This window comes from Halorubrum trapanicum (assembly GCF_017873555.1).
GTDB lineage: Archaea > Halobacteriota > Halobacteria > Halobacteriales > Haloferacaceae > Halorubrum > Halorubrum trapanicum.
This window is the reverse complement of record NZ_JAGGKE010000007.1, coordinates 111,183-161,362: the sequence shown is the minus strand read 5'-3', so window position 1 is coordinate 161,362 and position 50,180 is coordinate 111,183. Positions and strand designations below refer to the sequence as shown.

General features: G+C 69.9%; 51 protein-coding genes, 3 tRNA genes and 1 pseudogene (1 of these 55 only partly in view). 26 read left to right on the top strand and 29 right to left on the bottom strand.

Translation table 11 applies throughout. From position 1 onward, the window contains the following. Nucleotides 1-219: 219 nt before the first annotated feature. A complete protein-coding gene (gene pdxS, locus J2744_RS09750; protein ID WP_210113164.1) occupies nt 220-1,128 on the bottom strand; it encodes a pyridoxal 5'-phosphate synthase lyase subunit PdxS in 909 nt (302 codons plus the stop codon). Between the two features lie 149 nt (nt 1,129-1,277). Here pdxS and mobA point away from each other — a divergent pair, with 149 nt between their 5' ends. Then, nucleotides 1,278-1,982, top strand: coding sequence for a molybdenum cofactor guanylyltransferase (mobA, locus tag J2744_RS09745; RefSeq protein ID WP_210113163.1), 705 nt, complete (start codon nt 1,278-1,280; stop codon nt 1,980-1,982). A 37-nt stretch (nt 1,983-2,019) separates the two neighbouring features. On the opposite strand, the gene J2744_RS09740 is transcribed toward mobA, so the two are convergent. Next, nucleotides 2,020-2,586, bottom strand: a complete 567-nt coding sequence (locus J2744_RS09740; protein ID WP_210113162.1) for a J domain-containing protein — start codon at nt 2,584-2,586, stop codon at nt 2,020-2,022. 115 nt (nt 2,587-2,701) lie between these two features. Between J2744_RS09740 and mutS the strand changes: the two genes are divergently transcribed. From mutS to J2744_RS09725, 3 genes are all read left to right on the top strand, one after another. After that, nucleotides 2,702-5,632: a DNA mismatch repair protein MutS gene (mutS, locus tag J2744_RS09735; protein WP_210113161.1), complete on the top strand. Its 2,931-nt coding sequence runs from the start codon at nt 2,702-2,704 to the stop codon at nt 5,630-5,632. Further along, nucleotides 5,622-7,436 (top strand): DNA mismatch repair endonuclease MutL, encoded by a 1,815-nt coding sequence (gene mutL / locus J2744_RS09730; RefSeq protein ID WP_210113160.1) that lies wholly within the window; start codon nt 5,622-5,624, stop codon nt 7,434-7,436. Before mutS ends, mutL begins: the two co-directional genes overlap by 11 nt. A gap of 80 nt (nt 7,437-7,516) precedes the next feature. Next, entirely contained in the window at nt 7,517-8,035 is a 519-nt protein-coding gene (locus tag J2744_RS09725; RefSeq protein ID WP_210113159.1) for a hypothetical protein, read from the top strand. Nucleotides 8,036-8,058: 23 nt separating this feature from the next. Here the strand turns inward: J2744_RS09725 and J2744_RS09720 are convergent, their stop codons facing one another. After that, entirely contained in the window at nt 8,059-9,294 is a 1,236-nt protein-coding gene (locus tag J2744_RS09720; protein WP_210113158.1) for a mechanosensitive ion channel family protein, read from the bottom strand. Nucleotides 9,295-9,397: 103 nt separating this feature from the next. Then, nucleotides 9,398-10,783: a DUF7115 domain-containing protein gene (locus J2744_RS09715; protein ID WP_210113157.1), complete on the bottom strand. Its 1,386-nt coding sequence runs from the start codon at nt 10,781-10,783 to the stop codon at nt 9,398-9,400. A gap of 202 nt (nt 10,784-10,985) precedes the next feature. Here J2744_RS09715 and J2744_RS09710 point away from each other — a divergent pair. Further along, nucleotides 10,986-11,139 (top strand) — tRNA-Met (locus tag J2744_RS09710). 710 nt (nt 11,140-11,849) lie between these two features. Here the strand turns inward: J2744_RS09710 and J2744_RS09705 are convergent. Beyond that, entirely contained in the window at nt 11,850-12,344 is a 495-nt protein-coding gene (locus J2744_RS09705; RefSeq protein ID WP_210113156.1) for a metal-dependent hydrolase, read from the bottom strand. Nucleotides 12,345-12,479: 135 nt separating this feature from the next. Between J2744_RS09705 and J2744_RS09700 the strand changes: the two genes are divergently transcribed. Both J2744_RS09700 and J2744_RS09695 read left to right on the top strand, forming a co-directional pair. Next, nucleotides 12,480-12,980 carry a CBS domain-containing protein gene (locus tag J2744_RS09700; RefSeq protein ID WP_210113155.1) on the top strand — a complete coding sequence of 167 codons (501 nt, stop codon included), beginning with the start codon at nt 12,480-12,482 and terminating at the stop codon, nt 12,978-12,980. 530 nt (nt 12,981-13,510) lie between these two features. Further along, a complete protein-coding gene (locus J2744_RS09695; protein WP_210113154.1) occupies nt 13,511-14,839 on the top strand; it encodes a 5'-deoxyadenosine deaminase in 1,329 nt (442 codons plus the stop codon). Between the two features lie 52 nt (nt 14,840-14,891). Here J2744_RS09695 and J2744_RS09690 read toward each other — a convergent pair whose 3' ends face one another. From J2744_RS09690 to hemC, 4 genes and pseudogenes are all read right to left on the bottom strand, one after another. Further along, nucleotides 14,892-15,296, bottom strand: coding sequence for a hypothetical protein (locus J2744_RS09690; RefSeq protein WP_210113153.1), 405 nt, complete (start codon nt 15,294-15,296; stop codon nt 14,892-14,894). A 251-nt stretch (nt 15,297-15,547) separates the two neighbouring features. Next, a complete protein-coding gene (locus J2744_RS09685) occupies nt 15,548-16,324 on the bottom strand; it encodes a uroporphyrinogen-III synthase (protein WP_210113152.1) in 777 nt (258 codons plus the stop codon). Nucleotides 16,325-16,581: 257 nt separating this feature from the next. Next, nucleotides 16,582-17,328: pseudogene (cobA, locus tag J2744_RS09680) on the bottom strand (uroporphyrinogen-III C-methyltransferase); the annotation flags it as partial. After that, nucleotides 17,321-18,481, bottom strand: a complete 1,161-nt coding sequence (gene hemC / locus J2744_RS09675) for a hydroxymethylbilane synthase (protein WP_209547303.1) — start codon at nt 18,479-18,481, stop codon at nt 17,321-17,323. The pseudogene cobA and the gene hemC, both read right to left, overlap by 8 nt. Before the next feature lie 168 nt (nt 18,482-18,649). On the opposite strand from hemC, the gene J2744_RS09670 reads away from it, so the two are divergent. The 6 genes from J2744_RS09670 to J2744_RS09645 all read left to right on the top strand — a co-directional run bounded on the left by J2744_RS09670 (nt 18,650) and on the right by J2744_RS09645 (nt 24,183). Continuing rightward, entirely contained in the window at nt 18,650-19,735 is a 1,086-nt protein-coding gene (locus tag J2744_RS09670; RefSeq protein WP_209547300.1) for a beta-ribofuranosylaminobenzene 5'-phosphate synthase family protein, read from the top strand. A gap of 3 nt (nt 19,736-19,738) precedes the next feature. After that, the gene (locus J2744_RS09665) at nt 19,739-20,575 is read left to right on the top strand and encodes an RAD55 family ATPase (protein ID WP_209547297.1); all 837 of its coding nucleotides are present in this window, start codon (nt 19,739-19,741) and stop codon (nt 20,573-20,575) included. Between the two features lie 94 nt (nt 20,576-20,669). Further along, nucleotides 20,670-21,617, top strand: coding sequence for a hypothetical protein (locus J2744_RS09660; protein ID WP_209547294.1), 948 nt, complete (start codon nt 20,670-20,672; stop codon nt 21,615-21,617). Further along, nucleotides 21,614-22,270 (top strand): hypothetical protein, encoded by a 657-nt coding sequence (locus J2744_RS09655; RefSeq protein WP_209547291.1) that lies wholly within the window; start codon nt 21,614-21,616, stop codon nt 22,268-22,270. Before J2744_RS09660 ends, J2744_RS09655 begins: the two co-directional genes overlap by 4 nt. Nucleotides 22,271-22,358: 88 nt before the next feature. Continuing rightward, nucleotides 22,359-23,450, top strand: a complete 1,092-nt coding sequence (locus tag J2744_RS09650) for a putative sulfate/molybdate transporter (RefSeq protein WP_321169797.1) — start codon at nt 22,359-22,361, stop codon at nt 23,448-23,450. A gap of 403 nt (nt 23,451-23,853) precedes the next feature. Then, the gene (locus J2744_RS09645) at nt 23,854-24,183 is read left to right on the top strand and encodes a transcription factor S (protein ID WP_209547288.1); all 330 of its coding nucleotides are present in this window, start codon (nt 23,854-23,856) and stop codon (nt 24,181-24,183) included. A gap of 4 nt (nt 24,184-24,187) precedes the next feature. Here J2744_RS09645 and J2744_RS09640 read toward each other — a convergent pair whose 3' ends face one another. From J2744_RS09640 to J2744_RS09615, 6 genes are all read right to left on the bottom strand, one after another. Continuing rightward, on the bottom strand, nt 24,188-24,835 hold the full coding sequence (locus J2744_RS09640) for an alpha/beta hydrolase (protein WP_209547285.1): 648 nt from the start codon (nt 24,833-24,835) through the stop codon (nt 24,188-24,190). A gap of 34 nt (nt 24,836-24,869) precedes the next feature. After that, entirely contained in the window at nt 24,870-25,268 is a 399-nt protein-coding gene (locus tag J2744_RS09635) for a DUF5778 family protein (protein ID WP_209547282.1), read from the bottom strand. A 63-nt stretch (nt 25,269-25,331) separates the two neighbouring features. Beyond that, nucleotides 25,332-25,772, bottom strand: a complete 441-nt coding sequence (locus J2744_RS09630; RefSeq protein WP_209547279.1) for a hypothetical protein — start codon at nt 25,770-25,772, stop codon at nt 25,332-25,334. Then, nucleotides 25,769-26,344 (bottom strand): DUF7342 family protein, encoded by a 576-nt coding sequence (locus tag J2744_RS09625; protein WP_209547269.1) that lies wholly within the window; start codon nt 26,342-26,344, stop codon nt 25,769-25,771. The genes J2744_RS09630 and J2744_RS09625 overlap by 4 nt, the downstream gene beginning before the upstream one ends. Nucleotides 26,345-26,406: 62 nt before the next feature. Beyond that, the gene (locus tag J2744_RS09620) at nt 26,407-27,327 is read right to left on the bottom strand and encodes an A/G-specific adenine glycosylase (protein WP_209547266.1); all 921 of its coding nucleotides are present in this window, start codon (nt 27,325-27,327) and stop codon (nt 26,407-26,409) included. Between the two features lie 24 nt (nt 27,328-27,351). Next, nucleotides 27,352-28,023 (bottom strand): DUF7384 family protein, encoded by a 672-nt coding sequence (locus tag J2744_RS09615; protein WP_209547263.1) that lies wholly within the window; start codon nt 28,021-28,023, stop codon nt 27,352-27,354. 206 nt (nt 28,024-28,229) lie between these two features. Here J2744_RS09615 and dpsA point away from each other — a divergent pair, with 206 nt between their 5' ends. After that, nucleotides 28,230-28,778 (top strand): DNA starvation/stationary phase protection protein DpsA, encoded by a 549-nt coding sequence (gene dpsA, locus J2744_RS09610; RefSeq protein ID WP_209547260.1) that lies wholly within the window; start codon nt 28,230-28,232, stop codon nt 28,776-28,778. 93 nt (nt 28,779-28,871) lie between these two features. Here the strand turns inward: dpsA and J2744_RS09605 are convergent, their stop codons facing one another. The 4 genes from J2744_RS09605 to J2744_RS09590 form a co-directional block, all read right to left on the bottom strand. Then, nucleotides 28,872-29,417 (bottom strand): DUF1684 domain-containing protein, encoded by a 546-nt coding sequence (locus J2744_RS09605; RefSeq protein WP_209547257.1) that lies wholly within the window; start codon nt 29,415-29,417, stop codon nt 28,872-28,874. 91 nt (nt 29,418-29,508) lie between these two features. Then, nucleotides 29,509-30,210, bottom strand: a complete 702-nt coding sequence (locus J2744_RS09600; RefSeq protein WP_209547254.1) for a helix-turn-helix domain-containing protein — start codon at nt 30,208-30,210, stop codon at nt 29,509-29,511. Between the two features lie 65 nt (nt 30,211-30,275). Further along, nucleotides 30,276-30,554: a DUF7521 family protein gene (locus J2744_RS09595; protein WP_209547251.1), complete on the bottom strand. Its 279-nt coding sequence runs from the start codon at nt 30,552-30,554 to the stop codon at nt 30,276-30,278. Continuing rightward, nucleotides 30,551-30,949 (bottom strand): ArsR/SmtB family transcription factor, encoded by a 399-nt coding sequence (locus J2744_RS09590; RefSeq protein WP_209547248.1) that lies wholly within the window; start codon nt 30,947-30,949, stop codon nt 30,551-30,553. The genes J2744_RS09595 and J2744_RS09590 overlap by 4 nt, the downstream gene beginning before the upstream one ends. Before the next feature lie 157 nt (nt 30,950-31,106). Between J2744_RS09590 and J2744_RS09585 the strand changes: the two genes are divergently transcribed. The 3 genes from J2744_RS09585 (at nt 31,107) to rnhB (ending at nt 34,012) form a co-directional block, all read left to right on the top strand. Further along, a complete protein-coding gene (locus tag J2744_RS09585) occupies nt 31,107-32,744 on the top strand; it encodes a potassium channel family protein (RefSeq protein ID WP_209547245.1) in 1,638 nt (545 codons plus the stop codon). A gap of 104 nt (nt 32,745-32,848) precedes the next feature. Continuing rightward, nucleotides 32,849-33,220, top strand: a complete 372-nt coding sequence (locus tag J2744_RS09580) for a 30S ribosomal protein S8e (protein WP_209547242.1) — start codon at nt 32,849-32,851, stop codon at nt 33,218-33,220. An 81-nt stretch (nt 33,221-33,301) separates the two neighbouring features. After that, nucleotides 33,302-34,012 carry a ribonuclease HII gene (rnhB, locus tag J2744_RS09575; RefSeq protein WP_209547239.1) on the top strand — a complete coding sequence of 237 codons (711 nt, stop codon included), beginning with the start codon at nt 33,302-33,304 and terminating at the stop codon, nt 34,010-34,012. A 37-nt stretch (nt 34,013-34,049) separates the two neighbouring features. Here the strand turns inward: rnhB and J2744_RS09570 are convergent, their stop codons facing one another. From J2744_RS09570 to J2744_RS09545, 6 genes are all read right to left on the bottom strand, one after another. After that, nucleotides 34,050-34,751, bottom strand: a complete 702-nt coding sequence (locus J2744_RS09570; protein ID WP_209547236.1) for a TMEM165/GDT1 family protein — start codon at nt 34,749-34,751, stop codon at nt 34,050-34,052. Beyond that, nucleotides 34,748-35,452 (bottom strand): metal-dependent transcriptional regulator, encoded by a 705-nt coding sequence (locus J2744_RS09565; protein WP_209547233.1) that lies wholly within the window; start codon nt 35,450-35,452, stop codon nt 34,748-34,750. The genes J2744_RS09570 and J2744_RS09565 overlap by 4 nt, the downstream gene beginning before the upstream one ends. Nucleotides 35,453-35,632: 180 nt before the next feature. Then, a complete protein-coding gene (locus tag J2744_RS09560; RefSeq protein ID WP_209547230.1) occupies nt 35,633-37,243 on the bottom strand; it encodes a preprotein translocase subunit SecD in 1,611 nt (536 codons plus the stop codon). Next, nucleotides 37,243-38,124 carry a protein translocase subunit SecF gene (gene secF / locus J2744_RS09555; protein WP_209547227.1) on the bottom strand — a complete coding sequence of 294 codons (882 nt, stop codon included), beginning with the start codon at nt 38,122-38,124 and terminating at the stop codon, nt 37,243-37,245. Before secF ends, J2744_RS09560 begins: the two co-directional genes overlap by 1 nt. Nucleotides 38,125-38,205: 81 nt before the next feature. Continuing rightward, a complete protein-coding gene (locus tag J2744_RS09550; RefSeq protein ID WP_209547224.1) occupies nt 38,206-38,676 on the bottom strand; it encodes a DUF5812 family protein in 471 nt (156 codons plus the stop codon). Between the two features lie 61 nt (nt 38,677-38,737). Next, a complete protein-coding gene (locus J2744_RS09545; RefSeq protein WP_209547221.1) occupies nt 38,738-39,319 on the bottom strand; it encodes a hypothetical protein in 582 nt (193 codons plus the stop codon). A 79-nt stretch (nt 39,320-39,398) separates the two neighbouring features. Here J2744_RS09545 and J2744_RS09540 point away from each other — a divergent pair, with 79 nt between their 5' ends. Further along, a complete protein-coding gene (locus J2744_RS09540; protein WP_209547218.1) occupies nt 39,399-40,022 on the top strand; it encodes an undecaprenyl diphosphate synthase family protein in 624 nt (207 codons plus the stop codon). Nucleotides 40,023-40,052: 30 nt separating this feature from the next. On the opposite strand, the gene J2744_RS09535 is transcribed toward J2744_RS09540, so the two are convergent. The 3 genes from J2744_RS09535 to J2744_RS09525 all read right to left on the bottom strand — a co-directional run bounded on the left by J2744_RS09535 (nt 40,053) and on the right by J2744_RS09525 (nt 42,657). Beyond that, a complete protein-coding gene (locus J2744_RS09535; RefSeq protein WP_209547215.1) occupies nt 40,053-41,219 on the bottom strand; it encodes an inorganic phosphate transporter in 1,167 nt (388 codons plus the stop codon). 570 nt (nt 41,220-41,789) lie between these two features. Further along, nucleotides 41,790-41,860: transfer RNA gene (locus tag J2744_RS09530), tRNA-Gly, on the bottom strand. An 89-nt stretch (nt 41,861-41,949) separates the two neighbouring features. Then, complete coding sequence (locus tag J2744_RS09525) at nt 41,950-42,657, bottom strand: enoyl-CoA hydratase/isomerase family protein (RefSeq protein WP_209547212.1); 708 nt, start codon at nt 42,655-42,657, stop codon at nt 41,950-41,952. Nucleotides 42,658-42,716: 59 nt separating this feature from the next. Between J2744_RS09525 and J2744_RS09520 the strand changes: the two genes are divergently transcribed. The 3 genes from J2744_RS09520 to J2744_RS09510 all read left to right on the top strand — a co-directional run bounded on the left by J2744_RS09520 (nt 42,717) and on the right by J2744_RS09510 (nt 44,565). Then, nucleotides 42,717-43,379 (top strand): DUF7114 family protein, encoded by a 663-nt coding sequence (locus tag J2744_RS09520; protein ID WP_209547209.1) that lies wholly within the window; start codon nt 42,717-42,719, stop codon nt 43,377-43,379. 97 nt (nt 43,380-43,476) lie between these two features. Continuing rightward, nucleotides 43,477-43,548 (top strand) — tRNA-Thr (locus tag J2744_RS09515). 798 nt (nt 43,549-44,346) lie between these two features. Next, nucleotides 44,347-44,565 (top strand): hypothetical protein, encoded by a 219-nt coding sequence (locus tag J2744_RS09510; protein ID WP_209547206.1) that lies wholly within the window; start codon nt 44,347-44,349, stop codon nt 44,563-44,565. Between the two features lie 398 nt (nt 44,566-44,963). Here the strand turns inward: J2744_RS09510 and J2744_RS09505 are convergent, their stop codons facing one another. Further along, entirely contained in the window at nt 44,964-45,380 is a 417-nt protein-coding gene (locus J2744_RS09505) for a dual specificity protein phosphatase family protein (protein WP_209547203.1), read from the bottom strand. A 135-nt stretch (nt 45,381-45,515) separates the two neighbouring features. On the opposite strand from J2744_RS09505, the gene J2744_RS09500 reads away from it, so the two are divergent. The 5 genes from J2744_RS09500 to J2744_RS09480 all read left to right on the top strand — a co-directional run. Then, complete coding sequence (locus J2744_RS09500; RefSeq protein WP_209547200.1) at nt 45,516-46,517, top strand: hypothetical protein; 1,002 nt, start codon at nt 45,516-45,518, stop codon at nt 46,515-46,517. 58 nt (nt 46,518-46,575) lie between these two features. Continuing rightward, nucleotides 46,576-47,559, top strand: coding sequence for a lipoyl synthase (lipA, locus tag J2744_RS09495; RefSeq protein WP_209547197.1), 984 nt, complete (start codon nt 46,576-46,578; stop codon nt 47,557-47,559). A gap of 115 nt (nt 47,560-47,674) precedes the next feature. Further along, nucleotides 47,675-48,796, top strand: coding sequence for a branched-chain amino acid ABC transporter permease (locus J2744_RS09490; RefSeq protein ID WP_210113169.1), 1,122 nt, complete (start codon nt 47,675-47,677; stop codon nt 48,794-48,796). After that, nucleotides 48,793-50,148, top strand: coding sequence for a branched-chain amino acid ABC transporter permease (locus tag J2744_RS09485; protein WP_209547194.1), 1,356 nt, complete (start codon nt 48,793-48,795; stop codon nt 50,146-50,148). The genes J2744_RS09490 and J2744_RS09485 overlap by 4 nt, the downstream gene beginning before the upstream one ends. Beyond that, a protein-coding gene (locus J2744_RS09480; protein ID WP_209547192.1) for an ABC transporter ATP-binding protein crosses the window boundary here: on the top strand, nt 50,141-50,180 show its 5' portion. 893 nt of this gene lie beyond the right edge of the window; 40 of the gene's 933 nt are visible here — the first part of the coding sequence; it begins with the start codon at nt 50,141-50,143; its stop codon lies beyond the right edge, outside the window. Before J2744_RS09485 ends, J2744_RS09480 begins: the two co-directional genes overlap by 8 nt.

The window sequence follows — 50,180 nt, the reverse complement described above, 5'->3', positions numbered from 1 at the left end:
CTGCCGCGCTGGGGGGGTGGCGGCCCGGGGCCCCCCCCCCCCCCCCCCCCCCGGCCCCCCCCCCCCCCCCCCCCCCCCCCCCCCCCCCCCCGGGGGGGGGGGGCGGCGGGCCCCCGCGACTCCCTCGCGCGTGCTCCTCGCGCCCTTCGGGCGCTCAGAGGCACGCGCCACCGCAGTTCACTTATAAAAAAAAACCGTCGCGCTGCCGAAAACGCCTATTTAAACGCCGCGGCCTTGGAGCTTCTCTTCTTCTTTCATGTCCTCGTTCGACTGGCCCTTCATCCCCTTGCCGGTGCCGCTCGCGATCCGGGCGAGCTCGTCGGGGTCGTCCCAGTTGTTGACGGCCTCGACGATGGCGGTGCCCATCGCCTCGGGGTCCTCCGCGCCGAAGATGCCGGAGCCGACGAAGATGCCGTCGCAGCCGTGGTACATCATCAGGGCGGCGTCGGCGGGCGTCGCGATGCCGCCGGCCGCGAAGTTGACGACCGGGAGCCGGCCGGCCTCGGCGGTCTCGTGGACCAGGTCGCGGGGCGCGCCGTGCTCGCGGGCCCACTTCTCGCGCTCCTCGTAGTTGAGCCCGGTGAGCGTTCGGACCTGGTTTTTGATGGTGCGCTGGTGTTTGACGGCCTGGTTCACGTCACCGGTGCCGGCCTCGCCCTTCGTCCGGATCATCGCCGCGCCCTCGCGGATCCGGCGGAGCGCCTCGGGGAGGTTGCGGGCGCCGCAGACGAACGGGGAGGTGAAGTCGCGCTTGTCGGTGTGGTACTCGTCGTCGGCGGGCGTGAGCACCTCCGACTCGTCGATCATGTCGACGCCGAGCGCCTCCAGGATCTCCGCCTCCTTGCGGTGGCCGATCCGCGATTTCCCCATCACCGGGATCGACACCTCGTCGATGATCTCGGGGACGCGCTCGGGGTCGGGCATCCGCGCGACGCCGCCGCGCTTGCGGATGTCCGCCGGGACGTGTTCGAGCACCATCACGGCGACCGCGCCGGCGTCCTCCGCGATGCGGGCCTGCTCGCGGTTGACGACGTCCATGATCACGCCGCCCTTCTGCATCTGTGCGAAGCCGCGCTTGACCAGCTCGGTCCCCCGCTTCAGCTCCTCCAGATCCGTGGCCTCTGGCATGGCAGATACGTGGGTCGCCGGCCACTTAACGGGTCGCTTTCGGGCGGATGGGCGGGCGAGAGCGCCGTTCGCGGATCGAGCCGGGACGGGGTTCCCTCCGGGTCGTCGCCACCGCAACCGCGAAGTCCCCCGCCGCCCAAGCCGCGGCCGTGACCACCGGAGCCATCCTCGCCGGCGGGCGCTCGACGCGCTTCGGCGACGCCGACAAGGCGGTCGCGCCGATCGCCGGCGTCCCGATGATCCGTCGGGTCGCGGACCGGTTCGCGGGGACCGACGACCCGGTTCCGCCGGGCGCCGACCGCGCCGGGGGCGGCGACCCCGTCGTCGACGAACTCGTCGTCAACTGTCGCCCGGACCAGCGCGAGGCGATCGCGGAGGCGCTGTCGGGGATCCCGCTCCCCGTCCGCTGGGCGCTCGACGAGGAGCCGGACCTGGGCCCGCTGGCGGGGATCCGGAACGCCTGCCGGGCCGCGACCGACCCCTACGCCGTCGTCGTCGCCTGCGACATGCCGTTCGTCGACCCCGCGTTCGTCGCGGCGCTGCGCGAGACGGCCGCAGGGACGGCGAGCGGCACTGAGACCGAGACCGAGGCGGTCGTCCCGCGACTCGACGATCGCTGGTATCAGACGACACAGGCGGTGTACGCGACGGACCCCGCCACGGACGCCTGCGACCGCGCGCTCGACCGCGGAGACAGGAAGGTGCTCGCGCTGGTGGACCGGCTGGACGCCGTCGTCGTCGACGACGAGGCGATCCGGTCGCTGACGACCGAGCGCACATTCACGAACGTCAACACGCTGGCCGAACTCGACGAGGCCGAGCGGGCGGTCGCCGCCGCGGTCGACACGGAGTGAGTCGTCGGCGACGACGGGCTGTTTTCCGACCGCTCCGTCAGTCCGTCAGCACCTCGTACGCCTCGTTGAGCCGCTTGAACTCCTCCTCGTCGCCGTCCGCGCCGTCCGGGTGGAGCCGCTTCGCGCGCTCGCGGTACGTCCGGCGCACCGTCTCGCCGTCGGCCGTCCGGTCGAGTCCGAGCGTCTCGTACGCCTGGCGCTCGGTCATCCCGCCGGTCGAGGGCGCGCGGTCGCGGGGGTCGCGGGTCTCGGATCCGTCGGGACCGGCCCGACTCCCGGTTCCACGGGCGTCGCGCTGACCCGGTCCCGGGCCGCGGCCGCCGTCGGCGGCGCCGGCGGCGCGGTACGCGCGCTCCCGGTTGGCCTCCGCGCGGGCGCGCTGTCTGGCGCGCTGGCGCTCCGTCGGTCCCGCCTGCTCGGCGGACCGCCGGGCCTGGTCGTGGAGGCGACCCGTGGCGTGGTACCAGAGGAAGTACGAGACGGCGCCGAACGGGACCGCGAGCGCCAAGGCGATCGGGTGGAGGACGATCCCGCCGATCACGAGCAGCGCCGTCATGCCGACGAACGTCCCGGCGAGCCCCACGACGATCGTTCGGTTCGTCACGGCCGTATTCGGGGTCGCAGGACCGTAAGGCTCTCGCCGACCCCTCTCCGGGAGCGCCGGCGCCTCGCGTCTCGCCTCCGCACCGTTTATGCCCGCGGCCGCCCGGATACGGGGTATGGAACCGGCGGACCGAGAGACGGTGACCGGACTGCCGCCCGGGATCGCGGCCGCCCGCGAGGCGCTCACGCCGATGCTCTCGCAGTACGCCGACCTCTGTGCCGACCACGAGGACGCGCTCGTCTTATTCCAGGTCGGCGACTTCTACGAGGCGTTCTGCGAGGCGGCCGAGACCGTGGCGCGCGTCTGCGAGGTGACGCTGACGGAGCGCTCCGACTCCACCGGCGACTACCCGATGGCCGGGATCCCCATCGACAACGCCGCCCCCTACCTCGAAGCGCTGCTGGACGCGGGCTACCGCGTCGCGCTCGGCGACCAGGTCGAGGACGCCGAGCAGGCGTCCGGGCTGGTCGACCGCGCCGTCACCGAGGTGATCACCCCTGGGACCGTCGTCGAGGACGACCTCCTCGAATCGGGGACGACGAACTACGTGGCCGCGGTCGCCGAGTCAGCGGAAACCGTCGGTCTCGCCGCCGTCGACGTCTCGACGGGCGAGTGTCTCGTCACGTCGGGCGACGCGGACGCGGTCGCGGGCGAACTCGACCGGATCGCGCCGGCGGAACTCATCGCCGGACCCGACGCCCCCGAATTCGAGCCGAGCGACGCGGCGCGCGGCTGGACGACCCACGACTACGACGCGAGCGCCTTCGACCGCCGGACCGCGAGCGAGCGGCTGGAGCCGTACCTCCCCGCGCCCGACCGCCGATTCGACGCCGACGCGGAGCTGCGCGCGGCGGGCGCGGTGCTCGCGTACGCCGAGTACACGCAGGGCGACGACGGGCCGCTCTCGTACGTGACCCGGATCCGGCGGTACGACCCCCGCGACCGCCTCCGGCTCGACGCGGCGGCCCAGCGCAGCCTGGAGCTGTTCGAGAACCGCGGGCTGGGCGCGAGCGACACGCTGTTCGACGCGCTCGACGAGACGAACTGCGCGCTCGGGCGGCGCTGTCTGGAGCGCTGGCTCCGCCGGCCGCTCGTCGACGCCGACGCGATCCGGAGCCGCCACGACGCGGTCGGCGAGCTCGCGGACCGGAGCCTCGCCCGCGAGGGGATCGCCGACGCGCTCGCGACCGCATACGACCTCGAACGACTGGTGAGCCGCGTCTCGCGCGGCCGGGCCGACGCCCGGGACCTGCGCTCGCTTCACCGGACGCTCGCGGTCGTCCCGGAGCTGAAGGCGACGCTCGCGGGCGCGGTGGGCGAGGGCGCGACAGATGCCGACGGCGCGGACGCGGACGACCCCGCCCGCCCCCGCACCGACCACCTCCGCGACCTCCGCGAGCGGCTCGACGAGCTGACCGCGGTCCGCGAGCTGATCGACGGCGCGATAGCGACCGACCCACCCCAGGAGATCACGGAGGGCGGCGTGATCCGCGAGGGGTTCGACGACGACCTCGACGACCTGCGCGCCACCGAGCGCGAGGGGCGCGAGTGGGTCGCCGACCTGGAGGCGAGCGAGCGCGAGCGCACCGGGATCGACTCGCTGTCGGTCGGCCACAACCAGGTCCACGGCTACTACATCGAGGTGACCGACGCGAACCTCGACCGCGTCCCCGACGACTACCGGCGCCGACAGACGCTGAAGAACAGCGAGCGCTACGTCACCCCGGAGCTGAAGGAGCGCGAAGAGGAGATCGTCGGCGCGGCCGAGCGCGCGGACGCCCTGGAGTACGAGCTGTTCGTCGACGTCCGCGAGCACGTCGCGGCCGAGACCGAACGGGTCCAGGGCCTCGCGGACGCGCTCGCCGAACTCGACGCGCTGACCTCGCTCGCCGCGGTCGCGGTCGAGCGCGACTACGTTCGCCCCGAGCTTCGGGAGGACCCCGAAGCGGGGGTCGACGACGCTCTCGACGCCTCCGCCGATCCGGCCCCCGCCGATCCCGCCCCCGGTATCGAGATCGAGGGCGGCAGACACCCGGTCGTCGAGCGGACGGAGGAGTCGTTCGTGCCGAACGACGCGGATCTCCCGCGCGGCTCGGTCGCCGTGATCACGGGCCCGAACATGAGCGGGAAGTCGACGTACATGCGGTCGGTCGCGCTCGCGGTCGTGCTCGCGCAGACGGGGTCGTTCGTCCCCGCGCAGGCGGCGACGCTCCCGGTCTTCGAGCGCGTGTTCACCCGCGTCGGCGCCTCCGACGACATCGCGGGCGGACAGTCGACGTTCATGCGCGAGATGAGCGAGCTCACCGAGATCCTCCACGACGCCGGCGCCGACTCGCTCGTCCTCCTTGACGAGGTCGGCAGGGGAACCGCGACCACTGACGGGCGCGCCATCGCCCGCGCGGCCGCGGAGTTCCTCCACGACGAACTCGGCGCGACAGCCCTCTTTGCGACCCACTACCACGGTCTCACGGACCTGGCCGACGAGCGCGAGCGCGTCTTCAACCTCCATTTCACCGCCACCCGCGAGGACGGCGACGTGACGTTCCTCCACCGGGTCGTCCCCGGCGCCTCCTCGTCGTCGTACGGCGTCGAGGTCGCGGAGCTGGCCGGCGTTCCCGGTCCCGTCGTCGACCGCGCCCGCGGCCTCGTCGCCGCGGAGGAGGCGGAACGCGGTCGGGACCCGAGCGGGGCCGAAGCCGAGGGGGCGACCGGCGACGCGGCGGCGATAGACGAGACCGACCCGGACGAGACCGACCGCGACAACGACGCGTCGCTGCGCGAGTTCCTCGCGGAGGAGGCGTCGGGGGAGCGCGACGAGGCCGGCCGGGAGGCGGGCGACACCCCGACCGAGACGGATCCGTCGACCGAAACCCCGACCGAGGGCGACCCCGCGCGTCCGCCGACCGACCCTGACGAGGGGGTCGCCGCCGGCGCGCCGCCCGACCTCGCCGCCGAACTCCGCGACCTCGACCTCGCCCGGATGACGCCGATCGAGGCGCTGAACGCCCTCCACGACCTCCAATCGAAGGTCGACGATGACGGGTGATCGAGACGCCGGTCGCGGCGCGCCCGGCGCCGGAGACGCCGCCGAGGCCCGCGGCGACTCGGCCGACGACGAGGGGCGCGTCCGCCGGCTCGATCAGGCGACGGTCGACCGGATCGCGGCCGGCGAGGTGGTGACGCGTCCCGCTCGAGTCGTCGGCGAACTGGTCGACAACGCGCTCGACGCGGACGCCTCTCGGGTCGAGATCGCCGTCGACGGCGACGGGACAGACCGGATCCACGTCGCGGACGACGGCCGAGGGATGAGCCGCACGGACGCCGAGCGTGCCGTCGAGCGCCACGCGACGAGCAAGCTGGCGCCCGACGGCGACCCGGTCGGCGTCGCGTCGCTCGGCTTCCGGGGCGAGGCGCTCGCGGCCATCGCCGAGGCCGCCCGGCTCGAACTCGTGACCAGCCCGGGCGACGGGGTCGGCACACGGGTCGTCGTCGACGGGACCGCGAAGGCCGCGACGGGGTCGGGGAGGCCGGGCGGCGAGCCGGACGTCGCGGTCGAACCCGCGGCCCGCGCCCGCGGGACGACGGTCGTCGTCGAGGACCTGTTCGCGACCCGACCGGCCCGCCGGGAGTCGCTCGCGGGGGCGAACGCGGAGTTCGCGCGGGTCTCCTCGCTCGTCGCCGACTACGCGCTGGCGAACCCGTCGGTCGCGTTCACGCTCGACCACGACGGGTCGACGACGCTGTCGACGCCCGGAACCGACCGCACGGACGCGCTGCTCGGCGTGTACGACCGCGACACCGCCAGCCGGTCGACGACCGTCTCCGCGAGCGTCGACGTCGAAGCGGACGGCGAGCGCGACGCGTCCCCCGTCGACGTCGGCGTCTCGGGCGCGCTGGCGTACCCGTCGATCACCCGTGCCACCCGCGACCACGTCCGCGTCTCGGTGAACGGCCGGCCGGTCCGGAACGATCGCCTCGCGGCCGCGGTCCGCGACGGCTACGGCCGGCTCCTCCCCGACGGCCGCGAGCCGGTGGCGGCGGTCGACGCGTCGATCCCGCCCGATCGCGTCGACCCGAACGTCCACCCAGCCAAGCGCGAGGTGGGACTCCGCGACGCCGACGCGGTCGCGGACGCGGTGGCGTCGGTCGTCGCGGACGCGCTCACGGGCGCGGACCTCCGGCGCTCGGCGGATGTCGCCACCGACCTCGGCTCCGCGCTCGACCCCGTCGGCGACGACGACGGCTCGCGCGCCGGCGCGTTCGCGGACGCCGAGCCGATCGGCGCCTTCCGCGACCTCTACGTCCTCGTCGAGTCCGGCGACGAACTGCTCGTGATCGACGGGCACGCGGCCCACGAGCGAGTGAACTACGAGCGGCTCGCCCGCGCGTTCGACGGCGACCCGGTGTCGACCGCGACGCTCGACCCGCCCGCGACCGTCTCGCTGTCGGCCGACGAGGCGGCGGCCGCGAGGGCGCACTCGGAGGACCTCGCCGCGCTCGGCTTCGAGACCGAGGCGTTCGGCGGCGGCGCGCGTCGCCTGCGGACCGTCCCCGCGCCGTTCGGCCGAACCGCGGACGCGGACGCCTTCCGCGACGCGCTCGCGGCGCTGTCGGCGGCGAGCGGCGGTCGGGAGACCCCTCGGGACGCGCGCGACGCCCTGCTCGCGGACCTGGCGTGTCACCCCTCGCTGAAGCGCGGCGACTTCTCCGGTCTCGACGACGGCGACCTCCGGAACCTACTCGACCGCCTCGGCGAGTGCGACCGCCCGTACGCCTGCCCGCACGGCCGGCCGACCGTCCTCTCGGTCGACGAAGAGACGTTCGCGGCCGGGTTCGGTCGGGACCGGTGAGCCGGGAGCCGGAGCGGCCGCTACCGAGACGGATGCGGCCGACCGGTACCTATTAACATGATGGGACCGGGGGTATTCGCATGGGAGAGCGGACCGAAGTGACGCGAGGCTCGCTGCCGCAGGAGCGGTCTGGCGGCCGTTTTTCGGCGCCAGACGGCTTCCGCGACCTCGTCGAGCGACTGCTCGCGTGGCTTCGGAACCGGCGCGGATCGGGCTTAGAGCGCGTCTCGACCGCGACGACGATGCGGAACGTCGTCGACGCGGACGCGCTCGCGGAGGAGACGCCGCCGAAGTGGAGCGTCCTCCACGACGTGGTCACCTACGGCGCCGACTCGCTCACGGACGTCCTCGTCTTCCGACACGGTCCCTCCAGACAGGACTTGGTGGTGATGCCGGAGCGGAACACCGAGCCGGAAGGGGAGATCAGCTTCTATCACGCCGACCGCACGAAGGGTGCGCGCCACCTGCTCTCGATCGGCGCCAACTCGCTCACGGCGGCGCTCAGTTACATCCTGGAGCGCATCGAGCGGTTCGAGCGCCTGTTCACGGGCCGCGGGACGGAGCTGCCGAGCGGCTACACCGGGCCGTCGGATAGATAACGGCCGCCCGAGCCGAGGGAGCCTCAGGCGGGTCGATCGTTCGACCGCTCGTCGCCGTCCTCGTCGATCCGCTCGACGCGCTCGACCGTCTCCTCCGCTTCCGCCGTCTCGGGGGGATAGGAGACGGTCCGCTGCGGGTAGGGGATCGAGATGCCGGCGTCGGCGAAGCGCTCTTGGATCCGCTCGACCGCGACCGCCTTCGAGCGCCACCGCGCCTGCGGGGTCGGCGGGTCGATCCAGAACCGGAGGTCGAGCAGGATCGCGGAGTCGCCGAAGCCGGAGGGGATCGCGTACGGCTGGGGGTTGTTCGCGATCGTATCGATCCCGTCGAGGACCTCCTCGGCGATCTCGGCCGCCTCGTCGGGGTCGTCGTCGTACCCGATCCCGACCTCCATGTGGATCCGGAGGCGCCCCTCGCGGCTCCGGTTCGTGATCGCCTGGTTGGCGACGAGGTCGTTCGGAACCACGACGTACTCCCCGTCGAAGTTCCGCATGTGGGTATTCATGATCGTGATGTCGGTGACGAACCCCTCCTGGTCGCCGATCTCGACCCAGTCGCCGATCTCGAACGGACGGGCGAACATCAGCACGAAGCCGGCGATGAGCGACCCCAGCGTCTGCCGGGCCGCCATCCCGAGGACGATCCCGAGGAAGCCGGCGCCGACCAGGAGACCGCCGAGGTTCACGCCCCAGATACCGAGGACCGTTATCCCCGCGAGGATGAGCAGTCCGACCTGCGCCAGCCGGGTGAGGAGCTGTTCTTGGTGGGCGGTGATCCGGTCGCTGTCGGCCGACAGATCCGCGACGTACGCCTCAAGCGCGTCGCTGACGAGGTAGGCGCCGCCGAGCAGGACCGCCGAGACGAGGACCTGTCCCCCGACCCTGACGGCGTTTCTGGCGACGGGTAACACTCCGACCACGAAGTCGAATCGCCCCCACACCGTCAGCACGGCGACGCCCGCCAGCGCGAACAGCGCGAGCTGCGAGAGTCCGACCGCCATCCGCAGGAGGAACGAGACGGGAACTCCCTCGCGGAGCGTCTCGACCGCGCCCTCTGCCGACTCTCCAGCCCGGCCGTCGAGGAACCGATCGACCCATCCCGAGGCGGTTCGCTCCCCGGCGCGGACCGCCTTCGGAAGCAGCAGCCAGCCGACCGCGAGCGTCACGACGGCGATGCCGGCGGTGACCGCCAGCCGTCCCTCCGTGGTCGCGACGTCGCTCAACACCGCGCCGACCCGAGTGCCCAGTCCGCCTGTCACGGTCGTGGGTTCGTCGCCGGTCGGATAACGCGTTCGACACGAGTCTCAGCCGAGAGAATTAGGGCGGCGGCTCGGCACGCCGCCGCCGCGGCGGTCGCGTCCGTCACCGCCCTCGCCGAAGCTCTTCGATCAGCTGTTCGATGAGCGTCGACTGCCGGTCGAGCCGCTCGGACTGCGCCTCGACGGTACGCCGCAGCGCGGCGACCTCGCTCGCGAGGTCCGCGTCCTCGACGCCGGCGCTCTCGAACGGCGACCCGTCGAACCCGTCGTCGTCCGGGCCGGTGACATCGGCGTCGTCCTCGGCGTCGGCATCGATCGTTCCGGCGTCGGAGCCGGAGTCCGCCCCCACGGCGTCGGTGACTGTCGGGTCCGCCGCGGGTTCGTCTGCCGGGCCGTCCATCGCCGCGGGTTCGTCCGTCGGCCCCCGTTCGACCCCTTCGGCGGACGCGGTCGTCGTCGCGTCCGCGTCGAGGGGATCCGCCGGATCTGCCCCGGTCGCGTCGTCGACGGCCGCGTCCGCGGCGAGCGGGTCCGCGTCCAGCGGGTCGTCGTCGTCGCTCGGCTCCGACGGTTCGGCGGACGACGCCCCCGGGGCGTCGGTCTCCGTCGCGGCGCCGGCTTCTCCGGCTGCGTCGGTCCCTTCCGCGGTCTCTCCCACGGCGTCGTCGCCGTCGATGACCGGCTCCGATCGGGAGGCGGCGTCGGCGGCGTCGACCGCCCCGTCCGACGCCGTTTCGGCTCCGTCGGCGTCGGCCTCCGCGTCGGCGACCGGTGACGCCGAGAGCGGGTCCGGTCCCTCGCCGAAGTCGGTCGTACCGCCCGACTTCCCGTCCGTCGTCGACTCGTCCGCCTCGGCGGCGGCGACGCGGAACTCCTCTACGCTCTCGACGCCGTGGAACGAACACACCGCGTCGGCGAGGGTCTCCCGGACCGCCCGAGCGGACTCGTTCGGCGCTTTGAACCGCTCCGAGCGACCGTCGTGGACGAGGACGACCGCGGTGGCGACGGTCCCCTCCTCGAAGTCGAGGCCGGTGAGGTCCGCGTAGTGGAACTCCTCGAACTCGGGGTCCCAGACGGCAGAGCCGACGTGTTTGACCAGCCGTTCGCTGGTGACTATCAGGGTGAGTTCCGAGAAGCGGAAGGTTCGGACGACGGTCTCGCCCGGTCCCGTGACGCCGCTCGACGAGAGGACGCCGGCGAGGATCGGGTGGAGGACGTCGTCGACCCGTTTCGAGGGGACCGAGAGCGTCTCGTCGCCGTCGAGACCGTATCCGAGGGTGATCTTCGACTTGCGGCGGCCCGCCGAGACCTCGATGCGCTCGACGTCGTGGTCGTACTCGTCGACGGACTCGTCGGAGAGGAGTCCGTCGCCGCGGTAGACGAGGGTCCGGGTGGGCGTGACCGCGAGTCGATCGTCGCCGCCCAGCGGCACCTCGGCGACGACCTCCTCGTCGCCGACGGTCCCCGCGAGCAGTTCGGGAAGGCTCATACGCCCGGGATACGCCGCGCCCGGCATAAATCCGCTGGGTCGGCGGTGAGCGCGGGTCGAGCGCGTTCGTCGCGCCCGAGATCGCGGGCGTCTCCGGCACCGTATCGCCCCGGAACTGCCAGCCTGCGGGGATCTGCGATCGGTTCACAACCCTCCGACGGATGGGAAGGTTAAAGGGTCTCATCGCGGTACGAACTGGTGAGGCCGGGTGGCTTAGCTGGACATAGCGCCGCACTCATAGGGTTCAGAGATTCGGTGCGGTGACGCCTTGGAAGCGTCCGCGTCCTTCCCGTGGCTCCGCCGAGCCTCGGACCTGGGACATGCGGAGATCGTGGGTTCGGAGCCCACCCCGGCCATTCTACAATCCGTTTACGTTGCCAGTGACGAGGTCGTCATTGGTCTATCGTGCGGTAACGGACCGTTCGTTGATGAGAACGAACTGTGCACCGACTTTGAGAATTCGCTCCTACTCGGACGGTTTATTCGTAAAATGCGCTTCACAGGGTTTCTACAGAGTATTTCCACACTATGGAAAGTTTAATGGGATACGATGTCCCACTATTAGGCGGAGACACCCACCGCCACGGACCAGTCTCCACCGTCAATCGGGCTAACCACCTGATCAAAAAAGGAGAAGACTCGTCGGGCAACCTACCCGACGTGTGACATAAGCGCAACCGTCATCAAGACGATACCCTCTGGGTGCCCTGTCAGGACCAGAACGGTGCCGCAGATGACGGTTGTCACCGTGGTTTTCTCAGAGATGCGCTAACACCTCCAGAGTGACTTTTACAGCGCAGAGCTCCGATGCGCCAGCTCTCGTATATCCGATCACTCGCAGTTCACCAGCGCATCACGCGTTGGCGTCTGCTGTCGAATTAGAGTTGAGTCTACCCCTTGTACGTTCGGATGTTCGAACTCGATCGGTTTCTATGTGTTTGACATAACACATAACAGCGGTTGTGGACATCAAGATATTTCGCGCGTTAATTTGATTCTATACATCTCTTATCTTAGCACTATAGAATTCTCTACCTTCTCGGGTGTGTCGAGTTCCCGTGGCCTCCTACACCGGGACCGCCGCGCCGGCGACGAGCGCGACCGCGGCGACGACGCCGCCCAGCCCCAACAGCCCGTAGTTCGCGAGCGGGTTCGCCGCCGTGAACAGGTCGAGGGTGTACTCGGTGTCCCACACGGGCGCGTACGGTCGGATTCCCATCGGCGTGAGCGCGTCGGCGAGGAGGTGCGAGACGATCGTCACGGCGCCGAACAGGAACCCGGCGCCGCCGAACAGGAGCGCGGCGGCGACCCCGCTCTGGAACCCGAGCGCCAGCCCGACGACGCCGAAGGCGACCCCGACGAGCAGCGCGAACCAGACGGTGTGCGTGATCCCCCGATGCTTCACGAAGGGGACGCGAATGTCGAGGTCGGGGACCATCGCCAGCGACGCGACGCCGGCGGCGCCGACGAGTCCGACCTCTATCGAGGCGAGGGCGGTCACGAGGAACCCGAACGGGGCGTAGACGGCGAGCGACGCCCCGACGTGGCCGTTGCGGTGCATGCGATCGACTGCGTCCCCGGCGCGTAAGTCCGTTACGTCGGCGAAGCGGCGGGCCATGCGCTCGGCGCCGTCCCGCGGATCCCCGGTTTCGATGCGGGGCGAAACGACTACGGCCTCCCGCCGCGACCGTCCGGTATGACGCTGACCGCCCGCGACCTGATGGAACCGGACGTAAAGACGGTGTCGCCGGACGACGACGTCGCCGAGGTGTTCAAGCGGTTCGCCCGCTACGAGTTCAGCGGCTTCCCGGTCGTCGACGACGACGAGCGGGTGGTCGGCGTGATCACCGAGTCCGACCTCGTGGACCTGTTCGAACCCGAAGACGAGACGCTGTGGATCCCGATCGGACTCCCGCCGTTCGTGGACACGCTCTCCTATCAGGTGAAGCGCCCGTGGGCCGACCTCGACCTCGGCGTCGACATGATCCGCAACGCGGACCGCCCCGTCTCCGACGTGATGAGCGCCGACGTGGCGACGGTGACGCCGGACTCCGGCGTCGACGCGGTCCTCGACCTGCTCGTCGGCGACGAGCCAGATATTAATCGCGTTCCTGTGGTCGATGAGGACGGGCGCCTCGTCGGCATCATCGCGCGCCAAGACGTGATCCGCGCGTTCCGCGACCGCCGACTAGAGTAAACTGAGGGCGACAACAGTCTTGACGGACATTTAGATACAGTCGGCCGCGACTCGGTGTAGATAGTCTCCAAAGCCCCAGCCGCTCGGTGATACGTAGTTGCTTCCGCGGAGACCATCTCCAAAGCCCCAGCTGGGAGGGCGGCGCACGCTCGTTGCGCTCCTCGTCACTCCCTACGGTCGTTCCTGCGGTGCTTACGTCGTCATCAGAACGCTTCGCGTTCTGATTGGCTCACGAGAGCGAAGCTCTCGTGAACGCCTGCGCCGCCCTCCCAGCTGCCCCTTTGAGTCCCACCCCCACCGCTCCGCACAGCACCTCACGCCTCCCCAACCTCGTCAGTCGCCTCCGCTTCGCTCCGGCGACTGACTCCCTCGCGCGTGCTGTCTCGCGGTCGCCGGGGGCGACCGCTCGCAGGCACGCGCCACCGCGCTGTTCTCTCAGTAAAATCGCTTGGCAGCCCCGCACGGGTCGGAGTCACGCGAGCCGCCGAACGGACAGCCTCTTACCGGTCGACCGTCAGGAACGGACGGACATGCTGCTAGCCGGAACCGTCGTCGCCGACTCAGAGACCGTCATCCCCGACGGCGCCGTCGTCGTCGAGGGGAAAACGATCGCCGCGGTCGGCGAAGAGACTACCCTCCGCGAGCGCTACCCCGACCACGAGCGACGCGCGTTCGACATCGTCGCGCCCGGTCTCGTCGGCGGCCACGTTCACTCCGTCCAGTCGCTGGGGCGGGGGATCGCCGACGACGACGCCCTCCTCGACTGGCTGTTCGACGCCGTGCTCCCGATGGAGGCGGCGATGGACGCCGAGGCCACCCGGGCCGCGGCCGAGTTGGGATACTTGGAGTGTCTCGAATCGGGGACGACGACCGTCGTCGACCACCTCTCGGTGAACCACGCCGCGGAGGCGTTCGAGGCCGCGATCGAGACGGGGATCCGCGCGCGGCTCGGGAAGGTGCTGATGGACCGCGACTCGCCGGACGGCCTGTTGGAGGAGACCGACGCCGCGCTCGCGGAGAGCGAGTCCCTCATTCGAGAGTACCACGGCGCAGCCGACGGTCGCGTCCGCTACGCCGTCACGCCGCGGTTCGCCGTCACCTGTACCGAGGAGTGCCTGCGCGGCTGCCGCGAGCTGGCCGACCGGTACGACGGGGTGACGATCCACACCCACGCCAGCGAGAACGAGGACGAGATCGAGACGGTCGAGGCCGACACCGGCAAGCGCAACGTCCTCTGGCTCGACGAGGTGGGGCTGACGGGGCCGGACGTGACGCTCGCGCACTGCGTCCACACGGACGAGCGCGAGCGCGAGGTGCTCGCGGAGACGGACACGGTCGTCACCCACTGCCCCTCCTCGAACATGAAGCTCGCCTCGGGGATCGCGCCGGTCCAGGACTACCTCGACCGCGGGATCGCGGTCGCGCTCGGTAACGACGGCCCGCCGTGTAACAACACGCTCGACGCCTTCACGGAGATGCGGCAGGCGAGCCTCCTCGGGAAGGTCGACGCCCGCGACCCGACCCGGCTCCCCGCCGGGACCGTCTTGGAGATGGCGACGGAGAACGGCGCCAGCGCCGCCGGCTTCGACCGGCTCGGCACGCTCGAGGCGGGCCGGCGCGCGGACGTGATCGGGGTCACGACCGACCTGACCCGCGCCACGCCGCTCCACGACCCGCTCTCGCACCTGGTGTACGCGGCCCACGGTGACGACGTAGTGTTCACGATGGTCGACGGCGAGATCCGCTACGCCGACGGCGAGCACGTCGGAATCGACGCCGCCGCGGTCCGGGAGCGCGCCACTCGCCAGGCGAAACGCGTCGTCGAAGAGGCGGGGATCGAGACGGACGCGCCGGTCTGAATCGGCGACAGTCAGACTAACCGAGGAGGAGAGAAGCGCGGACGCGCCGGTCTCACAGCGTCGTCTCGATCGACGACGACGAGTCGGAGTCGACGGACGACGCCCACGTCGCGGCGGCCGACGGGTCGTTGAACGCCTCGACCTCGATGTCCTCGACGTCGATAGTCCGCTTGAGGTACCGCCGCTTCGAGCGCTCGCCGACGACGGCGAAGCGCTCGACGCCGCGGGCGACCGCGATCTGTGCGGACTCGCGGAGCGCCCGCCGCCCGGCGTCCGAACACGGCCGACTCGTCCGCACGATGATAATGACGGCCTCGACCTCGCCGGGAGTGGTCGCGCTCCGCCACCGATCGAGCAGCGCCTCGCCGTCCGCGGGGCTCAGTCCAGTTCCGTGGGGGAACTCGACGACGAGGACGTCGTCCTCGACCCGCAGCAGCCAGCGCTCGCTCGGTTCCATGCTCTTCGATATCACGCTCCTGATTATAAAGCCGCGTTTCAAAATATCATATCTGGTATTCTGTGAGAAACACGTCGAACGCCCAGATCGCGCGAAAGGGAACGGTCTGGAGGCCTCCGACCGATCGTCGACGGACGCGTTCGCTATGGTTTTCGGTCGAGATATTTGGGATCCGCCGTCGGCGTGTGGATCTGTTGCTCCAACGGGACGGTACTCCCGCCGACGGCGACGGCGGAGAGCTCCGAACCGGGTTACCTTCGGCCGGTGTCGGGGTCGTCCGCGGCCTCGTCGTCGAGCGCGTCGACCACCGCGGTCGCGAGCGCCTCGAACGACGCCTCGTCGGGGATCACGTCGACCGCGACGCCGTTGTCGGCGGCGGTCTCCGCGGTCGGCGGGCCGATGGCGCCGACGACCGCGTCCGCCAGCCCGGCGCGCGCCTCGTCGTCGACGCCGCGGTCCTCGGCCGCCGCGAGGAAGTTCTCGACGGTCAGCGAGGAGGTGAACGCGACCGCGTCGAGGTCGCCCGCGGCGGCCGACTCGGCGGAGTCGCCCGCGTCGGCCGGTCGCGTGAGCCGGTACAGCACGGTCTCCGTCACGTCGGCACCGGCCTCTCGCAGGCCGTCGAGGAGGACGTCGCTGCCGTGGTCCGACCGCGCGACGGCGACGCGCTCGCCCGCGACGCGAGGTTCGAGCGCCGCGACGAGGCCGGCGGAGGTGTACTCCTCGGGGACGACGTCGACGGTCCAGCCCGCCTCGCGGGCGGCCGCGGCGGTCGCCGGACCGATAGCGGCGAGATCGGTGTCTCCTGGTTCCCAGCCGGCCTCTGCGGCCAGTTCGACGCCGGTCTTGCTCGTGAGCACGACGAGCGGCGCGTCCGCGGGGACGGCGCCCGTCGGTTCGACTTCGAGCATCGGATCGGAGACCGGCTCCGCGCCGAGCGACCGGAGCAGCTCGACCGCCGACTCGATCCGCTCGTCGTCGGGGCGGAAGACGGCCACGCGCGGCCCGCGCGACCCGCCTCCGCTCACGCCCCGTCACCCCCGTCGGTCGGGGTACCGTCTTCCCCGCCCTCCGCCGATTCGTCCTCTCCAGATTCGTCCTCTCCAGATTCGTCCTCTCCAGATTCGTCCTCTCCAGATTCGTCCTCTCCAGATTCGTCCTCTCCAGATTCGTCCCCCTCGCTCGCCGATCGAACCGGCGCCGAGCCGGCGTTTTCCAGGAAGGTCACGACGCGGTCGCGGGTGGCGGCCACGTCGCCGATGACGGTGATCGCCGGGGGTTCGATCCCCGCCTCGTCGCGCGCGTCCACGATGGTGTCGAGCGTGCCGGTCGCGACGCGCATGTTCGGCCAGGTGGCGCGCTCGACGAGCGCGACCGGGGTGTCGCCGTCGAGTCCGGCGTCGCGGAGCGCGGCGGTGTACGCCGGCAGCTTGCCGACGCCCATCAGCACGACGATGGTCCCGCCCGTCGCCGCGAGCGCGTCCCAGTCGACCGCTGACTCGTCTTTCGTCGGGTCCTCGTGGCCCGTGACGAACGAGACCGAGGAAGCGTGATCGCGGTGGGTCACCGGGATGCCGGCGACCGCGGGACCGGCTATCGCCGAGGTGACGCCGGGGACGACCTCGAAGGGGATTCCCGCCTCCGCGAGGTGTTCCGCCTCCTCGCCGCCGCGGCCGAAGACGAACGGGTCGCCGCCCTTCAGCCGGACGACGCGGTTCCCCTCGCGGGCCAGCTCGACCATGCGCCGGTTGGTGTACTCCTGGGGCGTCCACTCGCCGCCGGCGCGTTTCCCCACGTCCTCGCGCTTCGCTTCGGGTATCTCGCCGAGGATCTCCGGCCCGGGGAGCTTGTCGTGGAGCACCACGTCGGCCGACTCGATCAGCCGCTTCGCCTTCACCGTGAGCAGGTCGGGATCCCCCGGCCCGGAGCCGACGAGGAACACGGTGCCGACCCGATCGCCGCGGCCGCGGGTCGGCGGCTCGTCCGCGTTCGATCCGGGTCCCGCCCCGGTGCCGGAACCGCCCTCAGTCATCGGTCCCCGCCTCCGCGGCCTCGTCGCGCGCCTCGGCGATCAGGTCGTCCGCGCCGCGGTCCGCGAGGTCCGCGGCGAACTCCGCGGCGGCCGTCGCGTGCGACCGGATCGGGAGGTCTCGGGTGTCCGCCACCTCCTCGGTGCCGTCCGTCGAGAGCACCCGCGCCCGGACGTGGACGTGTTCCCCCTTGACGAGCGCCGAGACGCCGATCGGCGCGACGCAGCCCCCGTTGAGCTCGCCGAGGACCGTCCGCTCGACGGTGACCGCCACGCGGGTCCGCGGGTGGTCGACCGCCTCGCGGACCGCCTCGATCACGTCGGGGTCGCTCGCGGTGACGGCGATGGCGCCCTGCCCGGCCGCGGGGACGAACTCCTCTCGCGGGAGCCGCGTCGTCTCCACCTCGTAGAAGAGGTTCGAGCGGCGGAGCCCGGCCTCCGCGAGGACGACCGCGTCGTACTCGGTCTCGACCTGCCGCTCCATCGCCGCGCGTTCGAGGTCCGACAGCGAGTCGAACCACTCCTCGACGGTGCGGTCGAAGTCGGCGTCGACCTCGTCCGCGTCCGCCTCGTCGGCGTCGGCTTCGTCACCCTCATCCTCCGCGTCGCCGCCCTCCGCAGTCAGCGCGCTCTCCTCGCCGGCGGCGATCAGGCGCCGCTCGTGTTCCGCCTGAAGACCGGGCGCGAGCAGCTTCTCCAGCCGGGTGTCGACGTTGCCGCGGATCGGCTCGACGGTGAGATCGGGGCGGGCCGCCCGGATCTGCGCGCCGCGACGGAGCGAGCCGGTGCCGACGACGGCGCCCGCGGGGAGGTCCTCGATGCCGAGTCCGTCGGGGTGGACGACCACGTCGCCGGAGGGCGCGCGCTCGGGGACGCCCGCGACGACGAGGTCCGCCATCTCCTCGGTCGGGAGGTCCTTCAGCGAGTGGACCGCGAGGTCGGCGTCGCCGGAGAGCACCTCCTCGTCGAGGGCGCGCACGAACGCGCCCGTCTTCCCGAGGCGGTGGATCAGTTCGTCGGGGATCTGGTCGCCGCGCGTCTCCACCTGCCGGAGTTCGACGTCGCGGCGTCGGCTCGACAGCGCCTCGCGGACGGTCTCGGCCTGTCGGAGGGCCAAGTCCGACCCGCGGGTCGCGAGCCTGAGCGTTTCGGTCATAGGCGGACCGAGGTCCCCCGCGTTCAAAAGCGCACCAGTTCGGTCGCCTCGGCGACCGCGACCGAGAGACGGGGTCTCCGGGCCGCTCCCGCCCTCGATCGGCTTCCGGGGCAACTCCCGCCACGGTCACGCACCCTTTATCAGTCCGTCCCGAAACCGGAGACGACTATGGCACGCGCGAGCGCCGGGGCGCGGCTCCACTTCGGTTTCTGTAACCTCAGCCTCTCGCACGAGCGGCTGTACGGCGCCCTCGGCGTCGGACTCGCGGCACCTCGGGTCGTCGTCGACGCCGAACCGGTCCCGGAGGTGAGCGTGACGGTCGAGACCGGATCCGCCGCGGGCGACCCGGCCGGTTCCACCCCCACCGTGCGCGACGACGCTCGCGAGTACGCGACCGCGGCGACCGATCTGCTCGGCGTCGACGGCGCCCGCATCACGGTCCGGGAGTCGCTCCCCCGCCACGCCGGTCTCGGCAGCGGGACGCAGCTGGCGGCGGCGACGCTCGCGGCGGTCGCGACCGCCCACGGCGAGCCGGCCCGAGTTCGCGAGCGCGCCCCGGCGCTCGGTCGCGGCGGGCGCTCCGGCGTCGGCGTCGCGACGTTCGAGAGGGGCGGCTTCGTCCTCGACGCCGGGCACCCGACCGCCCGTTTCACCACCGACCGCCCCGCGGACGGCGAGTGGACCGTCCCGCCCGTGGCCGCGCGTCACACCGTCCCCGACGACTGGCGGTTCCTGCTCGTCGAGCCGGACGCGGACGCCGGCCGGAGCGGGGCGGCCGAGGACGACGCGATGCGGACCGCGGTCGAGCGCGCGGAGCCGGGGATCGCCGACCGGATCGGCGGGATCGTCACCCGACGTGTCCTTCCCGCGATCGCGACGGGGAACGCGGAGTCGTTCGGCGCCGCGGTCGCGGAGATCGGCCGGCTCAACGGCGCGTGGTACGCCGACGAGCAGGGCGGGGTGTACCGACCTCCGGTCGGTGAGGTCGTCGCGTCGCTGTCGGGCGCCTCTCCGGTGTTCGGCGCCGGGCAGTCCTCGTGGGGACCGACCGTCTACGGCGTCACCGACGCGGACCACGCGGATGCGGCGGCCGAGGCCGGCGAGCGCGCGCTCGACGCGGCCGGCGTCGGCGGCGAGGTGGCCGTCGTCCGGGCGGCGAACGAGGGCGCGCGGATCGCCGCCGGGGGCGGACCGGACTCGCCGTCGGCGGACCCGGAGAGGGGTAACACTAAGCCCCGCGGCGACGGGGCGTAAGCCATGTCCAGTCTTCCGTTCGGGGTCGCGCGCCTCGACTCGATCCTCGGCGGCGGGGCGCCGCCGGGGAGCGTCGTTCTGCTCGCCGGCGAGGCGGGCGCGGGCGCCCGGGAGTTCTGCTACACCAGCGCCGCGATGAACGCCTTAGCGGGCGCCGACGAGGAGCTGTTCGACCTGTACTACGGCGACATTGACGCCGACGCCAGCCTGCCCGAGTCGGTCCACTACATCTCCTTCACCGCCGACACCGGCGCGATCACCCGGGAGATGGAGTACACGATGGCGGACGAAATCGTCGACGCGGCGGTCGACGAAATCTCCTTCCGCGATCTCTCACCGGAGTACTTCCAGCTGTCGCCGGTACCGCGCGACTGGTACGAGACGGAGACGGCTTCGATCACCGAACTCGGCGAGCGCGGCGAGTACGAGGACGTGCTCACCGCGTTCGGCGACTACCTCTCGGAACACGGGCAGGGGAGCCTCGTCTGTATCGACTCCGTCACCGACCTCGTCTCGATGGTCTCCGACGACACCGACTGGAGCGACGTGGCGATGGTGATGAAGGGGTTAAAGAAGGCCGCCTACGAGTGGGACGCCCTCGTCCTCGTGTTGGTGAACACCGAGGCGCTCCGCGACCGCGAGTTCGGCACCCTGATGGACGCCGCGGGCGGGACGCTCCAGTTCTCGTGGGAGAGCGGCGGCTCCCAGCGCGCCCGGACCATGTTCGTCCGCGAGTTCCGCGGCGTGCTCTCGCGGCTGGAGGCCGAGAACATCGTCCGCTTCGAGACCGAGATCCACGAGGGCGGGTTCGACATCAGCGACGTTCGGAAGATTCGATAACGCGGGCCTAACGCCGAGTATCGATCCGGAGAACGCCGCGACAGGTTACTTAAGCCTCGCCGCTCAACGACACGTAGATGACGGAGGACCCGCGATGAGCGACCTCGACCCGGCTGCGGCCGCCCTCTCCGCCGCCGCGGAGGACGCCGGCGTGAGCCGCGAGGAGCTCCTCAAGCGCGCGCTCGTCGCGCTCGCGGAGTCCGAGGGGATCGACGTCCCCGACGCCGAGGAGGTGGCGGCGATCGAGGCGCGCCTCGACGACCTCGACGACGACGTCGACGAGAAGATCGCCGACCTCCGAGAGCGGTTCGTCGACCTCTACCGCGAGGTGGAGTCGCTCGACGCCGCCGCGGAAGGCGACGGTGACGGGGCGCCCGCAGCGGACGCGGCGCACCTCGACGAACTCGCCGACGAACTGGAGGGGATCGCCGGCCGGCTGGACCGCCTCGACGCGGCGGTCGTCGACGCGCCCTCTTCGGATCGGGTCGACGACCTCGGCGACCGACTCGACGCGCTCGACGCCCGTCTCGACGAGCTGGAGGCGGTCCGCGACCGGCTGGACGCCTTCGACGACCGCCTCCACGAGGTCGACGACCGGGTCGCGGCCGTCGAGTCCGACCTCGCCGACATCTCCGCCGACGACCTGGCCGAGATCGACGACAAGCTCTCTCGCGTCGCGAACGCGGTCGTCAAGGTCAAACGCCGGCTCGACGCGGCCGAGCGCGACCGCGCGGACCGGGAGCGCCTGGACGCGCTGACGCGGACGGCGAACCGACACGGCGTGCGGAGCGCGGACTGCGACCACTGCGGCGGCGGCGTGGAGTTGGGGCTGCTGTCGACGCCTGAGTGCCCCCACTGCGGGCGCCGGTTCGAGGATCTGGAGCCGAACACGGGCTTCCTCGGTACGTCCAGGCTGCTCGTCGCGGACCGGCCCGCCATCGACGGCGACGTCGCGGACGGCGACCGCGGCGAGAGAGGGCGAACGAGCGACCCGACGGGCGCCGCCGCGAGCGACGGCGGGTCGGAGGGCGGCGGTCGATGAGCGACGGCGACCGGCCGGACGACGACGCGAGCGACGACCCGTTCGGCGACGAGCTCTTCGGGGACGGACCGAGCGACGCGACCGAAGAGCCGTTCGCGGAGGCCGACGGCGACGATGCGGACGAGGTCGACGACCCCTTCGCGGCCCTCGGCGACGGGGTCGATGAGGGCGACGAGGGGGCTACCGACGCGGCCGCGGCCGCGTCGTCCCACGGCGACCCCGAACCGGCCGCACCGGCGGACGACCCGTTCGCCGAGCTGGACGCGGACGCAGGTGATGCCTCGGACGGCGAGGATCCATTCGAATCGATGGAGGTCGGCGACGTCGGCGAAGAGGACGTGTGGGCGGCGCTCGACGAGGAGTCGTCCGTCGGCGCCGACGCGACCGGTTTCGACGCCGAAAGCGGCTCTCGCGTCGATCCGGGCGACGCGACGGGGTTCGGCGGACCGGGGGCGGGAGCCGGCGCGGGCGGCGACGAGCGCGTGGTCGACAAGCGGAGCTACTGTCAGCAGTGCCCGCACTTCTCGGCGCCCCCGGAGACCGCGTGTACCCACGAGGGGACCGACATCGTCGAGTCGGTCGACTTCTCCCGGTTCCGGGTCCGGAACTGTCCGATGGTCGACGCGGAGGACCCCGCGTTCGACGAGGAATAACCGGAATACGTTTCTTCGAGTCCTTCGCGTGACCCCGAGAGATTTCTGAACATGTTCAAGCGCGCGCAGCCGATAGGACGTTCGTCCCGTGAGTATATCCGTTTCCGGGGAAGGGAGATCCGTCGAGTTCGGGCGGGGGGCGGTCACCGGCGCGATAGGGGATTCGATTACGGTTGTCCCGCTCGTCGTCGCGCTGGCGCTGCTGACGGAGGTGTCGCTCCCGCACGCGCTCGTCGCGTTCGGGGTCTTCCAGATCGTCTGGGGGGTCCGCTACGGGCTGCCGGTGTCGGTCGAGCCGATGAAGGCGCTGGCCGCGCTCGCGGTCGCGGGCGCGCTCACCTACGCCGAACTCGCGCTCGCGGGCCTGATCCTCGGCGTCGTCCTCCTCGCGATCGGACTCACGGGGACGCTCGCGTACGTCGAGCGGTGGATCGGCGAGCCGGTGATCCGCGGCGTCCAGTTCGCGGTGGGACTCGTCCTGCTGGAGACGGGGATCGGACTCGCAATCGACGACCCGGTCGTGGCGCTCGTCGGAGTCGGTATCGCCGCCGCGTTCGCGCTCGCGGGCCGCGGGAAGGCGAGCGCGCTGGCCGTGGCGCTCGTCGGCGTCGCGACCGCGCTCGTCGTCGCTGGAATTCCGACGCCGCGACTGCCCGGCGCGCCGCCGACGCCGGCGTTCGGTGCGGCGCTCACGCGCGCGGCCTTCGACGGCGTGGTCGCACAGTTGGCCATGACCATCGGCAACGCCGCCTTAGCGACCTCGCTCCTCTTCGCCGACCTGCTCGACGCCGAGGTGACGCCGGACGAACTGTCGACGAGCATGGGCGTCATGAACCTGATCGCAGTGCCGCTCGGCGGGATCCCGATGTGTCACGGCTGCGACGGCGTGGCGGGCAAGCACGCGTTCGGCGCGCGCACCGGCGGCGCGAACGTCGTCCTCGGCGCCGGTTACCTCGTCGCCGCCCTGTTCGCCACGCCCGCGCTGATCGCGGCGTTCCCGCTGGCGATGCTCGGCGCCCTCCTCGCGATCGTCGCCGTCTCCCTGGCGCGCAACGTCACCGACTCGGGCAACCGCGCACTCTCCGTCGGCATCGGCCTCCTCGCGCTGGCGACCAACCTCGGGGTCGCGTTCCTCGTCGGTATCGCCGTCCACCTCGCGTGGGAGCGAATTAGCGGATGAGGTGTCTGTAGGCCTCGACTGAGTTAAACGGACAATGCGGTGGCGCGTGCCGACGAGCGGCCGACAGGCCGCGAGTCGCACGCGCGAGGGAGTCGCTGGCGGCGCCAGCCGCCAGCGACGAGGCTGGGGAGGCGTGAGGCGCTGTGCGGTTGCGGTCGGGTGGGACTCAAAGGGGCAGTCGCGAGGACGAAGGCGGCCGACGCAAGGACCGCAAGGAGCGAGCGACGCGAGCGACTGAGGACCACAGCGAGGCCCCCGAGTCCTCGCGACTGGGGCTTTGGCGGTGTTCGCCGTCGATCGCTTGACCCCCTCGAACACTCGGAAAACGCCTTCCTCACGTCACACCACGTATTCGACCGTACCCACCGGACCTAAACCGCTCGACGCCGTATCAAACACGTATATGCAGTTCTGTGACGACTGCGGCTCGATGATGGTCTCTCGCGACGGGGAGATGGTGTGTCAGAACGACGACTGCGGCGGCACCGCCGAGCGCGACGAGGCGCTCGCGGCCGAGTTCGAGTCGACGACCGAACAGACCGGCGACGAGGTGATCGAGACCGAGGAGGGCGCGAATTTCGAGGGGAAGCCCACCGCGAACGATATCGTCTGCGACGAGTGCGGCCACGGCGAGGCGTGGTACACGATCAAACAGACCGGCGCGGCCGACGAGCCGCCGACGCGCTTCTTTAAATGCAAGGAGTGCGGCCACCGCTGGCGCGGGTACAACTGAGCCGTCACTCCCGGCTCAGCCGCGCCCCGAGGAACGCCGCGGCCGCCTCGCCAACCTCCCCGCTCCGCCCGACGAAGAAGTGGTCGGACTCGAACGCGACCGTCTCGATCCCCAGTTCCGCCGCGCGCTCGACCACGGGTCTCCAGTCGGCCGTCGAGTCGCGCGTCGCGTACAGGACCCGGACCGGCACGCCCCGCTCGACGACCGCTCCGAGCGCGGCGACCGCGTCGACGTCCGCGTTCAGCCGCGCGGTCGGCGCGAGCGCGCAGACGGCCGCGAGTTCGGGCCGCGACGCGGCCGCGACGAGCGCGACCGTGCCGCCGAACGAGAAGCCGAACAGCCCGACGCGGTCGTAGCGGTCGAGCGCCCAGCCGACCGCCGCGTCCGCGTCGGTGGTCTCGCCGTACCCCTCGTCCCAGTCGCCGTAGTCGAACCGGAGGCAGTCGATTCCGCGGTCGGTCAGGGCGTCGCTCGCGGCCGTCAGTCGCTCGTCGCCGCGGTGGCCGCGCTGCTGGGGGTGCGGCGGGCAGGCGACGACGACCGCGTCGGCCCGGAGCGCGTCGCCGGAGCCGACCTCGGACCCGTCGCTGGCGGCGGTGTCGAGACTGGCGCGCACGTCGCGGCCGCCGGGGATCAGGACGGTGTCGCTCACTGGAGTCGGATCTGAGCCTCGCAGTCGCTCCCGCTCACGGGACCTGCGTCACGCGGTCGACGTCGTCGAGCGCTTCGAGGTCGGCCGCGAGCGCCTCTTGGTCGACGTTCGCCTCGTAGTAGAACACGATGTCGAAGGCGCCGTCGCGCAGCAGCTGCTGGCACTCCCAGACGAACGCCTCGCCGTCGAGCGTCAGCCCCTGGAACTGGTTCGACGAGAAGTTCGTGTCGTCGTTGCCCGCCTCGATGTACGTCTCGCCTTTCCCCGCGTGGTCGGCGATGACCTCGTTGGCGGCGACCGTCAGCTCGTGCATCTCCAGGTCCTGCTGGCCGTCGAGGTCCGTGTGGACGATACAGCCCACCAGCTCGATGTCGCCCGGTTCGAGCAGGGCCTTCGTGCGGGTGTACAGGTCCGAATCGACGGTCTCGCTCATGCGTTCCCTTTCCAACTCCGGTTACAAACGGGTGACGGTTCCCGCGGCGGACCGGACCGGACGCTACCGCTCCCAGAACGCCCGCTGCCGGGCTTCGATCTCCGAGAGCGCCGCCGACAGGACGTCTCGCCAGTCGGCCGGATGTGACGCGTCGCCGGGCGTCGGCGCGTCCGGTCCCGGGTGGACGTGGTCGCGGACGTTGTGGTCGGACGGGTGTCGGTCCCACCGGTGATCGAACTCTCCGTCCTCGTGTTCCTCGTGGTAGTGAATCGAGAAGTCCCCGTTCTCGTACCAGGCCACCTCAAGCCGAGCGGCGCGCACCCGATCCGGGTAAAATCGATTGTCGTAGACACAGACCAGCCGATCCGGTGCGACCGCCGGCTCCCCGTCGATCCGGCTGAAGCGGCCGTTCGCGCCGAATCGCTCTCGAATCGCGTCGAGCCGGTCGAAATCGACGGGCGTACCGCTCGACGAGTCGGGCGCGTCCTCGTCGCCGCCGCTCATACCGCGGATCGTCGGTCGGCGGCGTCTCCGGACTCGGCCGCGAGCGCGCGTTCGAGCAGGGCCACCCGTCGGCGGGCCGTCTGCCACGCGGTGAGACGCTCCCAGACCGCTTCGACGGACCGGTCGGTCGCCTCGGCGTGGCGCGCGATCGAAACGTCGGTCGGTGCGTCGACGTCGAACTCCCGACGCAGCGCCGCGAGGTGTTCGGACTCCTCTTCCAGCAGGTCGAGGAGTTCCTCGGTCGTGTACTCCCGCCGGAGGCGCTGAACGCGTCGCCAGTCTAAGTACTCCTGGTTTCGCTCGTAGGTGGCGGGCGAGTCCGTGGCCTTCGTCACGACTCCCATGCGTTCGAACCACTCCAGGTACTCTCGCGCGGCGTCGACGCCGTGGCCCGCGAGTTCGGCGACGTCGCCCGCCGTCGCCGGCGAATCGAGCGTGAGGACGGCGTCGAGGAAGTCGTCCCGAGTTCGCTCGCCGCGCACCGCGTCTTCCGGCGGCACCAACGCGTCGAAGTCGGGGGCGTCGGCGCGCTCCGCCTCGTTCGCCTTCAGTTCGTCACGAGGCTCGTCCATGTGGGTGTTCTGAGCCTGTGACGGAATAAAACTTTCTCGCGAGGAATAACCCGTCTGATCGACTACCGAAGTCGAACGACCGCCCGATCGCTCCGCTCTTCGAGTCTGACCAGCCCGTCGTCGTCGAGGTCGTCGACCAGTCCGCGGAGCCACTCCCGGCCGTGTTCGCCGTCGGGGGCGTAGTCGACCCGGATCCGGTGGCCGAGCGCGTCCAGTTCCATCTCGTCGTGCTCGCCGAGGAGGCGGACGATCCGCCCGCGGAACTGCCGGCGGCTCCCCTCGAAGCTGGGCTGCTCGGGCACGTCGGGCGCGGTGAAATCGCCCGTCTGGTAGGCGTGACACCACTCGCGCCACGGGCAGCCGGCCTCGTCGCACCGGGGCTTCTTCCCGCAGGCGACGCCGCCGAGTTCCATGACCGCGTTGTTCCACACCCGCGACTCGCCCGCCGGCATGAGCCGGGAGGCGACCCGCTCGAACGCGTCGTCGTCGTCCGGAACGTCGAACGCGCGGTACAGCACCCGCTTCACGTTGGTGTCGACGACGGCGTCGCCGTTATTGAACGCGAACGACGCGACCGCGTTGGCGGTGTACGGGCCGACGCCCATCAGTTCGCTGAGACCGTCCGGCTCCTCCGGGAAATCCCCGTCGTACTCGGTCTCGACCTGCCCGGCCGCCTCGTGGAGGTACTTCGCGCGGTTGTTGTACCCCAGCGAGTGGTCCGACCAGAAGGCGACCACGTCGGCGCGGTCGGCCGCGGCCAGGTCCGCGGTCGTCGGCCACTCGTCGAGGAAGTCCTCCCAGGCGGGCACCACGCGGTCGAGCTGGGTCTGCTGGCTCATCACCTCGCTGACGAGGATCTCGTAGGGGTCGTCGGTGCGGCGCCACGGGAACTCGCGGTGGTCCGCCTCGTACCAGTCGACGAGCGCGTCGCGGACCGCGTCGAGGTCGGCCGGGAGCTCGGAGGCGCTCTCCGCGTCGGTCATATCTCCGGTCCGGCCGGCTACGGTTTATCCGTGCTGGTCCCCGTCGGCGCCGACCGCCGCCATCGTCCGCGGGTCGCGGTCGGGACCGGGATACTCGCCGCCGACCGCCTCCGGGTACAGTTTCGCCGGGTCGAACACCGTCGCGAACGCCCGCGGCTCCCTGACGCTCACGGGCAGACGGTCGCGCAGGCCGGCGGCGGCCCCCGGCCCGGTGAGCGAGGGGTCGAGGCTCACGATCTGCATCGCGCCGCCCCGGTACGCGGACGCCAGCGCGGGGTGGTCTCCCGGGGGCTGCGCGACCGGCTCGCGCCACGCCTCGACCGCGGCGCGCCAGTCCGCCGCCAGGTCCGGATCCGACAGCGACGCGATGGCCGCCTCGGCGTCGTCGAGGAGCGGATCGCTGGCGACGAGCGTCGTCCACGCGTGCGACCGGAGCGCGTCGAGGGCGTCGCGGGCGGCCCCGCCGACGAGGAGGTCGGCCGCGAGCGCGTCCGCGTCGGCGACGACCCGGGCGGGACTGGGGTCGAGGGGGTCGGTGACCGCCTCGTCGCCGTCGGCGGAGGCGTCGCTGGCGGTGGCGGCGCCGTCGTCCGGGGCCGATCCCGATCGCACGTCGTCGAGCGCGCGTCGCACGTCCGCCTCGTCGAGGTCGCCGGCGAGCGCGGCCGCGCGCTCGAACAGGTCGGCGAAGGTCATGTCGGTCGGTCGGTGCCGTGAGCGTATCCTCCTTACGACCGGGAGTTGATCGCGTCCCGCTCACCTCACGGTCTCGACAGAGCGTCGTCAGTGTTGTCTCGGGGCGAAGCCAGCAGCAATCTGTAGAAAATGATTTTATTAATATTGAAAGAGTAGTTTTCAGAGTGGGAACTATTAAGTAGGTCGCGCGCGTACGTATAATTGAAATGAGTACCCAGAAGCAGGCCCGTCAACGGTACGGCGACGTTCACGAGAGCGAGGCGCTCCGCGTCCCCGAGGAGAAGGCCGAACAGCTCGTCGACGCGCTCAACAGCGACCTCGCGGCGACGTACGTCCTCTACCACCAGATCAAAAAGCACCACTGGCTCGTCGAGGGCGCCGAGTTCCTCGGCATCCACGAGTACCTCGGCGAGGTCGCGGCCGACCTCGAAGCGGGCGCCGACGTGCTCGCCGAACGCGCGCAGGCGCTCGGCGGCGTGCCGCTCTCGGGCGGCGCGAACTACGAGGAGCACGCGCCGGTGACCCCCGAGGACGCCGACGCCTACGACATCCGCACGTCGCTGGAACACGACCTCGAGATGTTCGGCGACATCACCGAGCAGCTCCGCGAGCACATCCAGCTCGCCAACAACCTCGGCGACTACAACACCGAGGAACTGCTCCGCGAGATCCTCGAAGACGTCGAGGAACACGGCCACCACATCGAGCACTACCTCGAAGACGACACGCTCGTCACGAGCGAGACGCTCGAATAGGCCGACTGCGGCGGGCCGACTGCGTGGCGATTCGGACGCTGACCGCTTTTCCGACTGAATCCCCGATTCCGAAGAGTCCGCCCGCCGTCTCGCTCAGTCGAGGTCCGGCGTCCGCTCGCCCGCAGGAACAACGATCTCCAGCCAGTTCTCTTCCGGCGGAAGCGGGCAGGAGAACGTCTCGCTGTACGCACAGAAGGGACTGTACGCGAGGTTGAAGTCGACGGTGACGGTGTCGCCGTCGTCGAGGTCGCGCTCGGGCGCGAGTTCCATGTACCGGCCCTGATGGTACGTCTGCTGGCCCGTGGTCTTGTCTCGGAAGGGGACGAAGATCGCGCCGTCGTCGCCCTCCTGTCGGTACCCCGCGAGCGTGTGCTCCTCGCCGTCGACCTCGAACGCGAAGGTGACGATCCGGAGGTACCGCACCGGGTTGCTCGCGGTCGTCTCCATCTCGACCGGCTCCGGCTCGTCGTGGACGGTGACGGTCGCCTCGACGCGGTAGTCGGGGTCGGGCGGGAAGTAGTCCAGCCCGTCAAAGTCGTCGCGGTGTTCCGGCGGGATCGGCGACTGCTGGTGCTCGGCGAAGAACTCGTCTTTCTCCCGGCGGTTCGCGCGAAGCCGCTCGGCGTAATCCTCGCTCATGGACGGTCCGACGGGCGCCCGCGGTTTCAGGTCCGCGGTTCGGTCGCCGGCGGAGCCGCGGCGCGCTGGCGGCGTATCGGCGGCGGCGACCTCACAGCGCCTGGAGGTCCGCGAGGCAGTCGTCGAGGTCGCGGTTCGACCTCGCCAGCGACACGCCGTCGACGCGGGCGAGGTCGGCGGCGTGGTCCCACAGGTCGCCGTCCTCGATCCCGTGGAGCACGACCGCGTTCGGCGTCGGACTCACGACCCGCAGCGCAACGAGCGGCGACTCGCCGCGGGTTACCCGCGTGAACACGAGCGCGCGGTTCGTCGACTGGCCGTACAGCCGGTAGAACTCCTCGCTCGACAGCCGCGTGATCGCCTGGATCGAGTCGATCACGGTGTGGCCGTTCACGTGCTCGTGTTCGCCGCGGACGATCTCCGTCGCGCCCATCGCGTCGTAGAACTCCTCGAGGGGGACCGCCGTCGAGTACTCGCGGAGGTCGTGGACGATGTCGCTCTCGAACCCGGCCGAGAGCACCCGGGCGTGCTGGCGGAGCCGCCCCCCGCCGCGGCGCTCGTCGATGTCGAGCAGTCCCTCGACGGTGCGGCGGACGACCCCGATGCCCGGGCTCTCGCGGCGGCCGCTCTCGTAGTCGGAGACGACCGACGAGGAGACGCCGAGCTGGTCGGCCAGCTCCGTCTGAGAGACGTCGAAGTCGGTCCGCCACTTCCGGAGGGTCGCCCCGGGGTCGTCGCTCAGCGTTATCTCGCCGGCGATCCGGCGGGAGAGCTCCTCGCGTGCGTCGCTCATGCCGTGAATCGACGGCCGAGCGCCGCAAAAGGCTACCGTTCGTTGCGCGTCGACGGCGCCGGACCCTACTCCAGGTACAGCGAGTAGACGATGACGGCGAACCCGACCGACGTGAGGAGCCCGTCGATGGCGATGCCGACCGCCAGGTCGGCGCCGATGATCTGGTGGGAGACGCCGCCCAACAGCGCACCGACGGTGACGATGCCGAAGCCGACGCCGAGCTCTCGCAGCGACCGGTCGCCGGTCCGGTCGTACGCGCGGAGCGCGTAGTAGGTGATGCTGCCACCGAGCGCCAGGATGGCGGTCTTTGCGACGATGATCGTCAGGTCGATGTACGGATTCATGTTTCCTCTCGTAGCTCCGACCACAGGTCGGCCAGTCGCTCGTCTCGAGTCCGCTCCGGCCGGGAGAACTCGACGTCGAACTCGCGGCGGTCCGCGTCGCTTTCGGCGCCGTCGTCGATCGAGACGGTGACGGCGTCGAACGACACCGAGTACCGCGTCGTGTGCTGTCCGTCCCGACGGATGTCGGTCGACTCCGACAGCAGGGAAGCGTCGGTGAGCTTCTCCAGTTTCCGGTAGGTCGTCGACAGGGGGATGTCGCACTCCTCGGAGAGCTCGCTCGCGGTCTTCGGCTCGGTGAGCGCCGCGACGATCCGACGGGCCGCGTCGTCGGCCAGCGCGTCGAGTACCTCGTCGACCGACGGGGGCTCCGGGTCTCGCGACGGGTCCCGCACCATGCGTGACGGTTCGGCCCCCGCAACTTAAACCATCGAACTTCCGTCCGACGAGACTCCGGTCGGTTCCGTCGGCTGTCGGACGCCGACCGGATCGGACCTCCGGTCCCGACCCCACGAGTCCGCCCGTTTTTGTACGGCCGCGGCGTAGCGCGCCTCGATGGATACGTGGAAGCGGCGGGTCGTGTTGTACGCGGTCTTTCTCGGCGTCATGCTCACGTTCACCGCCGTCGCCTACCGGTGGGGAATGCGCGTGTACGAGAGCGACCCCCGGACCCTGATCGAGTCGTTCCAGTTCGCGATCGAGATGTTCACGACGACCGGGTTCGGCGGCGACTCGTCGTCGTGGCAGAGCCAGCAGATACACGCGTTCGTCGCCGTGATGGACCTGATCGGGATGATGCTGCTCATCGGTGCGCTCCCGGTGGTCGCGACCCCGCTTCTCGAATCGGCGTTCTCGACGACCGTCCCCCGATCGCTGGAGACGGAGATGGAGGGACACGTCGTGGTCGCGTCCGACACCACGCGCTCCGACGCGCTCCTCGACGAGTTCGAGTCGGAGGACGTTCCGTACGTGGTCGTCGAACCCGACCCCGACCGGGCGCTGGCGCTGTACGAGGCGGGTCACCTGGTGATCCGGGCCGATCCCGAGACGACGACGGGACTCGAAAGCGCCCGCCTCGGGTCGGCTCGCGCCCTGGTCACCGACGTCTCCGACCGGGTGGACGCGAGCATCGTCCTCGCCGCGAAGGAGCTCTCGACGGACGTCCGCGCGATAAGCGTCGTCGAGGACTCCTCCCGCGAGCGCTACCACCGCCTCGCCGGCGCGGACGAGGTGCTCTCCCCGCGGTCGCTGCTCGGCGAGAGCCTCGCTTCGAAGGTGACGACGGCGGTCCGGACCGACCTCGACGAGGCGGTCGCGATCGGCGACTCGCTGCGGATCGCGGAGATTTCGGTCCACCACGGGAGCGGCCTCGCCGGGTCGACGCTCGCGGGTAGCCGGATCGGCGAGCGCACCGGGGTCGACGTGATCGGCGCGTGGTTCAACGGGGCGTTCGAGGCGGCGCCGCCGCCGGACGCGACGCTGTCGGCCGGGACCGTCCTCCTCGTCTCTGGAACCGAGACACAGGTGGAGCGGCTCGTCGACCTGACTAACTCCGCGGCCCGGCGGTTCGGCGCGGGCGAAACGGTCGTCGTCGGGAACGGACAGGTCGGAAAGACCGTCGCGAACACGCTCGACGCGGCCGGCCTTCCGGTGACGGTCGTCGACCGCGACGACGGCGAGGCGATCGACGTGGTCGGCGACGCGACGGACCCGGAGACGCTGCGGGACGCCGGCGTCGCGGACGCTCGGACCGTCGTCCTCGCGCTTCCCGACGACACGACCGCCGAGTTCGCGACGCTCGTGGCCCGGGACTTGGCGCCGAACGTCGAGCTGCTCGCGCGGGTCGAAGACCCCGAGAGCGTGCCGAAGATGCACCGGGCCGGCGCCGACTACGTCCTCTCCCTCTCGACGGTGACGGGGCGGATGTCCGCCTCGGCCGTGCTCGCCGACCGGGACGTGCTCTCGCTCGACACGCACGTCGAGGTCGTCCGGAGCGAGACGCCGGCCCTGATCGGCCGGACGATCGGGCAGGCGGCCGTTCGCGAGACGACCGGCTGTACCGTCATCGCGATCGAGCGGGGCGACGAGCTCGTCACCGACGTGGGTCCGGAGACGCGGGTCGAGCGGGGCGACGAGCTCGTCGTCGCCGGCACCGACGAGGGGGTCCGCGCGTTCGAGCGCGCGTTCGCCTGAGCGCGCCGTTCGCCGATCCCGGGCTCGACTCAACGCGGGACGTTTCAGACGCCTCGCCGGGACGAGTCGAACGCTTCAAGTATTCGCTGGCTGTTCGTACCCGTATGAAAGACCAGGGACGCTCCACGCGCAAGCGGACCGGCGGCCGACTCAAGCACGCCTCGAACAAGAAGCGCCACCAGCTCGGCCGCGAGCCGGCCGAGACGACGGTCGGCGAGACGCGCCTCCAGTACATCGACTCCCGCGGCACGGAGAAGAAGGTCCGCGCGCTCTCGACGAACGTCGCGCAGGTCGCCGACGGCGGCGACGTGGACGAGGCCGAGATCGAGAACGTCGTCGAAAACCCTGCGAACGTCAACTACGTCCGCCGGAACATCGTCACGAAGGGCGCTATCATCGAGACGTCCGCCGGCCGCGCCCGCGTCACCTCTCGTCCCGGCCAGACCGGCCAGGTCAACGCCGTCCTGCTCGACTGAGACCGACGCGACGCCCGTCACCCGACGGCTCCGTCGGAGCCTTTCTGAAGGTATTTCCCCTCGCTGCCCCACCACCGACGCGTGTACCTCGGCGTCGACGAAGCAGGCAAGGGACCCGCGCTCGGACCGATGGTCGCGGCGGCGGTGGTCGCCGACCCGGCGAGCCTGCCGGCCGACGTGGACGACTCGAAGCGGATAGCGCCGGCCCGGCGCGAGGAGATGGCGGCGGCCCTCAGGGGCGGCCCGGACGTCGCGGTCGGCGTCGCCCGCGTCGAGCCGGCCGAGATCGACCGGCCGGACACCGACATGAACACGCTCACCGTCCGCGGGCAGGCCCGGGCGGTCCGGGCCGCGCTCGCCGACCTCTCCTCCGGGGTCGCCGAACCGGTCCGGGTCGTCGCGGACGCGGGCGACACCAGCGAGGAGCGGTTCGCGCGGCGCCTCCGCGAGTTCGTCGAGGGCGGCGGCGAGAACGAACCCCCAGCGGACGGCGAATCCCTCTCGTCGGTCGACGTGACGGCCGCCCACGGCGCCGACGGGGACGACCCCGTCGTCGGTGCCGCGAGCGTCGTTGCGAAGGTCGTCCGCGACGCGGCGATGGCCGCGATCGACGCGGAGTACGCCGACTACGACGACCTCGGGAGCGGCTATCCGAGCGATCCGGCCACCCGGGCGTTTCTCGCCGCGTACGTCGGCGACCACGGGACGCTGCCCGACTGCGCGCGCGAGTCGTGGAGCACCTGCGAGGACGCGCTCGCGGCCGCAGAGCAGTCCGCGCTCGACGAGTTCTGAACCGGAACGCGGCGCGGGACTCGCGGACCGACGCCTCTCAGAACAGCCCGGCGGCGAGACCGCCGACCGCGCCGACGAACGCCTCCCACACCGAGAACCCGGTCGCGATCGCCAGCACGGTGTCCGCGCCGAAGAACGCGAACAGCAGCGCGGAGCCGAGGTGCGCGAGCCGCATGTCCACCCGCCCGGCGAAGGTGTGGAAGAAGTACGCGTTCGCGAGGCTCACCGGAATGATCGCGAGCATCTCGCCGACCCAGATGGCGGAGGTGGCGCCGTACTGGACGGCCAGCCCGATGGTGACGAGCTGGGTCTTGTCGCCGAACTCGCCGGTCGCGGTGAGCGCGAAGATGGGCAGGAAGCCGCCGAACGACCCCGAGTACCGGTCGAGACGCCCCGGTAATGAGAGGTCGTCGAACGCCGCCAGTCCGCCGTCGGTGCGCTCCGCCTCGGGACTCGTTCCCCGGGCCGGCGCGGAGCGGTACAGGAGCACCGCGAAGACGAAGAACAGGGCCGCGGTCACGGCGTTGAGCGCGAGCGGCGGGAGCGCCGACTGGAGCGCCTGCCCGAACGCGATCTCGACCGCGGTCCAGCCGGCGAACGCGGACCCGGCGGCGGCGACGACGACCTTCGGATCGTATTTCGTCGCGAGCCCGGCGATCATCAGCTGGACCTTCTCGCCGGGGAGCACCGCGAGCTGGGCAGCGAACGCGACGGCGACGATCTCGACGTAGCCGGTCATGCGTCACCCGCCTCCTGACCATCGGTCGCGGCGGCCGAGTCCGTTCCGCGGCGGACGTACACCCGGTCCGCGACCGCCTCCGGCAGGCCGTGTTCGGTCCCGTCGTCCGTTCTGACCGTGACCAGTCCGAAGGACGTAATGTCGACGACTTCGACGGTCGTTCCGGGCGTGATCTCCGCGTCGACGAGGAACTCTAACACGTCGGCGTCGCGGTCGCTGACGCGGGCGACCGTTCCCCGCTCGCCGGGTTCCAACGCCGCGACGAGCGTCGTTCCGGCGTCCTCCGGCGCCGACAAGTCCGCCGGGGGGATCGGGTCGCCGTGCGGGTCGGCGGCGGGGTAATCGAGGAGCCGTTCCACCCGCCGCGTGAACTCCTCGCTGACGTGGTGTTCGAGCGCGTCGGCCTCGTCGTGGACCTCGGTCGGCTCGTAGTCCAACTGCTCGGCGAGGAACGCCTCGATGAGCCGGTGTCGGCGCACGACCTCCAGCGCGGCGACCTCGCCGGCGGGCGTGAGTTCGACGCCTTCGTACTTCTCGCGGGAGAGCAGCCCGCGCTCTGCGAGGCTCTCGACCATGCTCGTCACGGTCGCGGGGGTCTTGTCGAGCGCCTCGGCGATCTGTGAGGTCGAGACGGGGGGTCCGGACCGCGACTCGACCCGATGGATCGCTTTGAGGTAGTCCTCGACGGCGTCGGTCGGCATACCTGTTTTAGATCGGTCTAATTTAATAGTTTGTCGGATCCTAATCGATTCCTGGGTAAAATCTAAATCCGGTCCGATCGGGACGACGAACGCAAAAAACGGCGCCGGTTGCGCGGAGAAACTGATCTCCCGTCAGATGGGTTTAAAACGACGGTCGGAGCCGGGCGACCCGAACGCGACTCACCTGACCGTCAGCAGGCGACGCAGGATGTCGCCGTACGCGGGTCGGGTGATCAACACGCCGACCAGCACGCCGAGGATGGTGAAGATGGCGAACCCGGAGAGGTCGCCGAGCGAGAGCACCATCAGCGGCGACATCGCGATGACCGTCGTGGCCGCGGCCGCGCCGATGACCCAGAAGGCCCGTCGGAACCGCGACCTGAACACCTTCCGTGAGTTCACCTCGCCCTCGCTCATCACCTCGTCGGCGATGATGACGAGGTCGTCGACGCCGGTCCCGACCACCGCGATGAAGCCCGCGATCACCGCGAGTTCCAGCGGGTAGCCGAGCAGCGCCGCGAAGCCGAGCAGGGCGTACACCTCCGCCAGCGCGGTGACGATCATCGGCAGGGCGACCCGCGGATCGCGGTAGCGCAAGAACACCATCCCGGCGACGGCGAGCACCGAGAGCACGCCGATAATCAGCGAGTACGTCCGGAAGTTCTCCCCCTGCGAGGCCGAGATGTACGAGGAGGTCCCCCCGCCGTCGATGTCGAGGTCAGCCGGGAGCGCGCCGGCGCGGAGGTTCAGCGAGATCCGCTGCGCTTCGGAGAACTCCCCGGTCGTGAGTCGGAACCGACCGGTCTCCGCCCACGATCCGGATCCCATGTCGCCCGCGAGTCCGGAATCCATCCCGAAGGAGTTGACGACCTCACCGTCGACGACGAGCAACAGGCACGGGTTCGGCGCCTCTCCTTCCTCGTCCGAGTTCAGCTCTCCCGTCTCCGCGTTGTACAGACATCTGTCTCCCTGGGTCTGGTACTCGTCGGGGAAGCCGCGCTGAGCCACGCGGTCTTGGAACGCGTATGCCGGCGACTGCTCGCCCTCCGGCGCGGTGTTCCGAACGGTGACCGGAACGTATGCCCCCGTGCCCTGGTCGTTCTGTGTCGCGGTTCCGATCTCCTCGAAGTCGTCTTGGATCAACACGCCCTCGTCGACGCCGGTGTCGTTCCCGTCGGGATACGCGATGTCGATCTGGACGGTTCCGCGCTCTTCGAGGAGGCTGACCACGTCCTGTCGGTCCTCACCGGGCACCTCGACGAGGATGAAGTACTCGCCGGTGGCCGACTGGATCTGCTGGACGCTCCCGCCCGAGAGACCCGCCTCGTTGATCTTCCCTTGGATGACGTTCATCGTCTCGTCGCGCGTCTGCTGGGTGACGCCCGAGCGGATATCCGCGTACTCGTAGCCGGCGGCGTCCATCGCCGCGCGGAACTGTGATTCGGTCACCGACGGCTCCGTGACCTCCACCGCGCTCTCGTCGGGAACGGCGCCGACGTTCCGCGTCGAGGCGTTGTCCAGCTCGGCGGCGACCGCCTCCGCGACCGTGCCCGCCGTGTCTCCGTCGAACGCGACGTCGGTGGCGGTGTATCCCGAAAGCGGCGCGCGGACGCGAGTCCCGCCGGCCAGGTCGAGACCGTACTGAAGGTTCGTGATCCCCTGGGCCTCGGTCGCGTTCTCGCTGGACGCCTGCTCCGGGGCGAACGCGCCGCTGAAAAGCGCCACCGACGCCCCGAGAACGACGGCGACGAGCAGCAGGATCCGCCAGTTCTCCTTGATCGGTTCGAGCATTAGCGGTTCACCCCCTCGAACTTGTACCAGCGAAGCAGCGAGACGTTCAGCAGATACGTGTTCATCAGGTCGGCACACAGCCCCACCGAGAGGATGATCCCGATGTCACGGAGCAGCCCGATCCCGAACAGCGAGGCGACGACCGCCATCACGACCATCGCCGCGATGGAGGTGAGCGTCATCGTCACCCCGGTCCGCATCGCGCGGCTGACCGACTCGTAGAACTCGCCGGTGCGGCGCAGCACCGAGTCGTTCAACAGGATGTCCGAGTCGACGCTGTACCCGATGATCATCAGTAGCGCCGCGATCGTCCCCAGCGTCATCTGGATGCCGAGGAGATTCATCGCCGCGATCGGTATCACCAGGTCGGAGAACGCGGACGCGACGACCGCCAGCGAGGGAACGAACGTCCGGAACAGCGCGAACACGAGCACGCTCATCCCGAGGAACGCGAGCGCCACGCCGAAGAGGGCGGTCCGCGCGGTGTCGCTCGCGAAGCTCGCCGACACCTGATCGACCGCGGTCGTTGTCAATCCCGCCGCGTCCGCCTGATTTTGGAGGTCGTCAGCGAACCCCTCGCGCCCGTCGTCGGGCGCCTGGAACGTGACGACGACGACGTCGTCGTTGGGGATCGTCTGGACCGTATCGGGCTCGCGGTCGAAGGCCGTCTGAACCTGCTGTTCGACGTCGCCCCCGTCGTCCGCGATTCGCAGCTCGACGCCGCCGGTGAACTCCAGTCCGAGATTCGCCGGCGCACCGGTGGCGACGAACCACCCGCCGAGGATCGCCAGCGCGAGGACCAGAAACGCGAGCGGCACCGCCGCAAGCTGCCGGTTCGAGTAGTCGGTGTAGTTGACTTCCGGCACCTCGATCGATACCATAAATACCGCTTCCTCCGCGGGCGCGAATAAGCCTTCTTATCTGGTGAGCCGTCGGCGCGGACGGCGCTCCGAACGCCCGCGCTACGGGAGGTATCGAACCGCGACGACTCCCGGCTCCGACCGGACCTCGACGCGGTTCACGCCGAGGCGGGCCGCTCGCGAAAGGGTCCCCTCGCGGTCGTCGATCACGTCGGCCACCGCGTCGTCCGTCTCGGCCTCCGGCGGCGTCAACACGTGAATCTCGCCGACGCCCGCGCGTTCCTCCCGGGCCAGCTCTCCGGTCGGCGTCTCCGCGGCGAGTTCGCGTTCGTGGACCGTCGGCGGCTCCGGACTCTCTTCGATCGACAGCGAGCGACGCTCTTCGACCTCGATCACCTGATAGGTGACCTCCATCGGCGGGTCGGGGGCGACGGTCGCCTCGACGGCGTCGTCGACGTCGAGTCCGGGGTTCGAGCTGAGCGTGTGGACCTGTCCGTCGTGAACGTCTTTCAGCACGGCCGAGTCGCTCTCGACGTGCGTGACGAGGAACGTGCCCTCCTTCTCGTCGGTCATTGCGTCCGGGTAGTCGCTCGGGCGACTTCCGGCTTTCGAGCCGCGGACGGCGGCGTTCCGCTCACGTCGACTCGCGGGAGTCGGCCGTCGCGTCTCCGCCGGCCGTCGCGTCGTCGTCGGCCGTCGCGTCATCGTCTGCCCCGCCGCGGAGCCGGAAGTGCGTCGCGAAGACGGCGAGCGCGGCCGCGACGGGCGGGACGATCCCCGCGGGCTGCGGCAGCGCGTACAGCGCGTTCACGGCCGCGGAGCCGCTCGGATCGCGGAGTCCTTCGGGCGCCGAGATGACCATTCCGAGGTACAGCGAGGCGAGGAACAGGAAGCCGGCGACCCCCATCCACCGGTCGTACGTGGCCGCGACCGGGTCGCCGCGGCGGTGGCGACGGGCGACGAACAGGATCGGGGCGAGCAGCGGGCCGACGGCGCCGAGACCGGCGACCACGAACAGCGACCGCGAGAAGAGGAACGTCCCTCCCTGCGCCGAGACCGTCTCGCCCATCCAGACGACGAGTCCGAGGGTGACGACGAGCGCGACGAACCCGGCGGTCAACGCCCCGAGCGCGGCGTACGCGCGCATCGTCCACGACTCGGTCGCGCGGAACGCGTAGGGGATCGCGCCGAACACCCCGCGGTAGCTGTCTGCCATCGACTCCGATAGGTGCGTCGGCGAATTAAACCCCTCGTCGGCGGGAAGCCATTTATACGCGCGACCGGATCCCTGTGACGTGGGTCTCTACGACGCGTACCTCGCGACGCGCCACCGCCTCCACGACGCCGAGCCGCCGGCGCACGTCGCGCTCGTTCTCACCGAACGCGATCTCCTCGCCGACGGGGCGTTCGACACGCTGTCGTCGGCGATCGGCTGGGCGTTCGAGTACGGCGCCGAGCGCGTCACCGTCTCCGTCTCCGTTCTCGACCGGGCGGTCGCCCCGACGCTGATCCGAGAGCTACGTCGGCTCGACGCCCCCGCGGAGACCGTGGTCCGCGGCCCGGACGCCGACGGGTCCCCGGACACGAGTACGGACGACGCGCCGGTCCGGATCCTGGTCGGTCTCGGCGGGAAAGCGGAGTTCGCCGGCGCGGTTCGCGAACTGGCGAGCGATGTCGCGGACGGCGAGATACCGCCCGACGCCATCGACGAGGCCGACGTCGCGGACCGCCTGCTGTTCCCCGAGGAACCCGACCTCGTGATCAAGACCGGCGCCGAGCGGCTCTCCGACTTCGCCATCTGGCAGTCGGTGTACGCGGAGCTGTACTTCACCGACGTGAACTGGCGCGACTTCCGCAGACGGGAGTACCTTCGCGCGGTCTTGGACTTCCAGGACCGCCAGCGGCGGTTCGGTCGGTGATCGGTTCCGGTCGGGACCTCCGAGACCGGTCTACCAGACGAACGTGAAGAGCACGGTGAACGTCACCAGCGCCCCCACCGTCGAGAGGATCGGCACGACGTTTTGCATCAGCACGACGCGCGCGCTCGTCCCGGGATTGAACAGGTCCGACGCCGAGGGGATGTCGCTCGCGTCGCCCTCCCCGATCGGCGGCATCTCGTCGGCCGTCAGCGCGCCGACGGAGACCGTCGGCTCCTTCTCGCCTTTGATCCCCTCCCGCACCGTCACCGTGCGGGTCGCGCGCCCCCAGCCGAGACCGACGATCGACATCGTCGCGATGATCACGAACGAGGCGGGGATCCCGACCGCCGAGAGGCTGATGACGATCCCGGAGGAGACGACCGCGACGACGATGGCGGCCGTCAGCGGGAGGTCGGTGATGTCGTTGCCGAGCGTGTCGAGCGTCCGGCGCGCGATGGTGAACGCGCCCACCGCGACCGCGGCGCTGCCGAGGAGGATCATCGGCGTCATCTCCACGGAGTCGAGCGCGACGAGCGGCGCGATGGCGTTCGCGATGTTCGACGTGCCCGAGGAGAACGCCATCAGGCAGCCGATGGCGATGACGACGATCCCGCCCGTCAGCTCTCGCCGCGTCGTGTTCGGTCCGAGGACCGGCTTCGGGATCAGCCCCGAGCGGTCGAACTCGAACAGCGCGCCCTCGGTGCTCTCGATCGCCACCCAGCGGTCGATCGCGGAGTAGAAGTAGCGCCCGACGACGCCCGACACCCAGAACCCGATGATCGGCGCGACGAGCCACCAGATCGCGATTTCGCCCATCACCGCCCAGTCGAGGGTGTTCGTCGCGATCCCCAGCCCGGCGATGGAGCCGACCGCCGTCATCGACGTCGACGCCGGGACGCCGGCGAAGTTGCCGACGAACAGCGCGCCGCCGATGAAAAAGAGGACGATGATGCTCGTCTCCAGCGTGAACACGCTCGCGCCGGTGACGAGGTCCTCGCCCAGCGTCGTGACCACGCGCTGGCCCAGCGTCCCAGCGCCGATAAAGAAGAACACCGACATCAGCGCCGCCGCGCCCGCCTTCGACAACACGTCCGCGCCGACGGCCGGTCCGAACGCCGGTCCCGTCGTCGCCCCGCCGATGTTGTATCCGACGAACGCCGCCACCGCGACCCCGACGAGAAGAAGAATCTCTACCATATACGCGAACAGAGGACGCACGCGCTGTTAAACGGACGGGGTCCGTCGCCGTCGGCTCCGCCCGTGCGACGCTCGTCCTCGGTCACGTCACGAGACGAACGTGGACGCGATACGGTACTTAAACAGCGACGAGGGCCAGTGTGTGCTATTTATAAATCAACGAGGCCGTGGCGCGTGCCGACGAGCGCCCGGAGGGCGCGAGTCGCACGCGCGAGGTCGCCGGAGCGAAGCGACGGCGACTGACGAGGCTGGGGAGGCGTGAGGCTGTGGTTGCTGTGCGGGGCGGGACTCAAAGGGGCAGCCGCGAGGGCGAAGCACACCGACGCAAGCCCTGGAAGGAGCGAACGGAGTGAGCGACTGAAGGGCGCAGCGAGGTGCGCGAGCCCTCGCGGCTGGGGCTTTGGAGGTGCTCTCGACGGCGTCGAAAACGACTGAAAGGGGTACACCGGCCGAGATCTGAACTCAGAACCAGACGTGCTCGCTCAGGGATCGCTTCGCCCGCCCCTTCGCTGCGCGCGACTGATAGCGTTCAAACCTCTCTCGGAGACTTCTCTCACTACGTTGGAGAAATGCACCGGCCGAGATTTGAACTCGGGTTGCAACCATGGCAAGGTTGCGTGATACCACTACACTACCGGTGCGTGCTTCGCATCTCGGGATTGGTCGGAGACTCACTTAAGTCTGTCACATCGGGACGGAAACGCGGTCCGGTCGCCGTCGCCGCCCCGCATCACTCTCCTCTCCCGCGTGCGATCTCGTCCGCGTGGGCGTCGTGGAGGTCGGCGAACGCCGCCGCCTCGGCGCGCTCCTGCGTCTCGTCGTCTCGACGGTCCCGAATCCGCCGTTTGATCGCCGCGAGCGCGTTCGACTCGCCCGCCGCGATCTCGTCGGCCACCGCGCGGGGGTCGTCGACGACGCGGGAGACGAGTCCGGTCCGCAGCGCGGCCTCGGCGTCGAGGACGCGCCCCGAGAGCGCGAAGTCGAGCGCGTCGCCCTCGCGCATGACGCGGGGGAGCCTGACCGTCCCGCCCCACGCGCCGAACAGGCCGAGCGAGACGCCGGGTTCGCCGAACGTCGCCCGCGGAGTCGCGACGCGGACGTCCGCTGCCAGCGCCAGTTCGACGCCGCCGCCGCGGGCCGGGCCGTCGACGCCGCAGACGACGACCGACTCCGACTCCTCGATCCCGGCGGCCGCGCGCTGACCCTGCCGCGCGAACGCCTCCGGGTCGTCGAGTGCCGCGACCGCGTCGAGGTCGGCGCCGGCACAGAAGGCGTCGCCGGCGCCCCGGAGGTACGTCACCGGCCGGCGTTCGTCGCTCTCCGGCTCTTCGAACGCCTCTCGGAGAGCGGTCAGGTCCGGCGGTCGGAGCGCGTTGCGCGCTTCGGGGCGGTCGAGCGTGACGACGCGCACGTCGCCGTCGGTTCGGGTTCGGATCACGAGACGGCATCCCGTTCGTTTCCAAAGGTCTTTGCCCTTCGCTCGTCTATCGAACGACAATGGACGATGCCGCGCGAGCGCGTGACGCCGCGCGAGAGGCGCTCGCGGACGTGGAACCCGAACAGCTCCGCGAGGCCCTCGACTCCCGACTCGTCGACGCCGCGGTGACCCCCGGCGTGCTGGCGCTGGTCACCGCTCGCGCGTTGAAACCGGAGGTCGACCTCGCCGGCGTGGCCGGCCGCGCCGCGGGCGTACAGCTCATCTACGAGGGGTTGCGGCTCACTCGCACGGTGGCCCGCGAGGAGCCGTGGGTGACGGCGCCGACCGCCGCCGACATCGACGCGGACATGGACGTCCTCGCCGCCGACGTGCTCGTCTCGCGGGGGTTCTCGCTTTTGGCCTGTACCGACGCCGCCCGCCCCGCCGTCGACGTGGTGCGCGCGTTCGGACGCGACCAGACCCTGCGCGACCGGGAGGACGCGGACGCCGAGACGGCGGCCGGACTCGACCGCAACCTGGAGGTGGACGCGCTCGAACTCGCCGTCGTCGCCGGCACCACCGCCGTCGGCGGCGACCCGCCCGGGGAGCTGCTCGCGTACGCCCGCGATCTCGCCGCCGACTGCGACGGCGAGTTCCCGCCCGCGGGCCGGGCGCTGCCGGAGGCGACCGCCGACCGCATCGCGGACATCTCCGACCGCGCTGTCGGCGCGACCGACAGTTAATCGCGGGGGACGCTTCCGGGGAGACCCGATGATTCCCCGACGCCGCGCCCGCGAATCGAAACCCATAAAGTCGAATCCGGTCAACGACAGTTTGCGTGCCTGGGTAGCTTAGCGGTAAAGCGCGTCCTTGGTAAGGACGAGACCGGGGGTTCAAATCCCCCCTCAGGCTCTTTCCTCCGTACACTCCTTGTGCGCACACTTTTCGGGCTACACTCGTCTGAACGAAACCCGTTCAAGATTCCATTCTCTCGCTAAACAGGGCATCCCTCGCCGTAATGCGATTCGATGAAGTGTCAGGACACACAAACCAACTCACAGACTCCGGCGGGATAGACTCGAAATTGACCGGGGGCGCGTCCCCTCAAGGGACTCTCCTGATTTTGCTAATCCGCGCTCACAGAGGGATGAATGAATCATAGTCAGGAATATGATAAAACGCCCCTCGATGCGGCGAGATACGGGTAGAGAATTTGGCCCCGGTCGCCGTCAGTCGTGAGCCACATCATCGAGGAGTGTTCCTTCTACACCTCGATGTGGTGAGTCGCTTCGGTAAGTACAGCGGAACAAATCCACACGCTAATTCCTGTCGATAAGTGTAATTACACAGTCGTAACTTTTTGTACCTTCGCTTGTGATTGGCAAAGTATGCCACGGAGGCAACCGAATGTGGAAATCGTAGATTGTGCCTACTGCGGCGGCACAGGAGTCGAGGGAGTTGGTGAGTGTCCAGCATGCGGCGGCAGTGGACGGCACAAGTACCGACTTCGAGGCGGAGAGAGACTGGAGAGATGCCGCCCTTGTAATGGTAGCGGCGCTCACGGTGTCAACCTCTGTTCGAAGTGTCAAGGCTCCGGCTGGGATGTAATATAAAATATCATATTAAGTAATGCCGGCAGAATATAAGCACCTGCTACACAAGAGGAAATCATCCCATAGGCTTAATGGTATATGGCATAATTGGCAAAATATGAGCTTCAAAAACTATGTGGTTTTTAGGGTAAAGACCTATGGCATAGGATTTATCGGACTCATTCTCGCGGGGGCTGGTCTAATTGCCGTATTTTTGAATAATGACATTATTGTGGGGGCTATAATGTTTCTTATTGGAATTATAGGTGTACTCTATGCACGTTATCAGTGGCGTGAACACGATATCAGGCTCGAACAGCGGAAACTCGGAAGGTGACGTATTTCAGTTAAAATTAACCTGCTTTGACACTATCTATCAACTGATTAAGTAGAAAAAGTATCGAACTAATAGGATTTCAAGAAATCTCCGGCTCGATGAAGGAAACATCCAGCTGAATCACTCTAACCCAACACAATTCTGATGTGATAAGTATGGCAACGTTCACCCGAACACGGTTGTCGTTTTCCGGTGTCCACAGACGACATACGGGGCTGAATACCCAATTCTTTTATAAATAGCGTTGCTAATAGAGAGATAAGAAGCACGCAAAGTGGGCGTTTGCGGCAAAGGTAGCCGCTTTTAGGGCCGAAGGCCTCCTCGGTAAAGCAAGTCCTTGGTAAGGACGAGACCCCGAGTTCAAATCTCGGCCTAGGCTCTTCCTACGACGTGGTGCCTTACTCGCGACCGCGGGCCGCGAACGTCGCTGCCCGCCGGACCAGCGCGTCGTGCGGGTCGGCCGCCGGCCGCCGCGCGAGCACCTGCTCGAACGCCTCGTCGAGCCCCCGCTCCGTCAGGCGCGTCATCGCCGCGGCGGCGACCGCCGGACTGCGCGAGGCGCCGGCCGAACAGTGGATCAGGACGCGCTGACCGGCCTCGCGCCGCTCCACGACCGTCTCCACGGCGTCGGCGAACGCCGAGTACTCGTTTTGCGGCCCGTCCAGCATCGGAATATCGACGCGGTTGACGGTCCCGGTGTCCGGATCGCCGTGCGTGAGCGAGACGACGACGTCGACACCGCCCTCCCGAAGGAGCGACTCGTCTTCGGCGTCCGATACGGTCCCAATAAAAAGCCCGTCGACGATCTCAGTCATTTCGAAACACGCCGTTGAGGAGTCGTACTGTCGCGACTGAGGTAAATGCCTCCGGTCGTCGCGTCTCTCCGCGACGGATGGAGTCTCCCCGCGGTAGGCGCTTTTTTATTCCCCACTCCCCGACCGATACGTCACATGGGCAAACACGAGCGCGGCTGGGTCGAGGCCACGGAGAAGCTGACGGCGCAGTTCGCGAACGGCGCGGAACCCGACGCGGACCTCGAAGAGCAGGGTCGACCCGACCTCGCGGAGGCCCTGGCCGAACGGATCGAGGCCGACTTCCCGGACCGGACCGCGGTGCGCCACGCCGGCAACTCCTACGACTCGCTCGGCGACCTCATCGTCGAGGCCGCCGACGGAGAGACATTCCTCGAAGCGAAGTTCGTCGCCAGCGGCGGCACGCGGGCGAACCTCGGGCAGGACACGCTGACGGACTTCGAGCTCTTCGAGGACGCGGCGGCGTGGAGCGACTTCCGCGAGGAGATCGGATTCCCCGAGGACCGCGAGGCACTGCTCCGGCAGTTCGACGACTACCCGGACGACGTTCGCGACTGGTCGTACAAGTCGGCGGTGTACGACCGCGCGAAACACCTCAAGAACGTCCTCGACGTGTCGCGGGGGCAGAACACGGGGTCGCGGGCGGACGAGGTCCTCGCCGACCCGGACGCGACGGAGACGGAGCGGGAGGCGGCGCGGATCGTCAACGAGATCCTCGAACTCGACAGGGAGGAGAAGCTGGCGTACTTCGATCACCTCCGAGCCGCCGAGCAGAACCCGCGCAACGTCGAGACGTTCGCGCACCTGATCGTCTGCGGCTACCACACCGCCGACGCGCTCGAAGCGCACTTCGACGAGGACCTCGACGATATCAAGCGGCTGCTCGAAACCGACTCCTACCGGCTGTACGAGGTGAACAAAAACAGCGCGACGGTGACCGTCGAGAACCCCGCAGAGCTGCTCGCCGGCTTCGAGTGGGAGGACACGCGCGTCGAGATCCCGGAGGACGGCACCTCCGTGAGCGTGGTGACGGGACCGCCCGAGAACCGGCGGCGCGTGCTCAACATCGCCTACAACTGGAAGAACAAGTTCCAGGGGATCCAGACGCCGTCGATGAACGTCTTCGTCCCTGAGGCCTGAACCGAGATTCGGACCCGGCGACCCGCACGCTTTTGCGCTCGGACGCCAAGGGTCGACCATGCAACGCGGCCGCCGGAAGCCGGACTGGCTGAAGTCGCGCCCGCCGTCCGGGAGTCGGTTCACCGAGATCAAGTCCATCCTCCGCGATCACGACCTCCACACGGTCTGCGAGGAGGCGAACTGCCCGAACATGGGCGAGTGTTGGTCAGGGGGCGCGAACGCGCCCCCGAACGGCGAGGCGGCGGACGCCGCCGAGGGGGGTCCCGGCGGCACGGCGACGTTCATGCTCATGGGCGACCGCTGCTCGCGTGGCTGTAACTTCTGTGACGTGGAGACGGGCGGGATGGAGGCGCTCGACCCCGCCGAACCGGCGAACGTCGCGGACGCGGTCGCGGAGATCGGTCTCGACTACGTCGTCCTCACGTCCGTCGACCGCGACGACCTTGCGGACGGCGGGTCGGCGCACTTCGCCGAGACGATCCGCGAGATCAAGCGTCGGGACTCGGAGATCCTCGTCGAGACGCTCATTCCGGACTTCGGCGGGGACCCCGAGGCGATAGACCGGATCATCGACGCGGGACCGGACGTGATCGCGCACAACGTCGAGACGGTCGAGCGGCTCCAGTGGCCGGTCCGGGACCGCCGCGCGAACTACGAGCAGTCCCTCGCGGTCCTCGATCAGGTCGACCGCGAGTCCGACATCCACACCAAGACGAGCCTGATGCTCGGCGTCGGGGAGTACGACCACGAGGTGTACCGGACGCTCGGGGACCTCCGCGAGGTCGGCGTCGACGTGGTCACGTTCGGGCAGTACCTCCAGCCCTCGCGCTCGCATCTGGACGTGTTCGAGTACGTCCACCCGGACGTCTTCGAGACGTGGCGACGGGTGGCCGAGACGGAGTTCGACTTCCTCTACTGCGCGTCGGGCGCCATGGTCCGGTCGTCGTACAAGGCCGGCGAGCTGTTCGTCGAGGCCCTGCTGCGCGAGGGACGGTCGCCCGAGGACGCGCGACGCCACGCGCGGGCCGCGGGAAGTGACTGAGACGCGGGTCCCGGAACTCGCCACCTTCGACAGCTGTCAGGCGCTTTCGAGGTCTTGTCCGAACAGCGAGTTATTTACCTCTCGGTGACCCACCCTGTCTCAGTGAGACGTACACATAGGAACAACTGACTCGTCGATCGTCGACTCAGTGCGGGCACGTCCGGGGGTTCTCTTCGTCGTCCTCCTCGGCGGCCTGCTCTTGGTCGACCTCACGGCGAAACTCGCGGGGGTCGGCCTCGGCCCGATCGGGGGGTCGCTCTCGGTCGACCGGCTCGGATCGAACCTCTGGAACGGCATCGTCATCGGCCTCGTAATCGGACTCGCGGGCATCGGGCTCTCGATGACGTACAGCATTCTCTCGTTCGCGAACTTCTCGCACGGCGACCTCGTCAGCGTGGGCGCGTTCTCCGGCTGGGGCGTCGCCTTCCTGATCGCCGGATTCGGCGACGTGCCGGTCCGCGCGCTGCTGACCGTTCGGGACGCCGGGAGCGCCTCGCCGGGCGACATCGGCGCGCACATCCTCACGACGCCGGCCGCAATCCTGGTCGGGCTCCTCGCGGCGTTCGTCGTCACCGCGCTGCTCGCGGTGGCGCTCGACCGGGCGTTCTACAAGCCGATGCGGGACCGCGACGGGATCGCGCTGCTGATCGCCTCCATCGGCGCCGCGCTGGTCGTCCGCTACCTGCTCCAGTTCGGCTACGGCTCCGACCGGCGCGGCGTGACCGCCAGCGTCGACGCGTCGAACCTCGCGTTCGGCCCGCTCGGACTCTCCGTGAACGCGCACGAACTCACCATCCTCGTCGCGGCGCTCGGCCTGATGCTCGCGATGCACGGCATGCTCCAGCACACGAAGCTCGGCACCGCGATGCGGGCGATGGCCGACAACAAGGACCTCGCGCTCATCACGGGGATTCCGGCCGAGCGCGTCGTCACCGCCACGTGGATCATCGGCGGCGGACTCGCGGGCGCCTCCGGCTATCTCTACGTCCTGCTCCGGGGGACGATCCAGTTCGACTTCGGCTGGCTCCTCCTGCTTCTCATCTTCGCGGCCGTAATCTTAGGCGGGATCGGCTCCGTCTACGGGGCCATCGTCGGCGGACTCGTCATCGGCGTCGTGTTCACGACCTCGACGATCTGGATCCCGTCCGACTTCAACCAGGCGGCGGCGTTCGCCGTGATGATCCTGATGCTGCTGTTGCGCCCCGAGGGGCTGTTCGGAGGTGTTTCGACGACATGAGCGACCCCGACGCGTCCGACGACTCCGCTTCCACGTCAGGCGACCCCGCGCCCGCGTCCGACCCGCCCGAGAGCGTCACCGCGGCGCTGGTCGAGGCCGCAAGAGAGAGCGACCTCGGACTCGTGGTCGGGACGCTGCTCGCGGTCTACGCGGCCGCGACGCTGCTCACGTTCACAGACGGACTCAACAGCGTGGTCGGGCTGCTTGAGACGCTGACCTTCCTCGGTCTCGTCTACGCGCTCACCGCGCTCGCCTTGAACCTCCAGTGGGGGTACACCGGTCTCTTTAACATCGGCGTCGCCGGCTTCATGGCCGTCGGCGTGTACACGATGGGGATGGTCGTTCGGTCGCCCGATCCCGCCTTCGGTCCGCCCGGACTCGGGCTACCGCTCCCGGTCGGCGTCCTCGCCGGGATGGGGATGGCGGCGCTGCTCGGTGCGCTCGCCGCTCTCCCGGCGCTGCGGCTCAAGGCCGACTACCTCGCGATCGTGACGCTCGGACTCTCCGAGATAATCCGCCTGTCGCTCCAGTCGAGCGCCTTCGACACGTTCCTGCGCGAGACGATCGGTGCCGGAACGGGCGGCGGCCGCGGAATGGGAATGCCGGACAACCCCGTCCGTGGCCTGTTCCTCGTCGACGGACAGGCGGGGAACCCGACCGCACTCGGCGACCTCGTCTTCGGAGTCTTCGGCACCGACGGTCTCGGAATCGCCCACCCGATACTCATCGGCTGGGGGTACATCGCCGTTCTCGCCGGTTTCCTGATCGGCTTTTACCTCCTGCTCGAACGCCTCGGACGGTCGCCGTTCGGGCGGACGATGAAAGCCATTCGGGAGGACGAACTCGTCGCCAACTCGCTCGGCAAGGACGTGAACCTCGTGAAGATCAAGGTGTTCGTCATCGGCTGCGCGCTGATGGGACTCGCCGGCATCCTCTGGTTCGGCAGCCAGGGCAACGTCTCGCCGACGCCGCAGTTCCGGCCGCTCCTGACATTCTACGTCTTCATCGCGGTGATCATCGGCGGATCCGGGTCGAACACCGGCTCCGTCCTCGGCGGTATCGTCTTCGCAGCGGTGCTGTTCGAGGGGCCGCGGCGCGTCGGCGGGGCCGTCCGCGGTCTCATCGACGCGGAGACGCCGGCGTCGTTCGCCGACGCGGTCGCCTCGCTGGACCCGGTGACGTTCCTCGCGTACGCGACCGACAACGTCGCGCCGCTCCAGTTCGTCTTCCTCGGACTCGTGCTCGTGTTCATCATCCACCGGCGCCCGGAGGGGATCCTCGGCGACCGGATCGAGACGGCCGCGGCCGTCGACCTCTCGGAGCGGCCCGCCGGAGGTGAGTCCGATGAGTAGCGACGCTCCCGATCCGATCGACGACGCCGACG

Coding starts and splice junctions, on each gene's coding strand:
- J2744_RS09520 (WP_209547209.1), top strand. CDS start 42,717: ATGGACGATGCCGCGCGAGCGCGTGACGCCGCGCGAGAGGCGCTCGCG.
- J2744_RS09670 (WP_209547300.1), top strand. CDS start 18,650: ATGGCACGCGCGAGCGCCGGGGCGCGGCTCCACTTCGGTTTCTGTAAC.
- J2744_RS09505 (WP_209547203.1), bottom strand. CDS start 45,380: ATGACTGAGATCGTCGACGGGCTTTTTATTGGGACCGTATCGGACGCC.
- J2744_RS09690 (WP_210113153.1), bottom strand. CDS start 15,296: ATGGAACCGAGCGAGCGCTGGCTGCTGCGGGTCGAGGACGACGTCCTC.
- J2744_RS09620 (WP_209547266.1), bottom strand. CDS start 27,327: ATGACCGACGCGGAGAGCGCCTCCGAGCTCCCGGCCGACCTCGACGCG.
- J2744_RS09560 (WP_209547230.1), bottom strand. CDS start 37,243: ATGCTCGAACCGATCAAGGAGAACTGGCGGATCCTGCTGCTCGTCGCC.
- J2744_RS09585 (WP_209547245.1), top strand. CDS start 31,107: ATGGATACGTGGAAGCGGCGGGTCGTGTTGTACGCGGTCTTTCTCGGC.
- J2744_RS09605 (WP_209547257.1), bottom strand. CDS start 29,417: ATGAGCGAGGATTACGCCGAGCGGCTTCGCGCGAACCGCCGGGAGAAA.
- J2744_RS09725 (WP_210113159.1), top strand. CDS start 7,517: ATGGGAGAGCGGACCGAAGTGACGCGAGGCTCGCTGCCGCAGGAGCGG.
- J2744_RS09715 (WP_210113157.1), bottom strand. CDS start 10,783: ATGAGCCTTCCCGAACTGCTCGCGGGGACCGTCGGCGACGAGGAGGTC.
- J2744_RS09545 (WP_209547221.1), bottom strand. CDS start 39,319: ATGGCAGACAGCTACCGCGGGGTGTTCGGCGCGATCCCCTACGCGTTC.
- J2744_RS09700 (WP_210113155.1), top strand. CDS start 12,480: ATGACGCTGACCGCCCGCGACCTGATGGAACCGGACGTAAAGACGGTG.
- hemC (WP_209547303.1), bottom strand. CDS start 18,481: ATGACCGAAACGCTCAGGCTCGCGACCCGCGGGTCGGACTTGGCCCTC.
- J2744_RS09600 (WP_209547254.1), bottom strand. CDS start 30,210: ATGAGCGACGCACGCGAGGAGCTCTCCCGCCGGATCGCCGGCGAGATA.
- J2744_RS09665 (WP_209547297.1), top strand. CDS start 19,739: ATGTCCAGTCTTCCGTTCGGGGTCGCGCGCCTCGACTCGATCCTCGGC.
- J2744_RS09510 (WP_209547206.1), top strand. CDS start 44,347: ATGAGCTTCAAAAACTATGTGGTTTTTAGGGTAAAGACCTATGGCATA.
- J2744_RS09625 (WP_209547269.1), bottom strand. CDS start 26,344: ATGGACGAGCCTCGTGACGAACTGAAGGCGAACGAGGCGGAGCGCGCC.
- J2744_RS09535 (WP_209547215.1), bottom strand. CDS start 41,219: ATGGTAGAGATTCTTCTTCTCGTCGGGGTCGCGGTGGCGGCGTTCGTC.
- pdxS (WP_210113164.1), bottom strand. CDS start 1,128: ATGCCAGAGGCCACGGATCTGGAGGAGCTGAAGCGGGGGACCGAGCTG.
- mutL (WP_210113160.1), top strand. CDS start 5,622: ATGACGGGTGATCGAGACGCCGGTCGCGGCGCGCCCGGCGCCGGAGAC.
- J2744_RS09550 (WP_209547224.1), bottom strand. CDS start 38,676: ATGACCGACGAGAAGGAGGGCACGTTCCTCGTCACGCACGTCGAGAGC.
- J2744_RS09615 (WP_209547263.1), bottom strand. CDS start 28,023: ATGACCTTCGCCGACCTGTTCGAGCGCGCGGCCGCGCTCGCCGGCGAC.
- lipA (WP_209547197.1), top strand. CDS start 46,576: ATGCAACGCGGCCGCCGGAAGCCGGACTGGCTGAAGTCGCGCCCGCCG.
- secF (WP_209547227.1), bottom strand. CDS start 38,124: ATGGTATCGATCGAGGTGCCGGAAGTCAACTACACCGACTACTCGAAC.
- mutS (WP_210113161.1), top strand. CDS start 2,702: ATGGAACCGGCGGACCGAGAGACGGTGACCGGACTGCCGCCCGGGATC.
- J2744_RS09595 (WP_209547251.1), bottom strand. CDS start 30,554: ATGAATCCGTACATCGACCTGACGATCATCGTCGCAAAGACCGCCATC.
- J2744_RS09635 (WP_209547282.1), bottom strand. CDS start 25,268: ATGAGCGAGACCGTCGATTCGGACCTGTACACCCGCACGAAGGCCCTG.
- J2744_RS09645 (WP_209547288.1), top strand. CDS start 23,854: ATGCAGTTCTGTGACGACTGCGGCTCGATGATGGTCTCTCGCGACGGG.
- J2744_RS09695 (WP_210113154.1), top strand. CDS start 13,511: ATGCTGCTAGCCGGAACCGTCGTCGCCGACTCAGAGACCGTCATCCCC.
- J2744_RS09655 (WP_209547291.1), top strand. CDS start 21,614: ATGAGCGACGGCGACCGGCCGGACGACGACGCGAGCGACGACCCGTTC.
- dpsA (WP_209547260.1), top strand. CDS start 28,230: ATGAGTACCCAGAAGCAGGCCCGTCAACGGTACGGCGACGTTCACGAG.
- J2744_RS09705 (WP_210113156.1), bottom strand. CDS start 12,344: ATGCACCGCAACGGCCACGTCGGGGCGTCGCTCGCCGTCTACGCCCCG.
- J2744_RS09630 (WP_209547279.1), bottom strand. CDS start 25,772: ATGAGCGGCGGCGACGAGGACGCGCCCGACTCGTCGAGCGGTACGCCC.
- J2744_RS09485 (WP_209547194.1), top strand. CDS start 48,793: ATGAGCGACCCCGACGCGTCCGACGACTCCGCTTCCACGTCAGGCGAC.
- J2744_RS09590 (WP_209547248.1), bottom strand. CDS start 30,949: ATGGTGCGGGACCCGTCGCGAGACCCGGAGCCCCCGTCGGTCGACGAG.
- J2744_RS09500 (WP_209547200.1), top strand. CDS start 45,516: ATGGGCAAACACGAGCGCGGCTGGGTCGAGGCCACGGAGAAGCTGACG.
- J2744_RS09565 (WP_209547233.1), bottom strand. CDS start 35,452: ATGCCGACCGACGCCGTCGAGGACTACCTCAAAGCGATCCATCGGGTC.
- J2744_RS09570 (WP_209547236.1), bottom strand. CDS start 34,751: ATGACCGGCTACGTCGAGATCGTCGCCGTCGCGTTCGCTGCCCAGCTC.
- J2744_RS09660 (WP_209547294.1), top strand. CDS start 20,670: ATGAGCGACCTCGACCCGGCTGCGGCCGCCCTCTCCGCCGCCGCGGAG.
- J2744_RS09580 (WP_209547242.1), top strand. CDS start 32,849: ATGAAAGACCAGGGACGCTCCACGCGCAAGCGGACCGGCGGCCGACTC.